Genomic DNA, 57,671 nt, shown 5'->3' with positions numbered 1-57,671 from the left:
CCCCATGTTGGTTTGTTAGGATTTTCTATAAAGGACCAAATACGTTCAGTCGAACGATGTAAAGGATTAGGATCTGTTTCAGATAATCCAGATATTTTATCTTGCGCTCGAATCATTTCATCATATGTTTCTAATAACGGGATAGGATCTTGATTCACTAGATGCTTCTTAGCGCTATCTTGAGTAACCGTAAGCACTGCTTTCTTTGATTTTAATTGAACAGCATGTGCATTTGGATACTTGTCCATCATCGCAATCCAGTCTGCTTTCGTATGCTTTCCTAATTCAAAGAACGGGACATGGCTCCCGCCTTGTGTGACTTTCACCTTAACTGTTCCTGTAGTTTGATTATTATCAAGTCCTAATAACCCACCATTTGGAGAGGAAATCTTATTCGTACCAGGAGAAAGTTTAATTTCTTTTCCCCATTCTTTATCATAGCCATGTGTTCCAATAATTGCTCTAATCTTATTCGTTCCTAATACTTCAACTGTAACTTCTTCATTCGGTTGTATATAAATTCCAGTTGGTATATAGGTTTTTTGTTCACTTCTTCTCTCTCTTGTTGCTTCATCCTGATAGCTTCCTGTAGCTGGTAGGTCAAACTCCCTTAGTTCATATTGATTTGTAGTTGGTTGATTAACTGTTTCAGCGTGTACATTTAAATTGTTTGTTATAATAGGTGTAAATAATGTAGTTGTCAAAATAACAGATGTCGCAAGTACTTTCATCGGTTTTTGAAATATATAATGATTCCTTTTCTTCATATAAATAATCCTTTCTTTTTCAATTTTTTCTGTTAAAATCCTTTTGTTGAACGAATGTAATTAATTCCGATCTCCTGGCGAGTTTATATTTCTGAAATTTCAGAAATATAAACTCGAAAATCTTTCTATTGTTTAATAAATATAAAACATACTAGAAAAAAGAAATTTTCAACCTTGTTTATACTAAATAATTAAAAAAGATAGGGTATGAGAATGAAACGAACCTATTTCCTTTTTTCTTATTAATAAGAATTTAACATTGAACAAGTCTTGCTGCAACATAATTTGACAATTATATCTTTTTTTCGACAATTTTCTCACCATACTAAATGATTAGTCTCACATCTCTCAACAAAAATTAAAAAATATAAGCGACTATCATAAGTCGCTTATACGTAAAAACTTATTTTATTTTGGTCAATACATCTCAATTGACTCACAGGCCTTCCCACATGCTGATACACCATTTTATTCTCTAATATTCCTATTTCAGTCAAAAACATGACATACTTTCGAATAGAAACTCTTGAAATCCCTACTAATTGCGCCATCTCATCTGTTGTAAACGTCCGTCCATTCAGTGACTCTATTTTCTCCCAAATTAATTGTAACGTTTGTTTCGTTAATCCTTTTGGAAGCTCTTTAGTGACAATAGGCTCTCTTTTTTCCTTTTGTAAAATTAACGAATCTAATTCCGATTGACTAATTTTTTGTTGTTCTGTCATGAAAGTAAGCTTTTCTCGATATATAGCTAATGCCTCTTTAAATCTTTCAAATGTAAATGGTTTAATTAAATAATCTACTACGCCATAATGTAATGCTTTTTTAATACTCCCCATATCATGTACAGCTGAAATCATTATAATATCGATTTCTTTTTCTTGATTTCGAATATACATTAAAAGCTCAAATCCAGTCTCTTCAGGCATAAAAATATCAAGTAAGACTAAATCTACTTGCGATTTCTCTAATACTTCTATCGCCGATTTTACTGAGTTAACTGCTTGGACAAGTTCAAACCCTCCTACTTGTTCTAAATAATGTGTATTTAACATTGCTACCATCGGATCATCTTCTACAATTAAAACTTTAATCATATCTGCCCCTCATCCCTACTATTAGGTATTTCAATTGTTATCTTTGTTCCCTCTCCTAACGATGAATGGATATAAATCTCCCCATTTATTCGCTGTGTACTTTCTTTTACAAGATATAAGCCATAACCGCGATTATCTCCCTTTGTGGAATAACCTTTTGTAAACAATTTATCCAGCATATCTTCTGGTATTCCACTGCCTGTATCTTGTACTGTTATCATTAAGGCATCTTCATGTTGTATTCCAACTTCAACTTGTTTTTTCTCACAATTCATTACTGCGTCAAATGCATTATTGATTAAATTTCCAACAATCGTAATAAGTTCATGGATGATACAATCATCATATATATCTGGTAAGTCCGATTCTTCACTTATAATTAACTTTATATTTTTCTCCCTAGCATAGCTAAGTTTACCCAGTAGAAAACCAGCAAATACTGGACTTTTAATTCTTTTCATAACCCCACCAATTTCATATTGATGTTCTGATACCATACGACTTACATATTTCTGCAATTCTTCATACTGTTTCATATGCGTTAGCCCTAAAACGACATGCATTTTATTCATAAATTCATGAGATTGTGCCCGTAATGCTTCCGCATATAGCTTAATGCCAGTTAGTTCTTCCGCTAATTGTCTAATCTCTGTTTTGTCACGAAATGTTGCAATTGCACCAACTATTTCTCCTTTTACATATAAAGGAACCCGATTCGTAACAATTGTAATCCCATAAACAGTTTGTTCCTCGTTTAATTGTACATCTCCTGTTTGCAATACTTCTTTTATACGTGAATTCGGCGTATACATTTCAAGATTTTTACCGATAATATCTCCCGTGAGTCCACCTTTCTTTAATATTCGTTTTGCTTCGTTATTTATTAAAGTTACATTGGCATCTTTATCTACAGCAATAATACCCTCCTTCACCGAAAGTAACATCGCATTTCTTTCTTCAAGAATTTTCGCTATCCTATGTGGCTCAAGACCAAATAAACTTTTCTTTATATGTCTAGCTAGCAATATCGCCCCTATAATACCAACTAATATTCCTACTCCAACACCGATATAAATAATATGTCTACTTTTTTTTACACTCTCTTTCACATTATCAGCTGAAATGCCCACAGCGACCGCACCAAGTTGCTCACCTGTTTCAGCAAAAATAGGTACGAATACTCGCATAGAAACCCCTAAAGTTCCTTCTGCAAGTGAAACATGTTCCTGTCCCTTCAATGCAGGTCCCTCATCTCCTCCAATAAAATGATAACCTATTTTCTTTGGATCTGGATGAGACTTTCTTATTCCACCCATGTCCATAACGACAATAAATTGAACATCTGTATTTTTTAATAGCCTATTTGTATACGTTTGGATTGCGGAAGTATCTGCTTTTCCTGTTAAGCCATCGATTACAACTGAATCATTCGCCACAATACGTGCAATCGTTTTTGCTTTCTCTGCTTGGCTATCTTCCGTTGCCCGTTCTACATTATGACTAATTAATATATCTGTCACAAGTAAAGAAAACATTACAACTGTACACACTAATAATGTGATTGTTTTCCATAAGTCCAATAGTTTTTTCCTTTTTTTCATCTCTTCATTGACTCCTCTAATTCTTCTACGCGATCTTTGGTAAATATAAAATGAGTAAGCTGTTATGATACTTTAAATTTACTCGTTATTTTTTGGAGTTTTTCTATCGTTTCTTCTAAGTTTTGATTAGCTACAAAATTTATTCCATAATAAAAAATAAGAGAAATTTAATATTGTCATTTCTTTTGTAGCAAGGAGTATAAGATGGTTATGTTAGTCAACTTATACTTCTCACAAAATACTTCTAAATTACTCATAAAAGTTAATCTATCGCATTGCCATCAAGCTAAAAAATTCACTCCTCCCTAAAATACAAAAGATGAATTGAATCCTCATAAATAACTGTAGAGTTATAAAGTTTTCTTTTTTGATTTTGGGAATATCTCAAAATATTAAGTTGATGAACATATGACGGATTCCTTAATTAGAGAAAGTAAAGCACATATGGATCTACTTAATAACCTAAGGAAAGTGGATTATTGCATAAAAAAGGCTCCATTTCTGGAGCACTCAAAAAAATGAATTTAAAAAAATAACAGACAATTAAACTATACAAATAACTCATAAATAAATCTATATATATTTTTAAAATTACATGTGAAATTGATAAAAAAAGCTCCCTTTCTAGGGAACTTTTTTATCTTATTCAATGGTATATCGGCTATCTTGTGAAACATATAAACTTTTTGAATTAATTTCTATACTACAATCCCCTAATCGCCGCTTTACTTCTGATAGTAATTTTTCATTTGCTTCCTCTAAAGAACTTGCTGGAATCACCGTAGATTGTGAGCTTGATACTTTACCACTATACATCACTGAAAAATTCAATTCATATTGATGTATCAAGATTTCTCCACTCCTTTTTCCCCTAAGTTTTCTCACAGATCATTCTTATTTGTTGTTTACAATTATAATTTTTGAAGATAGGTACACACTTTGATACATATAAGGTTTTCCTTGGTTAGGTGATAGCACACCGCAATCTTGCACGTCAGCGATACCAGAAATGGACTTCGCCTTTGGTAGCAAGAATCCTACTGATGTTAGTCAGCTGGTCCCTTTAGGGGTGAGAGTGTCAATTAATAAAATATATGCAATAACTTTTAAAAAAATCATTGTTACATCTCACTAAGAACACAATTATTTTTTCCTGACTTTTTCAATGATTGCACCGATATATGCGCTCCCCTTTACCATGCCACGCGATACGTATGGCGGAATTAACTTTATCATTTTAGCCAAGAAAACTCCTTCCTCAAGGAACGCGAAGTGAGTAGGTGGGAGATGAATTGGCTTCGAACAAAGGATGGCAGGAAGCCATCTTAATTGTTCGACATACATAAACTGTTACTTTACTACCTATCGAATGTACGTTTGTTGTATGATAGACACATATCGAAATGGGGGTGAAACGAATGATGATCAATAAAGCATATAAATTTCGTATCTATCCAAATCAAGCACAAGCGACCCTAATCAATAAAACGATTGGCTGTTCTCGTTTTGTATTCAATCACTTCCTATCTCTATGGGATAATGCATACAGAGAAACAGGAAAAGGTCTGGCATATGGTACATGCTCTGCCAAACTTCCTGCCATGAAGAAAGAGTTTGTTTGGCTCAAAGAAGTGGATAGTATTGCGATTCAGTCATCTGTTCGCAACCTTGCGGATGCTTATACACGCTTTTTCAAAAAACAAACTAGTGCCCCGCGTTTCAAATCTAAGAAAAACAACGTACAATCTTACACCACAAAACAAACAAATGAAAACATTGCCATTGTAGGAAAAAAGATAAAGTTGCCGAAACTAGGTCTTGTTCGATTTGCCAAGAGTCGCAAAGTAAAGGGACGTATTGTAAATGCTACAGTTAGACGCAATCCTTCTGGCAGATACTTTGTGTCCCTGTTAGTTGAAACAGAAGTACAAGAACTTCCGAAAACGCAATCTTCCATTGGAATGGATGTGGGACTAAAAGATTTCGCCATTTTGTCAGATGGAACAATCTATAAAAATCCGAAGTTTTTTCGATCATTAGAAGAGAAGTTGGCGAAAGCACAGCGTGTTCTTTCTAGAAGAATAAAAGGATCTACTCGCTGGAATAAACAGCGAGTAAAGGTAGCTAGAATTCATGAATATATGGCAAATGCTAGAAAAGATTACTTGGACAAAATCTCAACTGAAATCATCAAAAACCACGATGTTATTGGTATAGAGGATTTGCAAGTATCGAATATGTTAAAGAATCATAAGTTAGCAAAAGCAATTAGTGAGGTATCATGGTCACAGTTTCGAACTATGTTGGAATATAAGGCAAAATGGTACGGCAAACAAATCATTGTCGTATCGAAAACATTTGCTTCAAGCCAATTATGTTCTTGTTGTGGATATCAAAACAAAGACGTTAAAAATCTAAACCTACGTAAATGGGACTGCCCTTCTTGTCGTACACACCATGATAGGGATATTAACGCAAGTATCAATCTAAAGAATGAAGCGATAAGGCTTCTAACCGCAAGGACTGCGGAGATAGCCTAATAAATTAGAGTTCGATAGAACTCTTTACTTAGGAATCCCCCTCTTCTAAACGAAGTGAAAGTGGGGGTAGTTCAATCAATGGAATGAATTGTTTGAAAGAGAAGGAATCTACTTAGAATGATAATTTAGTAGGATAGGAAACCGTAAACGGAGCGTGTCTTTGGGTGCACTGACTAATACCCCTTTTGGAATCGTATATAACCTAACTTCTTTTCCTATGCATCCTCTTAGTAAAATCATGAACAAGAAACTAAGGAACAATCTACCTTTCATAAAGCCCTTACCCTCTTTAACATGCAATCCAGTAAAATAATTTGTTTCAGATACGTAGAAATAAGGTATAATTAGCAATCAATGATTAGCTAATTATACCTAAATCTATTTGTTTCCAACCCAAAAGAGATAAATAGTTTTGTTCCCATTCATGAAATAGCACGATGTATGCATAATTACATATCTATTAAAATGCTTTTAGTGTTATATTTTAATAGCGATGAATGCTATTATTTCATAAGTTGTCAACAAGCGTTATGTATGTATGAGAAAAAGGAAGGAGTCAAATAGGACCCTTCCTTTTTCTTCCAACTAAATAAATTACTCTCTGGTAATAATTTAAATAGTGATGCTGATTCACAGGCGTCTAATTATTGCTGGTATGATTACTTTAACTATTGTGGCAATACTTACGAGAAGTAAATACTCTTTTATTTACGATACAATGGAATTATTATCGTTTATTTCTCAACATTTAACATATTGAATTAAATTCCTTTTATTGCTATTATAATGGTGACAGTTTGTTTTCTAGTGCTTTAATTGAAGGACCTGATTTAATACATCAGGTCCTTCTTAATTTTCTCACTAATAAGATAATATTTTCCAACTAGATAGACATATGTTATTTTATACAGACACTTCACTCATAAAAATCTACCTTTTTTTAAAATGACTGAGATTCTATAGACTTTTTTAAAAGTAATAAATAATTATAAATAAAAAGAGAAGAACCCACCATAGTTCTTCTCTTTTTATTTATAAATTTAGGGTTTTCATATCTGTTGATATGAATAGCAGTAAATTAATGGATGAATAATTTACTAACAAAATTATAACATGTTAAACAAAGGCTTTTATATGCAATATTGCATATAAAAATTCAATTTTCAAACAATCACATATTATAAAATAACAACTCAATTAGTTGTTATTTTATAATTAAGCAGATAATAAAAAAGCAACTCGGATTGGGGTTCGAGTTGCTTTTTTAAATAATGCTTATATATGTATTATAACATTTCGCGTAATAAATCCAATATCAAGTGACTGACTTTACTTATTTCTCAATATTTTCAGTTTTACGAAATTGCTCTTTAGCGTTTGGAAAACTATTATAATTACCAAGATCTATTAAATTTTTTCAATAATATACTTCTTAATGAAAGATAGAATGTTATACTATTTCATGAGTATAATTGCTTTTACAATTTGTTGAAAATAGATACTCAATAACTTTTGATCATCCGATGCTTTTTTCATAATATAAATTCCTCCTTTTAAAATTTTTTACCATATAATATTTTATATCTATATCTGAATACCTTTATAATACTAAACCCTACTTCGACTTACCATTTCACCTGTAATGGAAAAAGGTTATATTTTTTCTATTTGAAACTAATTTGAAAGGATTTTTTATCAAATGAAAAATACAGTTATTCAAACTAAATCCACTAACATAATTGGGACGGAAAATAGTAATAAAGAAGCAACTACAAATTCTTTACAAGCAATATTAGAAATAAAAGTAAAAGAGGGACAATTCCAGGAATTTATGGATTGTATACAGCTTGAAACAAATATTGAATTTTGTTATAGAGTTACAGGAAAGACTGACTTTATTGCTAAAATCATAATAGCTGATTTGAGAGAATTAGAAGAATTTGTTGATAATTATATTTCCGTGGCTCAAATAGTATCTAATCTTATAATATTCAAAACAAATACTAATTATGATTTGACAGAGAATTAAGGTTATAAGCGACTTTTCCTAATAATAAACACCATAACTAAAAACTACACTCCTAACAATTTGGGTGTAGTTTTTTGGCAATATAAATTAAGTTTAAGTTACAACTTGTGATATGAACCATAAGTTTTCCGAAACGGCAAGCTTATGCTTCCTGTAGCTTTGAAATAAATTCGCACCGATTATAAAAAAGTTGATCGTTTTATCCCTTTGGGTTTACTTATCTATAGGGATATTTTTATTAATAAAAGAAACATGATATATAAACTGAATATAAAAACGTTTTAATCCTTTAAAAATATTCCATAATTTAGTATTATTTAAATATGGAATATTTTGTTTGCATGAAAGGAGTAACTATATGTTTTTACAAAAATATAAAGGTTTGATTATTGGGATAATTGGTGCTGTTATAGGGATATTATCTTTCTTTTATCTTAAAGATTTAGATTATATGTATAGATTGGGTCTTAGATTATTTTCTATAACATTAATAACTATAGGATGGATTATTGTCGAGAATTCGAACCATTTCTATAAAAAAAAGGATAATAGTAGTGTATAGATGTTACTATTCCCAAATTTTTTTGCGTTTTATTAATCAGAGAATCACATAGTAAGGTTAACATGTGTAATTTTAATCAACCATTTTTATAAAAACCAATCTTAAATCTACTGGAAAAGAATCTATTATAAAATCAACGTTTGTAGCATGTTTTTGATCAAACTTTATTACAAACAAACAGCATTCACGGCAAGTTTATGCTTCCAATTGCGGCAAACTTATAGGTAAAATGACACAACTCTAAAACATAATATAAATACATTCCTACACAAAATGCATAGTAAAATATAACTAATACTCTCATATCTATATAAAGAATTAATATGGATATTGTTTCACTTGAGAAATCTATCAATAGAGTAGTTGAAATTTAATTGCTTATTTGAATTGGGATTAGGAGATGATATTGACTATTTTAATTATAATTAAAGGCGAACTAAAAGAAATGAGTACTGTATAATACAGTACTCATTTTTACATAGTTATTTATGCGTTGTTTCTACATTATAAAATTTACTTCATTAGCTATTCTTTTTATTTAATACGCTGGTATTAAAATGATTTTGGAGCAACTTCTTGTTGTAAAACTTCTATTTTTTTCCTATGATTTAGTTCGTTAAGATAAATTACCATCATAGTAGCAGCAACAACCGTACCTATCACTCCAAACAGATGGCCTGCATTCATAATCCCAATCCATTGAATAGGTAATGCTAACGATAAAGGTAAAGCGGCTTTGGTAAACTGGAATGCTAGTGTAGATCGACTAGACCAAATAACCGTTTCTTCTTTTGTTTTAATAAAGTCAAACATGACAGTTCTTTGATTGATACGTGAACGATTAAAAACAAAACCAAGCATAAATGAAACGGCAATTGCTAAATACCAGGAATGCACTAATCCTAAAGTAATATCAAAAACAGCAATTAATAGAAAAATTGACCTTGGAATAAATTTTTCAAATTTCCCAACAAGTGTAGCTAATAAAGCCCCTAAACCTGCTGCAGCACTAACAAATCCATACTGCATAGGATCCCAACGATATACATCGTGAAATAAAATTGGTACTAAAAAATTAAATGATGCAAGTTGTATTGTTAAAACAGCAATACCAGTAATTGTAATCCATAATATTTTTGAATTATCTATTGGATTTATTTTTTCAATATGATTTGATACAGGTTTTTTATTTTGCTGAACATCTTTACTTTTTAATAGCGGCATTAGAAGAGGTAAAAATACCCCAATACCTAAAGAGAATGCTAAACCATAAAGTACATTATTAAATCCACCTACATTCATCATAAATCCTGCTATTGCGTTCCCACCAAATGCTCCAATTTGTATTGCAGTTTGTAACATATTTGAAGCCTTTCCTGCTGGAATTTCTCCTGATAATACCATTTGAGACATATAAGTTTCCAAGCTTTGCGTAGATAAAAATAAAATAATAGAAAAAACACCTGCAAAAATATATAAAGTAAAAACATTAATATGCTCACTATTTAAAAGACTTATTATAATCAGAATAATACCGATGCAACGGACACCAGAGAAAATTAACAATGGACTTTTTGTTAACCACATCTTAAGACTTTTCGAATATTTTTGCATAAAGAATGGTAACAAACTCATTAATGTTAATATAATTCCTAAATGAGTAACTGACCCCCCTTTATCCAAAATTGTCCAGGTTAGAGTTACTGTTAACATACCTTCCCCACAAAGAGTCAGCGCCAATAGTACTATAAATATAAATTGAATTGGCATTATACATTCCTTCTTTCTTATATCGGTTGTTTGACCTTAAATTTGTTTTAACTTGTTTAAAGAAAGGGATTTGGAAAATACATAACAAAATTGCACATTGAAAATATTCTGTTATATCCGCCCTAAATACTATTAGATTGCTATTTAAATACTGTAAACAATCCAATCACTCTTATTTGCTTTTTGTTTTTTATAGAAATTTTGGGCAACTATATTATCTTTTGCGGTAACCCATTCCATATATGCATAATTATTGTCTTGGACGTACTTTTTACAAGTATTAAATAACATATCCCCAACACCCAATTTTCTATAATTAGGGATAACAAATAAATCATTTAAAATCATTGCTCTTCCCATACTTAACGTACTGAAAGTGGTATATAAAGTAGCAAATCCTACTGGCTCTTTATTAACCGTACAAACGTAGAATAATCCCAAATCTTTATTTTTTATTATCGTATTTACTAATGTATCTAAAGAACTTTTTTCATGCACAGGTTTTTCATAGAATTCCATATACATTCTAATTAAATTGATAACAGTCTCTCTATCATCATAGGTCGCTTCAAAAATTTCAATATTCTCGAGATTGTTCATAGTCTTTTCTCCCCTTATACTCCAGTAATCATTTTCGCTATTCTCTTACCAATACCAGGAGCCAACTTTACTCCACCACCACTCCAGCCAGTTGCAACGATTAAGCCTTGTGCTTGTGGAAATTGTTCTATAATTCCTCGATTATCTGATGTATATGCATCAAAGCTTCTTCTTCCACCTATAAATAATTTTTTATTTAGATATGGTAATCTAATTTTTGAATTTTGAAGCATTTCTTCAAAGTCATTTGGGTCAATTGACATTTTTTTGTCCGGATCAATATCATACTTATCTACTGGATATCCTACTAGAGAAGTACCTAGATTATCAGGTCTGCCATATAATCCAGTACTATCATCTATAAAAATTGGATGGTCTTTTTGTCCTATACCATCAAAGAAATGAATTTGAATAATTTTACTTCTTACTGGAATTTTAATGCCTATAGTATCTAATATATTTCCACTCCAGGCTCCAGCTGCAATAACAACATGTTTACAATGTATAGTCCCATAGGAGGTTTTAACACCTACAACACAGTTATTATCCATTAGAATTTCTTTCACTTCAATTCCTTCACAAGCTAATGCACCTTTAGTTCTAGATGTTTCAATCCATGTATTCGTGGCTAACGATGGGCTAATGTACCCTGCTTGTTCCTCGTAAGCCACACAGCTGTTTTTAGGAAAATTTATAAATTTAAATTCTTTCTTTAATACTTCAGGTGAAAGGATACTAATTTTATGCCCCGATTTTTCAAGTTCTCCAATTTGCTTTTCCATTTTTATATGTTGTGTTTCATTTTCAACATATAACATTCCAGTCTGCTTAAATTTAACCTCTTCACTAATACTAAAAAAATCATTTATTCCTTCTTTTGCTATTTCAGTTAGATACGGATCATTATGATAGACCCTTATAAAACCTCCGGATTGGCCTGTTGATCCACTACTAAAGGAATTTTTCTCTAATAAAATGGTATTTGTAATATTTTGCTTGGTTAAATAATACTGTATAGCTGCACCAATAATGCCGCCGCCAATAATAACTACATCAGCTGAATGTTTTATGATAATTCACCTCAACAAAAGATTTATCAATAACTTGTGCAATTATCCATGAAGCTCCTAAACGATCTCCATTGCTTGAAAATTTAATTGTAGAATTGCCTGTTGCTAATTCATTAATTAAGTTTTCTACATTAGATTCGATACATTCTAATAGATACGAAGCTGCAAGAAATGATGTTTCTACATAATCCTCTTTTGCTTTTATGGTAAAAGCATCGTTAGAATAATCTTGGGCTAATTCTATAAATTCATCTACATAAGAATCATCTGAAGCTATAAAAATTCCTTTATACCCTCTCATCCTTAGTTCCCTTAGATACGTTGCGGAGTTAAAGTGTGTCCCAGCAAAGAATATTGCATCGCTATGCTTATTATTTTCACTATTAAAATCTTCAATTCTAGTAACTTCTTTAAATAAAGGATTTGCACTTTGATACAGTAAATCTGCTAGGCTTTTCCCGTAAAATGTTTCATCAGAAACTGCCGTAATCGTTTGAATATCTTTAGTTTTCAAAAAATTAATAACAGTTTCAGCTTGTACCAAATCATTAGAACAAAACCTAAATACTAATTCCTCGCTATTAAGCGTAACTTCTAAATTAGTTGATGCAGGAACTAAGAATGGAATTTTCGCCTTGGAATAAAACGGTATTGCTTTTAAAGCACATGCACTATTAAAGTGTCCAATTACAGCGACAACCCCTGATTCAATCATTTTTTTAGAAATATCTTTGATGGTATTTGGATCTCCTTTATCATCTTGATAAACCCATTCGATGTTATCAGCATAATTTAGCTTCGCACGATTTACACCCTCAATTAACATTTGTCCGTATACAGACCTAGGACCTGAAAAAGGGCCTACTACTCCAATTTTTATTTTCTCTTTCATAATTTGAGCTCCCTATATATTTTTTATTAGGAAATATGAGGAGGTAAGTACTACCTCCTCATATTATCAAATATTCTGAAGATAAAAACTGTCGTTTGTTTTTGAAAAATAATTCTCTTGAAGATCCACTTTCTGTCCAGCAGGCAAAAAGCTTACTTCCTCATCCAACTGCATTTCAACATTAAATCCCAAATCCCCCCATAGCATTTTACCAAATGTAGGCATAATTGGGCTAGAAAATAATGCTAAAATTTTCGCAGTATATAATTCTAGTGCAATAGCAGTATTTCTTCTTTGTTGATTATTCTTTAATACGGTTAAAAATTCTTCTCCTGCCGAGAATTTTTTAGCAATTCTCACTAATTCGTTTAATAATCTAACTACCTTTTGCGGTGAAAATGTATTTGGTTCATATGCATTCATAATTTCATTCATAATTCGATTTACATGTTGATAATACATTAAATAATTACCTGATAGTGTCTCTAATTCTGGAGCACCATTTGGAAACTCTGCTTCTAACTTGCATTTTAAATCATGTAACCATGATTCCCATTCTTGGTTTAAATTCGTATCTACAATATGATTAAATTCTTCCATAGTAAAGTTTGTTTCAACTGTTTCCGGTCTACTATAAGATAAATAATACCTTACAACATCATGTGAAGCATTTTCTAACAATTCTTTGCCCCATACAGCATGTCCCCTGCTTGTTGAAAACTTAAGACCCTCTAGTTGATAAAATTCATTTGTTATCATTGTTTTAGGAAGATTTATATCTTCACTATATGCTAGCCAAATAGCTGGGAAAAGCACTGAATGGAAATAACCATTATCATATCCAAAGAAATTAATGATAGTCGTATCTTTATTCTTCCAAAAATCCCTTAACGTATACGAAAGGTTTTTATCCTGAATTAATTCGTTTGTCGCAGATAAATATCCAGGTGCCATTTCAAACCATACATATATAGTTTGATTTTCATATCCTTCTACCGGAACTGGAATTCCCCAATCAGATACATGTGAAATAGGAATATCAGGCAAATCCTCATCTAGCATTCTCTCACATAATGCCGTTAGATGCGGCCCTATTTTTAATTCTTTGTAGTACTGTTTTAATTGTGTTTTATAATTACTTAATGGGAAAAATAGTTGTTTAATTTTAGATTTCTCTGGTTCGCTGCCACAACATTTACAAGTTGGGTTTAATAAATCTATACACAAATTAGGTCTACCACATTTTTCACAAGCGTTGCCATCTGATAATTCATCACAATGTGGACAATTACCTCTCACATAAGCTTCATAAAGGTGCTTATCGCATTGCTTACAGAATAGAATGTCGACTTCTTTTTCTACTAATTTACCTTCATTCCAAAGTTTTTCAAAAAACTCTTTGACAAACTCAATATGGAATGTTGAAAAATGAGGTTTTACAAAAATATCCGGATTAATTTCTGCTAGTCTTAATGTTTTTTCAATTTCATTAGCAAAATGATCTGCCGTTTCTCTAGGAGATTTTTCTAATTGTCCCGCCTTAAACGGCACATAGCTTTGATGATCATCCGCCCCACTCATATAAAAGACTTCATTTCCTTTAAGTTTTAAATATCTAGTTAAAATGTCAGCTCCCGTATATGGACCAGATAGGTGCCCCACATGTAAATCACCATTAGGCGTTGGTGGTGTGGCCGTTATTAAATATTTCTTTTTACCTGAATCTAACTTCTTACTATTTTTTTTACTAAAAGCATTTTCCCACCATATGGTGAAGAATATCAAATTTTCATCTGATGTATTTTTCAAACTATGTTCTTCAAATGGTGGAATAAAGATGGCGTCCCCTTGCGTAACAGGTTCTTCTTTTTTACCCACTTTAACTATTCCTTCACCCTTAAAGATAATAAAAGTTTCAACTTCATGATGTCCATGAATTTTAGAAATTTCTCCAGGTTCTATGATTCCCCACATTGCACCAAATGGTGAATCATATAATTTATTAGAATGCGGAAATAATCGTTGACACATAATATCATATTCATTTGTGAAAATCTGTGGATTTATCTTTTCAATATGCATCTTTAGACCCCCTATATTATGAAACCACGTTTTTAGTTTTTTCTTCTGTTAATGAATTATTTTCTTGTACGGTTTTTAAAATTTCATTTGACCGAATAGATAAATTAGATAATAAAGTGTCACTCAGTCCATGAGTGCTTTCATTTACACCCTGCAAATAAATACCAGGTTTAAATTTATCCGTTGTTTCTAAACGATAATTTCGGGAAACTTCAATATTATCTGAAATGTACGAGTTAAGATTTCTTAATAAAGGATGGTTCTTTTTACTTTCGTACCCAGTAGCAAGAATTACAGCATCAGCTTCAATAACAACTTCTGTATGTTTAACTATGTCTTTATAATAAACAACCGCTTTATCAGACAGTGTTTCTATCTCCGTTAATTCTAAAAATGGCTTTATTCTAAAACGATCTTCTCCATGAAATTTTTGGTTATATAAAGCTTTATTAATTTGGCTTATTAAACTTCCATCCGCAGCTGCATAATTAGTATCACTGTGGTGTTTTAATAAAGCATCTCGATTTTTTTCTGGTAAAGAATAAATAAAGTCAATCATATTAGCGTCAAATATACGATTAACAAGCTTACTTTCATTTACAGCTTTATATGAGAAAGGTCTCATCGTTGCCGTAATATCTGATTTCGGATAATTATTGATTAGATGGAAAAATAATTCAGCTGAACTTTGTCCAGATCCTACAACTAAAAACTTATGAGCATCATTTTGTTTAAAGTTATTAATTTTGTTTTTAAATTGACTTGAATGAAATACTCTACTATTATTCATTTCAATATTTATTGGCGTTCTTGGTGTTCCACCCGTAGCCAAAACAATATTTTTAGTAATATAGCTCTCTAATTGATTAGTTTTTGTATTTTGCACAATAACTTCTAACAATTCGACAGAATCTTCAGACACAATAGGGTCTACTGAAATTACTGTTCGACTATAATAAACATGTTCTTCTAATTGAGAAGCAACCCAAGACATATAATCATTGTATTCAAGTCGTGACGGATAAAACTCTGAGAGATTAATAAAATCACTTAGTCTTTCATTTTCATGTAGATAATTTAAAAAGGAGAATTTACTTTTAGGATTTTTTAGAGTTACAAGGTCTTTCAAAAATGAAATTTGAATATTTGTATTATCTAAAAGCATCCCCGGATGCCATTGATAGTGCGTTTTTTCTTCCAGAAAAATTCTTTCCATTGAATTATTTTCTTCTTCAATAGCAGTTGCTAATGCTAGGTTCGCTGGCCCAAATCCAATTCCAATAACGTCATAGATTTTATTTTTCATTTGACTCGTCCTTTTCGTTTTTTTTAAAATTCTCGTATATAATTTTATTTTTTTATATTTTTTTATATTTTTTTTATATTTTTAAAAATAATTCCAGAAAAAGTTTTATTTAGACATAGTGACTTTCTTACTTAAAAGTTCAGTGATAAGTTCAATTGTTGTGTTGACAGTAATATTATCCTTGTCTAATATAGGGTTTATTTCCGTGAACTCTGCAGCTACTAAGTTTGTATTATTTCTTAGCATATCAATTGCCTCTTTTGTATCATCTAAACTTAAACCATGTGGAACTGCCAATCCTCCTCCAGGAGCAAATTCAGGATCTAAAGCATCTAAATCAAATGTTAGATGAACTGCATCTGTATTATTATTGAGAATCTTAATTGCTTTTTCCATAATACTTTTTATTCCTTGTTTTCTCACATCTTCTGCTGTAAAAATTGTTACTCCTAAATTTTTGAGAAACTCTTCTTCCCCTGGGTCTAAATCTCGAATTCCTATTTGTACGATATTCTTTGGATCAATTTTAGTTTCTTTCTCTAGAAAATCTTTAAATTTTTCGTTACCGTATCCTAAGAGAATTGCTAAAGACATCCCATGAATATTACCAGAAATCGATGTTTCAAATGTATTTGCATCCCCATGAGCATCAAACCAGATTACTCCCAATCGTGGTATTTTTCTAAGAATTCCAGTAACAGTACCAATTGCAATACTATGATCTCCACCTAAAACTAATGGGAAATGCCCTTCTTCTAATTCGTTCTCAACTGTCGAAGCAATATTTTTACATATATCAATTACTTCATTTGAAAACTCTTGTTTGACAATTCCATAATTTTTATTATTGGTTGAAGGAAGAGAAATGTCTCCTAGATCAACAAAATCAATTCCGATTTCAGTTAATTGTTTCGACATACCGCCATATCTTACAACATATGGTCCAAGGTCAACCCCTCCTATACTAGCTCCGAAGTAAGTAGGTGCTCCCAAAATAGATACTTTTTTATTCATAATATTTTCCACTCCATTTCTATGATAATACATATAGGATTACTCGGTTTTAAATTGATACTATTAAATACTTTATCGATAAATCTAGCGGTTATATTCCTCATTTAAAACAAGGAATATAACAACCAGATTTACTTAAGTTTTTATGCATGAACCGGAATTTCTAATTCTATATCTAATTGATTATCTAGTACTCTAGCTCTTTGGCGCAATTTTTCTACATCAGATTTATCATTATATGGCGCTCTTAATGAAAGTAAGCCCGTTATATCAAATCCTTTTGGAGCATGATATACTTCAGATCCTACTTTTGCTACAGGATAGTAAGCTTTATACTCTGGCTGTTCAGCAACAATTCCTAATTCATTTTTCTTTATAATTCCAGATCTATATACAAATTTAATACAAGTACAAGATTTTGGTGTTGTAGATCTAGTTAAGAAGAATTCCATAATATCCCCTTTACAATCTAATAAACCAAGAATATTAACGGCTACTAAATCAATTCCGTGTACATCACGTATATTACGATAAACATGCCCGCCACTGATTCTAGTACTAAATTCTACAACTTTAAAATTCCCTTGCGTATCTCGGCGCAGTTCTACATTAAATAAACTGTTTTCAATAGCTAATTTTCCACATATTTCTTTAGCAATATTAACAACTATGTCTTCATCTACACCAACATACGGTAAAGTGTATTCATCTTCCTCAAAATATGGGCCCATCATTTTATTTTTATTGTGAATTCCACCAAGGTAAAATTCTCCATTTAAAACGACTCCATCAACTGTAATTTCTTCACCAGTCAGAAATTCTTCTACTAATGCCACACATTGTTGTGTTTGGTTAAAGTAGAATCCTTTATTTGTTTTAGAAAGATTAATAATTTTTTCTAATGAATTATTCAATTCTTCTAAGTTGTTAACTAAATATACAGATTCACTGCTAGCAGCCATAGTAGGCTTAATAATTACAGGGAAAGGAATATTTTCTATTTCTTTCTCTGCATCCTCTATAGAATTAACTTTTGCAAATTTAGGACTAGCAATAGAATTCTTTAACATAAATTCTCTCTGCTTTGATTTATCTCGAGATGTCGTAGCAGCTTCAACAGATAACGCTTTATTCCCAAAGCGTTCATTAATTTTAGCAGTTAAGACAATATCAGTTTCTTGCCAAGTGACAAAAAAGCTAATTCCTATATCTTTTCCTTTTGTAAAAATATAATTTTCAGCATCTATTTCAGAAGCCTCTTCAAGTACAATTACTTCTTTAAAGCGCGCATCCATTGTTTTACTTGGTACACTCGTAAACAAGTAAAGTTCATCAGATATTCTTCCTGCAGTTTCAATATGATCACCATGAATGCTATAACCTTTTCTCATGATGATTCCAATTTTTTTATTTTTCATATGTAATCTCCTTTTCTTCTCTGTATATCTTGATATCACGTTGTAATCGTATACTAAAACTTTTAATTGTTCAATAGATTAGAAATATTTAGAAATATTTTCCCGTAAATATATTTTTATGTAAAAAAATACTAAAAATTCCCAAATTAAAAGTCATACAACTAGATATTTTTACTTAAGAAAAACAAACAAGAATTCATTAAAACGCCGTAAAGTTTACCTTTTTTAAACATAAATTTACTATTTTTAACATTTATGTTTTTTTCTATTGATTATTATTTATTGAAAAAGTTTATTTTTCTTTAATGGAATAACATACCTGCCTATAATTAGTTGTTGTCTAATTTAAACAAACTTGATAAAAAGACATTTATTTTTACCTTTCTTATTATGCAATTATCGTTGTAATTCAAAATCTTTTTCGCAAGAATATTCAGCAGGTGCAAAGAAAACTAGTACCGTGAGATCTTCTTCAATAGTATGAAATCTATGTTTCATGTTAGCCTTTACATAAATAATAGAACCAGATTCCACAAAAATATTTTCACTCTCTACTTCAAGTTGTGCTCTGCCATTGATAATATAATATACTTCATCTTCTGTATGTGGTTGCTGCATATCTAAAGATCCTGCTTTCAATTCATAAATTCCCATACTTAAATCCGTTTCATGCAAAAATTCATAATAATTTTTGTCTATATTTCTTTTTTCTCTTAAAATCTGTGTAAGTTGATAATTTTTCATTTGCTATCCTCCTAATATTATAAAATTCTAGAATCAATTAACTTAGTTAACTTAATAAAAGGAATATATCAGGTATAATCTAAATCCCTTATATGTGTCTAAAGAATTAATTAAAGATATAGAAACTGCCAGCATAACAAAAAGAGATAGAAATAGTCCTATCTCTTTTCTACATAAAGGCCATGCTTACAGATTATCCTTTCATTTCAAACTTAATTTTAATAGGGGAAATCTTAATATTCAATCTCTAAAATATTTTCTCAATATGTATAATTTAATCTTTAATTTATACTATAGTTAACTCTATTTTTAACACATTATCCAAATATACGGTGTTTTCTCACTCTTATGAAGGATATTAATTCAAGGATCATACCGAGATGAATTTAATACCAGTATTGTCAATAAGTTCTTGAATGAACTATCTATTTTTCCTTACATATAATACTTCTTATCAGATATCGCGCTTTGTATAACAAAGTACTAGATAATATCTTCTTGTTTTACTTTACCTTTAACCTTTTATTATGATCCGTAATGTATGTACTAATGACATACCTAACAATCTTAATTATAAGCAGTCTTGTGAACTACAAACATCAAAGTGGAAGCTATATGCATAGTAGTAGTATTATAAATACCCTGAAACAAGGGGATTCATTCGGTTTTGTTAAAATTAATTCGATGGCTATTAAAAATAAAAATTAACCAAAGTAAATATTACCGAGTGTTGGGTAGTTCATATAACCATTCCGTAAAATCTATAAAAATTGAAAGGAGATAAATACATATGAAAAAAATGAATTTCATTAGATCACTTATACTTATATTCACAGTTATAGCTCTAGGAGCATGCAAAGATGAAAAACTCAACAATTCACTTGATTGGGATGTGCAGAAGTTCTCATTTACAGATCAAAATGGGAAGCAATATGGATCAGCTGAGTTACAAGATAAAATTTGGGTAGCTGATTTCTTCTTTACAAGTTGCCAAACAGTTTGTCCACCTATGACAGCCAATATGGCAAAACTCCAGAGAATGTTGAATGCGGACGGGATTAAAGATGTAGAATTTGTATCATTTAGTGTGGATCCTGAAGTAGACACACCAGAAAAAATAACAGAATTTATGAAGGCCTATGAAATGGATGGAAGTAGGACTCATTTCCTCACGGGATATAAAAGAGCAGATATTGAAAAGTTTGCTAAAGAAAACTTCCAATCACTTGTAACTAAACCAGAAAATGATACACAAGTTATACATGGTACAAGTTTTTATCTGATTGACAAAAATGGAAAAGTTCTAAAAAAATATTCAGGTGTCGAAAATACTCCTTATGACGAAATTGTTCAAGACATTAAAAAAATTCGATAAAAAAATTCTATTAATTCAATATGTAGAGGCAAGTGAAAGTTTATTTTCATTTTTTTAAGATTTACAATAAAATTTGTAATTACTTTCTCAATATAAATACTCTTGTTCATTATGGTTTTAATATTGAGAATCAGCAAAAATTTAAGCATAATAAAAATATGATGGTTATTCCTTTTGTTTACTCCTTGTGTCAAAGATAAGATTGTGTTCCCAATCTTATCTTTTTTCTTTTTAGACTTTTTCATACAAAAAAGGAATCCTTATAATAAGGATTCCTGAAAGAAACGAAGTTTCATAATTAATTTCTTGATTTCGTGCATCATACGTATATATACCATTTTTAAATGGTTTAAATTCTATGGACTGGAGTTGAATGGGTACATGATTTACACAACCATACTTTTCAGCCCTTCTGTACTGTGAACACTTTAAATATTTCCACTCTGCCCGTTCACCACTCTTCTTTTTAGAGTGAGATAATAGGGATATTAACGTAAGTATCCATCTAAAGAATGAAGCCTTACCAGTTTGAATCATACAATACTCGAAAACTAATATACAAATAACATCAATAAACTTGTAATAATCCCGCACCAAATACAGAGAATGAAACAATAACCCATGATATCTTTAATTTTTAATCCCAGCACCCCTAAAAGAGGTAATGCCCAGAACGGCTGAATTAAATTTGTCCATGCGTCTCCCCAGCCTACTGCCATAGCTATAGTAGCCGGCTCTACACCCAACTTCAACCCTGCTGGGATCTGCAGTGGCCCTTGCAAAGCCCATTGCCCCCCGCCAGATGGTGCCAATAAGTTCACCAATCCCGATGACCAATATGTAAATATATCAAATGTATCCTTTGATGCAATGGATGCCATCCATTCAATAATTGAGCTTCCCAAGCCTGAACTACCTAAAACAGCGATAATCCCCGCATAAAACGGAAACTGTAAGATAATTGGAGAAATGGATTGCGCAGATTCTTTGAATCCTTGTGCAAAGTTTCCAAGAGAACCATGCAGAAGCAAACCAAGTGACAAGAAAAACAAATTAATAATATTTAAATCTAAACTATGTCCGTTCATGAATTCATAAACACAATACAACGTGCCGATTGCACCTAATACTATTCCTAAAACCGGTGTCCATTCCAGTTTTTCCGCAGCAGTTAAATTTTTTTGAGTAGGTCTTACAAAAGAATTTGTATCTGTTTCGGTTGCTTTATACCTGATAATTCCGCTTTTTGGAGCCATAAGTACAATAATAATTGGCATCGTGATAAGTAGGGTGAAAAAAATAATTAGAGTAGAGTAACTAAAGATTGTTTGTGAGGTAGGAATAATTCCAATCATATCTACAAGAAAATGATCCTTTGTAGCAATTGTCAAACCAATAGAACTGGAGAGACCTGCGCTATATAAGGCTGTCGGAGCATAAGCAGCTGCTACAAGTAACGGGAAATGTGCATTTGGATTTTTTTTAGCTACTTCCTTCGCAATGATCGCTCCCACAACCACTGCTAGTCCCCAATTGATATAGTATGCAATTGCACTGATCAAAAATGTCATCGTATAAGCTTTTTGAGGTGTATCGGCTAACTTTGCAACTGACTGCAAACCTCTATTAACAAACGGAACGGAAGCTAACGTCATTCCTGTAACCATTAGCAATACCATTTGCATTGTAAAAGTTAAATAAGTCCAAAACCCATCCCCCCAGGATTTTACGATTGTGTACGGATTTGAGGGATTCATCAACAAAGCTATAATGAAAGTAAATAAAGTAAGCAGCACAGCAATAACAAAGGCATCCGGTACATATTTCTGAGACCATCTCGAAAATACATTTGCACACCGTGTAAGCAATGATTCTTTCTTTCCTGGATTTGTATTTGTCTCCAATAAAGAATGCTTCATAAATATTCCCCTTTCTAAATTTTAATAAGGTAAATATGAATAACATTCCACAAAACAATATATAATCCTTTTGCACTTAAAAATTCTTCCCCCCACTCGTGTTGCTGATTTTTTTATCTCTCTCTGCTATTTCCACCTTATTATTTTTCTGTATTTATACTAGAATAATTTATTCTCCATGCATTCTGTATGTATTTCTGTCCTCTGGTAATAAATCTTCTTTATGTTTAAATGTAAGTGGTGATATTATTATTTTATTAATATATTAATTTATTTTAATATATATATAAATACTTTTCCACCCGCACACAAGAAGGGCATAATATAAATAGGGGTACCACTCCATGCCCTTCAAGATTAGATTTTGAAGTACCCCAAAACAAAAATTTTATTTCGCCACAATTGTCTCGGAGAATTCAGTTCATTTTTTCGTTTTGGAGTATTCGCTTTTCTTGGTTTGATGGTGATAAAGTGGTATCCATAAATCTAAACTACCCATTACACCCAAAAATCCAAATAAGGGGAATAAAAAATACCAATACGTTTAATATTATTCCGATTTTTGCCCAAATATTTTTGTTTTCTATATATGATAAAACAGCTAGGATAAATCCAATCGCACAAAGAAATGTTGTTGAAAAAATCGAAGCTCCAAATAATGCAGTTAATATGATTCTGTATTTAACATTAATAAGACATATCATTAATAAAATAGGTATTAAAATTGATATGCTTATATTTATACTACTTTTTTTCATCATAATATCCCTTTCTAAAATAGCATATGAAGAGAGTACAAATCGAAGGTTCTTTATAGGGTTACAGCCAATATTTCGGAAAAACTCCGCAAGTAAAATAAGTAATAAAAAGTTAATTTTATTTCTATATAAACTAGATTTTTCTAAACAAACATGTCTATTATCACATGCTATTACATTAATATAAACATTTAAATGAGGTTGAAAAACTCCAACAATAACAATTTTTAGAAATATAAATCATAAATATATGCTCTTCTTACATATATAATACAGAGCTTGTCTTATTAAATAAATGCTGTTTACTTATTACAATTAGCTGGAAGAACAGATATCCCTGTTATCAGTGGTGCCTCTTTACCATTTCTTAATGGTTTCACTGCTTATTATCCAGAAATACATGGTGCAGAAGGACTTGGACCTATCCAACCACCAGAAAGTGTAGCATCAATTCCTATTCATAATTTTAGTCTAATTCTGTCAATTGTTGATATAGGTAGATCCACTTCTCTTGCAATCGCTTTAAACCTTTGGAAAGAAACAATGCAAAGCATAAAAGAAATATACATAATGTCCGGGGTATTTCTTCAACCAGGAAACGTATCACCTGTAGCTGAAGCAAATGCATATGGTGATCCAGTTTCAACCCGGTTTGTAATTAATCAATCTAAAAATTTAACAATAATTCCTTTAAACGTAACAAATTCAGCTATTTTAAGCAGAATATATTGCAGAACACACTACTACCCCATTTAAATCATTAATTAAACCAATTTATGATTATTATTTTAGTGCCTATAAAAAATTAAACCCTAGTATTAAAGGCGCTCCTTTACATGATGTTGTTGCGATGAGTGCAATTGTCAATCCAGATTTCCTTCAATATATGTATCGAAAAGTAGAGATTGATTTAGAATCTTTAAGGGGACAGACTGTCGCAGATTTTCGACCAGGTGCAAAAGCTGAGGGAACTAGAATTGGATTGAAATTAAATCAAAAACAGTTTATTAATAATTTCATGGAAATTATGATAGATAGAGGAACAAATTAGAAAATGAATTTACCAATTGGTATGTAAACCATTATGACATAATAAATTTTCTTTAAATAGTATACAATATACCTAAAAGGAGTATGTATCCATTTTTTTGTAGGGTTTTTAAGATACTTATAGTACTTACAATTGGATGGATTTTTTTATTAATGATGTAGTATGCTATATTCTTTTTGTAAAAACTCTACTATTTCATTCATACTATTCAAGAATCCTAAGAGACACAAAATGTGTCTCTTTTTTATGCACAACTAATTGGCCACCATTCCAAAAAGAAAATGACACAGTTGAACTTAATTGGAACACATATCAATCAATTTCTTGATATGAAGGAAAATAATTAAAATTTACCGAAATCATTTCACATACTGAAAGTAAAAGGAAGTATATATCATTTGGTCTAAAAATTATTTTGAAATGTAAAGGAGTGAGATTAAATGAGTATACATGAAGTTTTGATATCTAGAGCTAATACAGCTGTAGTAATGAAATCAGGAAATGATTCAACGGCTTTCATTGGAGGGAATCCTTTTAAAACAATTAATGGCGCCATAACAGCAATTAATGCAATAAGTGCCACTGGAATAACGATTTTTGTGTTTCCTGGAATTTACGATGAGACAGTAGTCATTCCAAATGGAAATTCATTAAGAGGGATTAGCTTGTTAACTGTAACGATTCGTCAACAGAATGTAACCTCGAATACAACTGTGTTAACAATGGGTGAAAATACAAGAGTTGAAGATATTACTGTACTATTAACTTCAAGTAATCATGTCAATTTAACAGGGGTTGCTTTTCCAGGTACCACATCATTAACAGCTAGATTACGAAACGCAGTTGTAACAGTAGATAATTCAACTGCATCAACCAGCGGAACTTCCAATGTTTATGGTATTCATTCTTTTGGAACAGGAACTCCTGATGAAAGTATAAGTACAGTAAGAGCTTCCACAATAACGAATAGATCAATTGGTCTTGGAAATAAAAGAACATTATTAGTTAACACGAATCCACATAACTTTCATTGTCGTGATATTAATTTAATTACTACTAGTTCAGGTGGATCTGGATCATATATTGGTGCAGAAGTTAATCGGGCTGGAGCACAATTAAGTTTACGTTTAGCATCTATTCAAGGTCCTACTGCGGATATATCTCAAACTGCGGGAACTTTGGTTTTAAGTTCAACAAATCTTCAAAACTCAAATGCTAACAATTTTGGTTTTTCTACAATTTCACAACCTACATTCCTTGTTTGGGCAGATCCTGGTAGTTTACCAAATAGCGCGACTCGTTTTTATCGACCTGGGACGGCTGCCGTTTCAACTACAGAAGCCTTTCTACGATTAGGCCAAAAAGCCGTAATAAAATCTTTAGCAATTCAGGCCTTAACTGGACCTGGAGGTACAAACACGGTCACTTTGACAATTCGAAAAAATGGTGTAGATACACCTCTTACTGTTTCGCTAACTGGTACTCAAACTTCCAATGTAAATAATGATATTTCGGTGACATTTCTAGCAGGGGATCGTATTTCACTAAAAGTAACTACAGGGGGTGCAAGTGCTACAACAGATACTGTAGCCCAAGTTGAAATTTTTTAATATACATGGTCACTTAGCGTACAAGGACACGTAGAAGAAACATTGTTGCTGCAAAATTGTATTTTTCTTATCTTAAACAGAAGAAGAAAAGCGTGAACAATATATTTATCTAGTTATGAAGTTTACATTCACATTTAATGAATATTTTATGGGTTTATAAAGGCGTAGCGAAAATCATTCTTGATTACTCAGTAAAAAAAGACCTGACGTTATATATCAGGTCTTTTTCAGGTCTTATTCTATACCAACTGCATCATAAGCTTTCGCTACAGCTTGTACTTCTTTTGAATTTTTACCATATAGATCTTCTGCGGCTTGAAGTGCAGCTTGGCGCATCATTTTAAAATCAGATTTTGCTGTTAAATATTTTGTAAGAGCACGATAGTAAATTTTTTCTGTAGCTTCGCGGCCAACGCCATTTACTTCCACACCGTAATGCCAGCCACCTTCCGACAATAAATATGCTGCTTTATTATTGATACTACTGTTAATATGAACACCGCCATTATCATATGGTCCAGGGTAATATTTTCTATAATGATCTGGATAACCTTGTGTGGGTTCTAATGGATTGGGAATAGATGCAGGATGGCTTAAGGATCGCATCGCATCCCCTGCTATATCTGGTGTATAAATATCTTCTCCCGCCTCCCAATCATCACGGTCTACCATCGCACCGAAAATATCCGAAAATGACTCGTTTAATGCACCAGACTCATCTTGATACTCTAAATTTGCTGTATGCTCTGTTACAGCATGTGTTAACTCATGGGCAACTACATCTAAGCTCGCTGAAAATGGAATAAACAATTTTCCATCACCATCACCATACGCCATATACACACCGTTCCAACTAGCGTTATTCCAGTTTTCTCCTACGTGAACAACAGAACGTAACTTCGCTCCTTTGTTATCATAGGAATTACGATTAAATGTTTTCTTATAATAGTCATATACTTTTTCTGCATTTGCATGTGCATCAACACCTGCTTTATCTTCAAAGAACTTGGATTTACTTTCAATTTCATAACCTGTATATCCCAGTCCTTTTGATGTTGAATCATAGGATTGTTTCAACAAATTTCTCCAATCAAACGTATAAACACCGTTTCCACGTTTACCATCAAATAAATGGAATGCACCTGTTTTTTCATTTTGAACAATTTCAAATGATTGTCTGTTTCCTAAAACACCATATCCAAAACCAGTAATATGATCGATCGCATTATATTTATTAATCACATTGCCATTTGTTGCATCAATAAAATAATGCCAGTAGCCTGGTGCCGGTTTTGAAACAGATGCTTTTACAAGATAGGAAAGATAATATTGTCCATCTTTTTCATAAACGTATAAATCTTTCTTCATACCATCATAGTTATCTACTTTTCCAATCTCTTTCTCAATACCAGCTTTCGCAATATTTACAGCCACATCTTCTGAAATGCTTGCAGTTGATGGGATATTTTTATTTTCTAAATTCGGTATAACTTGTCCAAAAAATGCTTTCACATTATTATTTTTATCAAGTGCTACTGTTTGATCAGATCCATATACAGGAACACCATTATATTTTTCAATAAGCTTCACATGCGTTGTTTCTGCTTCTGTGTCTTTTTCTTCTTTAACGATTTCAAAATGTTTCTCCATATTTCCTGCTAATTTAAACATGTCTTTCTTACTCTTTAAATACTCGAACACAGTCTCTTTTTTATCTAGTCCTTCTGGTGCTTTCCACTCTTCTCCAATATAAGATGGTGTTTGAAATTCTTGGTTGTATTGAATCTTTTGCTCTGCTGCATATGTACGTGACGTTCCTAATGTCGCAAATGCACCTAAAGCCATAGATACAGCTAATGTTGAAGATAAAATCATCTTTTTCAAAATACCACTTCCCATCCCATTTTTTAACACTTTTACACAATTCTAGATATAATAGTAAATTGCCTCCTGTTTGAAATTATATAAAAACAAAACAGAAAATTCAGATAATAAAACTTATAAACATTTCATGGTCATGCAAAAGACGTAAAATCATATAAGAACCCACTATTTGTACGGTATGGTCACAGTACCGTAGCCCACAAACCTATATAGTCTGTTGTGGGAGGGGTGATGGCACACCGCAGTCTTACACGTCAGCGATACTAGAAATAGACTTCGCCTTTGGTAGCAAGAATCCCACTGGCGTTAGTCAGCTTGTGCCTTTTGCCGTGGGAGTGTCAAAAAACGCTAAGTTGAATACAACAAAAGTCTTGCAAACCTATAAAAATAAAATTAGTGGCTCTGTTGCAAAGTTTACTAAATGAGTCTACACTCCATCGCTATCTGATGAGTATGCTATATTTTTAAAAAAACCAATATACTTGTGACCAAATAAAAAAGCACCCTGTAAACAGGGTGCTTCACTTCTACCTAATGACTAATATTAGCAGTTGGGTATAAAGTTGTTCCTCCAATTGAAACTTTTATTTCATTTGTTAATGGCACATTTTGTTCATTAATAATGGTTCTCCACCATTCCCATGCAAGACCTGTACATTCTCTCGCTACGACTTTTACATTTTTTGAATTCGGTGGAAGTGGTATAACTGTAGAGAAGTGAGCAGTTTTATCTCTACCGCTTCCTTCCCAAGTTTTATGTGTTAGTACTTCTTTCCCATTTTGATCATATGAGAATTCATCCCAAGATACATCAAATTGAGCAACATATGCACCGTAATGATCAAGCGTCATTTTAGCACTTGAATATTCTGTAGTTGTAGTCTCAACATAATCTGTATTGTTATGAACAGCAGCAGTTGCATTATCTTTTAAGAAAGTGCTCGTATATGAAATTGGGTATGCTGGATTTTTAGAACTTAATTCTGCATTATCTTTAATAATATTTCGAATTTCATTAAAATCTTTTGTAACAACTTTGTTATGCTCTTTTGCATCTCCGCCTAATACTACAGCGGTAAAGGTACTTTCTTCAAAAATATCTTTGTACTGTCCACTCGCTTCAACGCCTTGACCCTTAATTAGGGCTTTAAAAGCAGATTGTACATCTTTACTTTTAGATGATGTTTCTAATTTTACATAAACGGTTCTACCATAGGCTACATTTGACACCATAACAGGCGGAGCCGTATTACTTACCCCTTTACGAGTCAACTCATCAAACGTAACACTGTTATCAAAAAGATCAGATGGATTGTTAGGTAGTTCAGCACTTACGGTATAAAATATTTGCTTATATGCCGCAACCATTACTTTTTTCTCTCCATTTGCAACGGCATTAAAGTCAATGTTTAGACTGTTATCAAGATATTTAGCGTTGACATTAAGAGCACTTGCGATTTGAGATTTACTATACACCATAGATTCTGTATACTGCATTCTTGCAGGTAACGAATGTGTTGATGCATACTTCTCATTCCAAGTAGATACTAAATCATCTACTGCTCCAGACACATTACCATATGTCGGATTTTGGACAGATATCGTATTTTCTTTTCTCATTCCAGGTAAGTCTATACTAATATTTATAGGTTTCCTCTTAGCCACTAATAAACTAGGTTGATTATCAGCAAAAGCTTTATTAGCAAGTTGTACTGCTCCTGGATACGTACGATTAGCCACAGAATCAATAATTGAAATATCCACAGGTGAAGTTGTAAGTGATTTTTTCTCACGTTCCACTACTACAAATTTACCATTTGAATTTGTACTTTCTTTCGGAACAAAACTCTCTACTTTATCCCCATTTACTGCTAAAATATCTCTACTATCATACTTTAAATTTGCTATACCAGTATCAATGCCAATAGCTTGTTTGGGTGCATTAGCTGAATTAATTTTAGGTGTTTCCGCTAATGAAATAGATGAATAATTAATAGTGCAAAAGCCGATTATTAAACTTGCTAGTAATTTTTTTCCTTTTGTATTTCTTGTAGTCTTCATAAAAATCAACTTCTTCCTTTTTTCGTATTAAGGTATAATAATTATTTATAAATAATTGCTAAATAATGAACTTACATAAATGCTTTTAAAAGTTCTTGAATTAATGGGAGTACTCCACCTATAAATTTTAAAATTATCATATTATTTCCGCCCCTTTTGTTGTTGCTAAGATGTGATTTATCTTTATACTCTCATTATAGTAAGCGCTTACAATTCTATCAATACATTTTTATATGTAATATTGCATATTAATAGTGTTAAAGGAACTTTACTCACACAAATAATCTGTATATCAATTCATCTTTGATATACAGATCATTTGTATTATAATTTTTATAAATAATTGCTAAATAGTGAATTTACATAAATGCTTTTAGAAGTTCTTGAACTAATGGGATTGCTCCACCGATAAATTTTAAAACTGCCATTGCGATTTCCATTTAATTTCCTCCTCTTTTGTTAGTACTAGGATGTGATTAATCTTTATACCCTTATTATAGTGAGCGTTTACATTTGTAACAATACTGTATGCAATATTGCATATTTATACGTTTAGACAAAAATTATACCTCTATTAGTCATTCTTTAATGTTACCATAGCGAGGTGAGAGTCTTTAAGGGTTCTTCTTAATAGGAGGAAATATGGAAAGAGTACAAGAGATTTACAGTAATCTAAAATTTAAGAGTTGGGTTAAACAGGTATTAGCTGTAGGCGGAATGGTAGGGTTCTGCTACTTTGTGTTATATGTTTTCTGTTTCTTATTTGATATGTAAAAATTATACAACTACACTAATGGAGTCTTGCCTAGAGAGGTAAGGCTCTCTTGTTGTACTTGAGATGAATAAACTGCATACAATACTTCTTAGGTTCGTCAAATTACTCTGTATGGTGCCTTGTTCCTCTATGTTCTAGAACCAGTAACTCCTATCATTGAAAGTAAATAAACTTCCATTTAAAAGCTTCCATTTATATTGAAAACATAATTATATTGATAAAAATGTACTTTTACTAGATACATATTAAAAAGACAAACATAAGTTATATTACATTTTGGTAATCTTTTATATATTCATCTCTATATATCCATATAAGTATAATATATTAAAAATAATTTAAATGCAAGAATACTAGTAGTGGAACCGCCAGCATTTCGGAAAAAAAACACGCTAAGCAAAAAATACAATAAGCTGTCCATATGGACAGCTTATTTAAATAATTATCGAAAGCGGAAGTTAAAAATTCTTAGTTTCTTGCTCAATTAAAGCACTACATTAATCTAGAAATTCAAGTGATTTCAATTTTTCAATTATCATTGACTTATATTTGATAGCTTCATACTGTGAATTATTAATTTTTGTCTTTTTTATATTTAACATATCAAATATTTCTCTTTCAATATCTCTTCTTGCTTCTAAAACTTTAATTGTTCCGTCTAAACCGTGATAGCCTTTCATTTTCGCATACCCTTGATTTGTATAATACTCAATAAATCCAGCAGACCATTCTTTTGCTCTTTCATTAAATACCTTTCTGAATGAGAATTCCAAATCATCTTGTTCTATATAAAACAATACTGGATTTAATTTCTCTATGATTTTCGCTAATGCATTAATATAACTTATAACCTTCTCTTTTTTTTCACCATATTTAACCATTCCGATTGTTAATGGATTTTGTATGAAGCAACATTCAAAAATATAAATTTTATTTTCGTTGTTGGCTATTTCAACAAAATCCCTCCATTTTTCAGTTATTAATTCAATATTCCTCTCTAGCGGTAATTCATATATATCATTTTTGAAAATGGTATTTAATAAACTTTCAGGAAAATTAGAGCTGGATTCATTTTTAATTTTTTTATATGGCAATAAATAATTGTTCCCTCGCTTCGTGACTCTATCACTAATGACTCCCCTAAAATTACCACTATTCACTAACAAACTTTCGAATTCATTATTATCAAAACAAGATACCCCATCATAATCGGCAGGGTGGTCTGGATTCCCTTCAAGAAATAAATCAACATCAATATTTTTTTCAATTAGAATTTCGTAAAGCAAGTTTGCAGTGGTGGATTTCCCAAAGCCTGGAAGCCCTTCTACTATGATTAATTTTGTATTCAAAAAATCTACACCTTTCTAAGACAAAATAAAAAGTTTTAAATTAAAAATAAATTTTCCACTGAACTCACCGTCACTTCTTTTTCTAAATTTTACCATCTTAATAATGCGGTAGTAAAGAAGTTTTTCTTATATATTGTATACATAATCGGTCGACATAACGTCTTTTATTGTTAGTAAGAAAAAGCCGGATTCTCGCTCTCACAAGAAATCTGGCTTTTTCTTTTTCTATGGCTCCATGCACTTTTTATACATTCCTATCCTGGCGCGGTTTTAAGGCTCTTGTTTAGTACTGAATTATCCGGAAAATTGTATAAAATCTTGCATACTCTTAGCATGGTCTTTTTCCGAAATGCTGTCGAGACCGAGCCCCTTTTAATGTATAAAGAAAAGTCACCCTAAGGTGCCTTCCTCCGACTTGAACCACTTTAATTTTAATACTATGGCTCCAGGTTTAAAAACTATAGGGACTTCTCCTTTGAGCTGTGTAAGTAGTTTTTAAGAAATTATGAATGGTTATCTTCGTTTTCAAAATACTCTTTTTTAATTATTTGTAATTTGTTTTCGTTTTTTGTTAATTCAAATATAAATAATGCTGTTTTCATGTTATTAGCAACATTTTCGTCATTAGATTGGTTAAGCTTTAATAGGTTTGAACCTTTTCCATAGTATAGTTCACCCAATAAGTATAAAGTATTTAAATTAATAGCTAATTGGATGCCCTTATCAATGTATTTTATTGCCTCTTCGTATTGACATGTGGAACTTAAACATTTTGATAAATTATAAATGATCTTTAATCTAATTTCTTTATCTCTAGGAAAATCTAACTTATTAAAATTAGTTAAACATCTTCTTAATATATTAATACTTTTTTTGTATTCTTTGTTTTCTGCATAAAATATAGCCATTGTCTGCATAATATCTATTTCTCTTTCTGATAAACAATCAGCATTGGTTAAAGTTAATTTTAATGCATGATTTAAAAGAGTTAAAGCCGATTTTATTGAGTTATTCACACGATATATGGCAATTGCTTCATGCCATACTAGAAATTGTTTATCTTCTGTTGATTGGAAATTGTTTTCGTTTTTCTCTTTTTTTACTATTTCATAAAGTTCTTTATATTGATGTTGCCTTATGCAATCTTTAATTACACTTTTTACATTTTCTACATATTTTAATTTTTTATTTTGAGTTATTGCAAATATATTATTTGGATCTATACCAAGTCTTTCTGATAATTGATATAACAATATGCTAGATGGATAAATCATACCTTTTTCTATCTTGCTAATTTGACTTTGTGAACATATTCCATGACATAATTCGGATTGTGATATATTTTTTTTAATTCGAAGTTCTTTAATGGTAATACCCAAATCGTTAAATTCCATTTTTCCCCCTACTATTTAGCGCTGTATTAGTATAAGAATATTCTCCACCCTTAATGTAATGTAAAATTAATATAGTTGCAATTATTGGTTAATTAATATTGCATATATTAGTCTATGTTTTTCGGTACTCGTAATTGCAGTAATTATTTTTGTTGTTATGATTATGAGACAATAGATGTTCCATCAAGAAGGAATTATTATAGGAAACAAGATACTGAGTAATATACATTAAAAAGCCTCACCATTTCCATAGGATGGCGAGGCTTTTTAATGTACAAAAGAAAAGACACCCTAAGGTGCCTTCCTCCGAATTGAACTACTTTAATAATATATATTGGAACCCCATCCAAATATTATTTTACCATGTTACATTATTTTGTTCATTGATGGGGATCATCATATCGCCATCAACTTAGGATTACCTACTACCTTTTATTGTATATTTTGGGGTTACTTGACGTTTACATTTATTTAAAAAAGTACTCGTATGAGTACTTTTTCTTACCATGTCATGTAAAAACATTCTAAACTTACTTACATGCATACAATTATCAAAGATGGTTATATAATTGAGAAGATTTTAAATTATCAATCTACATTTATATGATTAGGAAAGGAGCTAAAAGCTGAAAATGTTAGAAATCATTTTTGTTGCTGTATTACTTTTATCTAGTATCATTCCCATCTTTATCAAGCGGGGTTTGACGAAAAAAAATGGAGTCATTTTACTAATAAATTATGCATTATTATTTGCCACCATCATTGTAATTGGTGCAAACTGGCGTATGATTCCCGCCTATTTCTTATTGTTCGTTTTAACATTACAAGTTTTTTTGAAACCAAAAACTACAGCCGTTTCTAAAAAGTTAGTGATGAAAGTTTTAAAAGGTTTAGGAATTATCGTAACTGCTATCGCAATGTTTACATTACCTTTACTTTTTCCGATCATAACACTCCCAGAGCCTACTGGAAAATATACAGTAGGAACGAAAGCTTTTCATTTAATTGATACAAATCGAAAAGAAACAACTGTACCAAATAATCATGGAAATCGTGAGTTAATGATACAAGTATACTATCCTGCCGCAAAAGGATCAGGAAACCCTTCTGCCTATTTTGAGAACATAAACGAGCTGGGTGAACAATTGGCAATACTAAACGGTGCTCCGTATATCGTAACGACACATTTAGGGCTGACAAAAACACATTCTTATCAAGATGCTAAGCCACTTCAAGATAAAGAAAAATTCCCCCTCCTTTTATTCGGCCATGGGATGGGATTATATGGTCAACAAAATACATTCCAGTTAGAGGAATTAGCTAGTCAAGGCTATGTAGTAATCGCTCTTAATTTCACAGGATATGCAGCAACAACGATTTTTCCTAACGGAAACCGTGTAGACTCTATACCAATTGAATATACACCTACCGCCTTAAATACCATAGCTCAAAAATGGGAACAGGATACTACTTTTGTTTTAAATGAAGTAATAAAAGGCAATTTCGATAAAAGTTTTAAAACTATCGCAGACTTAATTGATTATGACAAAATTGGAATGTTCGGTCACTCTATTGGCGGAGCAACTGCCGCACAAATGTTAGTGAAGGATACGCGTATTAAAGCCGCAATTGATATGGATGGCGCATTGTTTGGTGATCCAATGCCTAAAGACGGTCCTCAGAAACCATTCATGTTGATGAATTCTGAGGCGTCGATTCATTATATGAAAGAAGCTAAGAATCAAAAGACAACCGGAATCCAAAATGAATTATTGGAAATATCCTATTTAAGAAATAAAACTATTGAAAAACCTGGCGTGTACACAGTGGTAATTCCAAAAACAAATCATATTAGTTTTACAGATTTAGCAGCACTTTCACCCATTATTAACGCACCAGATGAAGATGTAGCCGCAAATTATACACTCATTAATAAACTAGTAACTAGCTTCTTCGATCAAAATTTAAAAGGAATAAACAAAAATCATTTAGAAGAAATTCAGAAGCAATATCCTGAACTTCATCTGATTAAACACTAATAACCATTTTCCGAGTTATGTAACCCCTCCTTATACTTGAGGGGTTTCTACTTTAGCACAATTATAAAAAAAGGCCCCATCACTGGGGTGCTCAAAAAATAATATGTTATATCCACATGTACCCTAACTGATATAACGTATAAGGCAGCTATTGGCTAATCAAGTGTACATATTTGCTTATGACGCAATAGATGTTTAACCAAGAAGAAAAGCATTAGAGGAAACAAGAAATTGAATAATAAGATATCTTGCAATATATTTCTCTTTGTAAAAAGATAAGATCTTACTCTCCGATCTTATCTTTTTTATTTGTAAATTTGCAATAGGGCTACCGCCATATGCCCCTTTTCATGATTAGTTGGTTTTACTTTTAATACTCTCAGTTGCTTTTTTAAATAGTTTCATTGCCTGCTCTGCTTTGTTTTCTGCCTGTTCCAACTTATTATCATTTTGTTCTTCTAATGCCTCTGAGAGTAATTGCAGAGCATTCCAGTAATTATCCATTGCCTGTTTTATCTTTTTTTGTTCAACTTCTAACCCTTTAGGTGCCTCAAGGTATTTGATGTCTCTTACGTGTGTTTTGGCCATATCCAAACTCAATTGGATTTCACTTTTCTTTGACTCATAATCCTTTATATCCGAATGTCCTATATCTTGTATCAGTCTCATAACTTCATCCATCTTATTTGTATTTTCTACGATGGCTGCTTTGTATTTATCAACTTCTGAACCACTAACTTTGTCATTTAAATCTTCCTCACGATGACCCTCTTTGGCATGTTTCTGGTTCTCTTCCTTTACCTTTTGCTCTACATCAGGGTATTTCTCGTTTATCCCATTAAATACTGTCTCCCATTTAGAAACACCATCATCTATCCCAAACATACCGTTTTGTATGCTTTCTTTTGCTTTATCCTTATCATATTCACCATCATACTTACGGGCATCATACTGTCTAACTGCATCTTCTACTCTTATTAGGTGTTTTCTAATCGCTTCTCCCCCTTCTTGTATTAAAAATTGGTAGTCTTCATACTTTTTAGGTGGTTTGATTTTTTCAAAACGGTTTATGTCCAAACTAATGTGACTAATTAAGGAATCTATCTCACCTATGTAGACACCCTCTTCTGTAAATAATTCATCAGTTTTCTTTTCTAGTTTTTTTAAATGATACTGGAATTCTAAGTGTAGTTCAGTCAAACGATAAGGGTAATCTTCTTCAGATACCTTTACCTTCTTTTCACCTTCTGTGTCTGATACATTTGATTTACTTTCTTTACTACTTGATTCGTCTTCCTTACTTCCCTTTTCATACTCAATTCTAGACAATGCGTTTCTTAGTTGGTTTTCAATGTGTTCATCACTATAGTGCAATTTCTTTAGGTCAGATACCATTTTATCTGCATCATAATACTTATCTACTTTTCTATACTCTGACTGTGTAAGTCCATATGTATTTAATGTACAACCTACTAGCATGAAACTAACACTTAATCCTGCTATTGCGATACCCTTAAATGATTTATTAATATTCATTTTAAACTTATCCCCTTTTTCTTTTAGTAATTCTTTTCTTCAACAATAGACAGACCTTCATGAGTTTTTGCATTGTCTGCTGCGTCAGTTTAGTTTTCCTAACTTATTGTTTCAGTCTTAACTTGAATTTCTTCCTTATAATTACAAAAAGGATATACCTAAACATATAACTGCTAGTAAAATATATCCTTATATTATTTTATAATGATAATAATTAATGAGTCAAAGTGATTTGCGAAAACTATCAACTCAGATACCTACTTTTATAGAAATACAGTAGGCTTTTTTACATTAAAAAACTCACCATCCAACAGAAATGGCGAGATCCTTATATATTATTTAATATCTTGTTTTCTCTAATGCTTTTCTTCTTAATTAACAAATAACTGCACTATACGTTATATAAGCTAAAATATCTGAAAGGTTTACTCTGATAAAAGCCAAATGACTACAAATATTCCTGTAACTGCCGCAGCTCCAAAAAACCCCAACAACATTTGTCCATCAGTTTCAGTCCAAAATTCTTTTAAATCTGCTTTTGCCTTTTTCCTATTTTCACCTGTTGAAAATAGATAACGAATAGAATATATAACTAGTAAAAAGAATGACATGATTATATCTATTATATCTAACATGGCTTATGTACCTCCTAATATATATGTACCTTTAATTAACCAATAATTGCCTTATACATTATATCAGCTAGGGTACATGGAAGTATAACAAATTATTTTTATAATTTAATGTATTAATCGTCACCGCAGTAATACAGGATAGTTCATATCGGAGGAAGGCACCTTTGGGTGTCTTTTTAATGGGGTATCGCTATCAAGCTAATAAAATAAAATTCCCCCTAAAATGAAAAAATACGCTATTCTTTCTATAGAATCATAGGAAAGGATGGCGTTTTAGTATGAATTTATCGATTTCTGATGAATTAGAATTGTTTTCTAAAGAATTGCAACGATATATGTCACCTAATGCTTTAGAGCAATTAGGGGTCACCGTACATGTCCATCAACTTAAGATTTTAAAGTAACCCCTAAACGAAAATTTTTCTTTTTTTAATTGATTGATAGTAAACAAGAAAGGTTGGCAAATCACCAATCTTTCTCATTTGTAGAGTTTTAATTTTCAGTTATCAAACCAAAAATAACCAAAATAATATCCTACGAAGTATTCTCCTCATGACTTTTCTCTAGAGTTTATCGGTCTTTGAGAATCTTTGTAACAGAACCCAATATATCATTTTAAATAACTTTAGGTATCAATAAAGAGAATTTAATATCCTTGCAACATTTAAATAATCAGAAGTTTTAGACGAATAAAGGGATTGTATGATAATATATTTATATGCATTACTTTTCCATCTTTACAATAAACTTACACATAATTTAAAATATTGAGGTGATTCATTAGTGGTTAATAATACGTGTGAAACTAGAAAGTATAATTCAATACATAAAAAACGTTTTTATAATTCCGTTTTTTCAATCCCTTTAGTTGCTTTAGCTTTATTTATATTATCTTCTGTACAACTAGAATTAACTACTTTTTTGCTTATTACTTTTGTTTCTATTGTTATAGTGCTCTTTCAATTGATTTATTTTTACAGGAAATGGAAAGTTATGTTGCAAAGTTAAATTTTAGTCAGTTACTAATAACAGTTCTAATTCATTGTACGCCGAAAAGACGGAGTCTGCTTGAAGACTTCGTCTTTGTTTATAGAGGGGGAGCATGACATTACTATTAACCCAAGATGATTTTATACCCATAATTCATAGAAAGATCAAAAATTTTTCTTCGTCTGTTTGACCTCTTACAGAAAAACGGACGGAAATCCCATCGATATGAGAAAAAGACAGTTTTTGATATTTTAGGCGTTGTTTATAAGTGCACTGTATCCAATCTAAATAAGAAAATTGCATAACTTTTAAAAATACACCTTATTAAGGTTTATTTGGAATGCGTATTTTTAAAAACAAATAAACAAAATATCAAGCATGTAGGCAAAAAGAACGAAAGTTCATGGAATACCCAACCTTAGCTTGATGGGCATGGGGTACAGACCGCAAAACGGAAAAAAACCACGCTAAGGATTTTTGAGCCATTTTAACGCTAATTTAAATTGTGTTGTATTGGATGCTATAAGGAAATCGAAATAACACTTCTTAGCAAAATTAAAAATAATAAAGAAACCGAATTCCTTAACAGGTGGAATTCGGTTTCTTACTACAATATTTAACTTTAATTAGGAAAGGATTGTCCACTTTAAAATATAATATATTTATTTATATTTCGGATCGAAAGGTTTTACCTAACTGGTTACCAAGACCAAAATAATGACGGAAATTATATATAAGTGGGCTCCATTTATTTGGGTCAATATGATTTTCTTCAAGAATGATTTCCTTATGAGCGTGTACATGTATAGCTTGTGTCTCAACAATTGCAAAATCAGGAGAATAATCAGGAATTCGAATATGTTTCACCCTTGCCTCAATTTGAATTGGACACTCCATAATTCGAGTAGGTTTTACCGATTTAGACTCAGTAGGTGTTAATCTACTAATATCATATTTTTCTTTTTCATATGTAAACCCATTCTTTTTCTTATAATCTGGAACGGGATTTTTCCCTGTATAGGGAGCTAATTGTTCAACATTCTCCCATAATGAAGGACTCGGAACATTGATTACACATTCAGGATGTCGTTCTAAATTTTCGATAGCTTTCCCGCCAAGTCCAATTCCTAATATAATACAATCTCCTAATGCCCATGATGATGACATAGGGCTGATGTTTACTGTTCCATCTTCATTTAGTGAATTTAGTAAAATCACAGGTGTTCCGTAGTATAGAATTTTAGGTTTAATAGTCTCTGTGTATGAAACCTGAGCCATTTTTTTCATCTTTATTTTTCCTCCTATTCATATGTTCTTCCTTATTTATTGTAGAATATAAACATTTCGATTATCATCGAAATATGGATTACATTAGGGGGAAATTAAAATGAACGCAAATCCAAATGTAGCAATGATTGCTACTCTTGTGAGTGAAGCTTCTCGTGCAACAATATTAACAGTCTTATTAGATGGTAGATTCCACCCTGCAAGCGAATTAGCATATATGGCAGGAATCAAACCACAGACGGCTAGTTTCCATTTGACAAAAATGGTCGATGCGAATGTAGTTATAGTTGAAAAACAGGGGAGACATCGATATTATGGAATTCGAAATCCGGAAGTTGCTCAAGTTATGGAGTCATTTTTATCAATAGCTCCATCCATTGAAATTAAATCATTAAAACAGGCTTCGGAAGATAAAGCGATGCGTTTTGCAAGAACATGTTATGATCATCTTGCGGGAAATTTAGGAGTACAATTAACAGATTCTTTAATTAAAATAGGTGTTATTTATGAAGAAAAGGACGGGTTTACTGTTACTGAAAAAGGGGAGTCATTCTTTACAAATTTTCAAATTGATCTTGAAAGGGTTAAGAAAAAGCGTCGTTCATTTACACACAAATGTTTAGATTGGAGTGAAAGACGTCACCACCTTGCGGGAGCATTAGGAAATGCCCTTCTAGAAAGACTATTAGAACTAAATTGGGTTCAACGTTTACCTAAAACAAGAGCAATAAAAATCACTTCTGACGGGAAAAAGGGACTAAAAGAGACATTTTCTTTTGATATTACAAACAACTAAGTTTTGAATATAAAACGGCCGATTTAGTCTTAAAGGGATTAAAGTCGGCTATTTTGTGTTGAAATTTGCTTAACGTGGTTTTTTTCCGAAATACTGGCGGTACCCATTAAATAGCAAATGTCGAGATCGCTTGTTTATCGTTTTCCGACAGAAGACTCCTTCCTCAAAAATGTGAACGTGTGAAATACCAATTTTAGGTGGGAGATGAATGTCGGTTGGCATAGACCAACATGTTTGCTATCATTTACTTGTACAGATTGCTCTTTGAAAACTGAAGATATGAGGTTGGTTGCAGAAAAACGTTGCAACCGTAAAATCTTCAACGTTCTATCGCCCACACTTGCCGAAGTTGCGAAAACCAAGCTAAAGTAGCGAATGTGGTGAGTCAACGTACAAGATACTTATGTTCTCACCGTAGGGACTACGGGTAGAGCCTGCTAAGATAACCGGTGGATAATCGGTGTTCGCAGGAATCTCCCACTTCAAACAGTCCGTTAGGACGTTAAGTGGTGAGTAGTTCAAAGATTAGTTGTTGTTTACTATGAACCATCATTAGGACGGTAAATTTATCTGTTGCAAGAATCTTCCCACGTACTGGAACGCCATTCTTTAAAAATACAGTAACTTCTCCTTTTTTATCTTTCAATTGTTCATACATATCTTCTTGTAAGTTATACATGAAATGCGCCCCCTATTTTTAGCTACTTTTCTTTTAATACTTTCTACCTTCCATTGTGGTCTATTTGTATTTCCCATTCACCTTCTATTTTTCCAAACCATTCTCCTATTTTGCTTACATTAGATAATAAGATCCTCATGATTCAACTCCTTGCCTTTTAGATGCTTATGAACACAATATATACATTTGGAACGATGTTAATTTTTCATATAGGATACCGTCATATTGATATAAAGGCGTTATCCTTTCCTATGATTTCTCAGAAAGAATAACGCCTTTTTCTTTTTAGGGGGTATTTTGTCTAGTTAGCTTGATAGCGATGTGGTTCTACCCCTTATAAATATTACAAAAATCTTTCAACTGGCTCTAACTTGCACAATGCTTCCCGTTAATATAATACGCTGATTCTGTGAAAACCGTAAATACAACCTCTACTTCTGGAAGCCCAAACTCCATTACATATGTAGTAATGGCCTTGGCAAATCGATTACGAATTTCCTGTCCACGCTCGAACCATTTCACTTCAATAAGAGGAAACGCTTCTATTTCTTCTCCATTGAATACAAACGTAGAACTTGGTAGTTCCAACGTAAAATTATCCGTACCACACTCACAAATCTCTGCGAGCTCTTCTACTAATGGCTTGCTTATACATTTTAATTGTTCAGTAGTAATTCCACGAAACACAACATGCGGCATGTAAATCCCTCCGTTAGATAGCTTTATATTTGCTCACATCATAGCATAATTTATTTTGCTGCACTAGAATCTATTAATACATTTCAATGACATTCTTAAGAATGATCATATGTTATTGAAGCAATACAAGTATTGTAACTATTTAAAACATGTGAGAAATTGGTAATTGGGTAAATAAAAAATGCCTTATCATTCTCCCTGTAAGGAGGCATGAGGGGGACCTCTATTAGGAAAGGGATGGTGCGCTTATATATTTTAAAAAGAAAAGACACCCTAAGGTGCCTTCCTACGACTTGATAACCACTTTAATTTTAATAACATTGAATTCCCATCCAAATATTATTTTACCACGTTAAGTAATATTGGTTATTGAGAAAGTCAAATACGTAGTGTTCATATATAGTGACCCCTAGGATCAAACAAGATTTAATACAGTTTTTTTGTTGATCCAAAAACAAACGAGAAACCTAAAACCGCGCCAGAATAGGAATGTATGAAAAAATGCATAGTTCCATAGAACGAAAAAAGGAGGTTCTCTTGGGAGAGTAGGGTTCCTCCTTTTCCTTGCTACTAATAATAATGTGTTATGTAAATTAGCAATGAATAGAATATACAATTTCATCGTGGTATTTTAATTATATAATAATATTAGAAAGTAGGTACGGAGTTTGAAAAAATGGATTTTGTTAAATGAACAAGAATATGAGAATGTTTGGGATAGATTTTATGATGAATTTGCTTTTAATCCTAATATTGATGGTGACCAATCATTTAAATTTTCTTGTCCATATATTACTTATGATTTACCTAATTATTTTGAAGGAAAATGGACTGATGACGATGATTATATTTTTGATCATATATTATTGGAAGCTCTTATTTTATGTACCGAGAAACATGAATATATATATGCGTTAGATTGGCAGCATGCTGGCTACTGGATGAATCCTAGTTTAAATTTAAATCTAAACGAAGATGATCATCAATGGAAAATCCCATTTTTTCCGGATGGAGATTATTATTTCTTTTTGCAAAAAGACTTTAAGTGGGGTTATTTAGGGCATCCATGGGAAAAAGTTATTTATATTTTCGGAGAAGAATTAATCAAGAATTTCAAAGAATTAAGGGCTAGTAGATTAAAAAAGACCAATGATAAAGTATAAATTTCACTTCCCATATGGACAGCTTATTGTATTTTTTGCTTAGCGTGGTTTTTTTCCGAAATGCTGGCGGTACCCCACATAATAATATATACAGAATTCACTAGTAAGATATACTCTTGTTAGAAATGCGACAAGAGTGGGAGTGAGGCTATATCATACCTTACATGATCTCTGGTGTACTTAATGAACATCCACGTGTCGCCATGGCTTACCGTGATAGCGCCGATCGTGACAATTTCGTAGATTTTTATGACAAGGTAACATCACCCGAAGTCACTCTGGCTCCAGCATCGAAATAGGTTAGATTGCTAAAGGTACCTCTATTGTTTCTCGTAGACGAAGCATACACTTCTCAAACATGCCCTTGTTGCCAAAGAAGAAAGAAAGTGCGGACACGTAACTACGTTTGTGTGTGCGGCTACGAAGAACACTGGGACATTCACGGTGCCCGCAACATTTTGGCAAAAGAACTGTACGGAAAGATGTGTCATATCCCGGAAGAAACGAAGAGAAAGTATTTGTTGATTGCGTAAGCAAAAAGTAGTAGACGGTGTGTTCCCACCCTTCTGCATGTGCAGAAGTTGCTTAGTCAAATGAAGAAAAGGAGTCCCTGCATAGGTGCAGAGAGGAGATGGAAAATCCGCTTCTCATGGGACCTTGTCTTTGTTGATGCTAAGAAATCCCCACTTCAAGCGGAAGCGAGTAAGTGGGGAAGGTTCATAGTGAATTATTTTTGTACTTAAATCACTTAATCTCTAAAATCATTGCTAGATCGAATGCATAATTCGTGCGAGTTCTTTTTCTAAAGCAGCGGGCTCGTTTGCATAATTGTAAATCCCTAAAAACTTCTCTATAGCCTCTGGATGGGAACTGATTAGCTTGTTGACAGCATCCTGTTGTTCAGATATGCGTTCATTCTTCGAAATTTGGCATCCCATGTGAAACCGAACCATAAACTCATCTTCTATAGCCTTTTGATATTCTTCAGACATTTGATTTGATTGATCGGATTGTCCCTTATATTTTGATAGAATATTGGATAATATACGTGCTCCACATATAGCATCATGGATACCCTGCGCCATGCCAGGATCTTTAAAACAAACTGCATCTCCAACCAACGCCCATCCTTTTCCCATTCCTTTATACCAGTAATTATCATATCCGAGAATGCCTTTGACCGGTTCTACTAGTTCTGCATTTTTCAAGCGCGCCCCAATTGTTGTATTCGGAAAGTTATCTGTAAAGAAATTGCGTAGACAGCTTTCCGGATTTAATTTCAACCGTTCTATCAATTCCTTATTTTCTAATGGGAAAATGCCGACAATTACATATAAATCATCATTCGTCGGAAAGAGAATGGCTGTGTTATCTTTTACCTTGTATACTTCAAATTTAGGGACATTATCGTGGCGAAATCCAGAGAAATACCCGAAATAGATGCCGACTGTTGCCGGAATACTTATTTTGAGTTCACTTTTTACCAGCTTGCGAATAATAGAGGATCGGCCGTCTGCCCCGACTACCAGGCGAGCTAAAAATTCTTGTTTCTCGTTGTCGCCGTCTAAACCTTTCACGCCTATCACTGTTTCGTCATCACGGATGACATCCGTCACACGAAATCCTTCTAAAACAGTTACATTCATTTGGGATTTGGCTTGTTCAAGTAGAATATGATCGAGATAAGTTCTTCTAATACAATAACAACTTTCCTCTCCGTAAACCTCAGGGATGAGACCTTCTATCACGGTATCCTCAAATTGAAATTTAATATCCCGTACCGGCGGTGCTTTTGTTTCCAATAACTTGTCCAGGACACCGGTTTCTCGAAGAAGAGCGACAGTATTATTGAAAAAGGTATGGGTTGATAATGTGTCCCTTGGAAAATTCGCTCGGTCCACTAACAACACATGGAAACCTGCCTTAGCAAGATAAATTGCCAGGGTAGAGCCGGCACATCTAGCACCGGTAATGATGACATCATACGTCTTATTCATCGTATCACTCCATTTTCAAGTATATCTTCAGCTATTTTTTCGTTTAAGATAAAATCCATTCCAGCATCCTTTATGTCAAATCGAAATAAAAAAATCAATATATCCCTCTCCTTTTATATAATACAATCATTTTTTATATAGCAAGTGTAGAGATTGCTTGTTTGTAGATTAATTGTTGTTTACCATGAATCATCATTAGGACGGTAAATTTATCTGTTGCAAGGATCTGCCCACGTACTGGAACGCCATTCTTTAAAAATACAGTAACTTCCCCTTTTTTTTCTTTCAATTGTTCATACATATCTTCTTGTAAATTATACATGAAATCTCCCCCTGATTTCTTTGTATTTACTTTTCTTCTAATACCTGCTGCTTTTCACTGTTGGATATTTGTGATTCCCATTCACTTTCTATTTTTCTAAACCATTTTCCTATTTTACTTAGATAATATCTTTTTACTTCACCATTAGGAATCCAAATTTCACGTTCCTGTATTTGATTCATCACTTCATGAAGAATCTCATCATGTTCATACTTCCTAGGTTTTCTATAATGTGTTTTTACAAACTGTGTATATTCTCTACGTAACCAATTAGAAATATGTTGCCTTTGTCTTTGCTTGAGATGTGACCATTTTTTATTTGTTTGAAGGATTTTTCCATTTACTTTTATGTGGTTTTTCATCGACACTCATCCCCTTATACTAGCAAAACGAATATATAACTATCGTATCACATTTAAATCGAAATACTGGTCTAAGTACATATTTCGCAAGAAATGTATCCAAAACTAACAATACAGCATCCATTTAGCAGATGAGTTCAACATAAGATTCAATGTAGACTATTGATTATGTATCTTGTTTTTTATTAAATATTACGGTACGTGAAATTTTAAATATCTTTACTAAAAAAGCCCCTTGAAAGGAGCACTTATTTTACAAGATACTGTTCTACTTCTTTTAGTAATAATTCTGCACCTTCTGGACTTAATGTTATTTTACCATTTGCTAGTGCTATGTTATGAGTTGAAACTTCTCCTGTTAATGCACAAACACCACCAGGCTGATACTTCTGTAAAACAATGTCTTCCCCTTCTACAAAAATCTCTAATGGTGATTTTTCTTTAATACCAAGCGTATTTCTAAGTTCCTTTGGAATTACTACACGCCCTAATTCATCTACTTTTCTAGTTACTCCGGTTGCTTTCATCTAGCATCTTTCCCCATTTCATTATCAATTTGTACCCAATTTATTCTTAACTATTGTAACAGGATTTCGCCATACATGAGAAACATAATGATCCAAAAACTGACGAGTTTTGTATTTAAAAATATGAAATATCCTAACCGTTGAACTAGCTGTACAAAATACTGTATCAAAAATAATTCGTAAGATAATTAGTAAAACACTTTTTTGTTACACCGTAATCTGATAACGGAAAGAAAATACAGCCAATGACCCAAAACTACATGTATCTCGACTGAACCTCTATTATGGAATACGCTATATATATCACGTGCAGTAGATGCTTTACGTGCAAAATGTATGGACATTCCAGAAGAATATTTACAACATATATCTTAACTTGGATGGGAGCATATTACGTTGACAGGTGATTATGTTTGGAACTTAAATGCAAAAATAAATTTTAATAATTTAAGACCATTACGGGACAAAAACTTCATAAAAAGTAGTAAAGTAAGCATCCGGTTCCTTAACGTACAAGGAATCGGATGAATTGTGTCTAAAATATGTCTAAACGTGCAATTTTCTTTTTTTGATATGGTGACCCCATACCCATCAACTTAAGAACGGAAACAAGATGAACTTTCGTTCAAATAAACTACAACACTCTTGAAACACTTTTTATTCTTAAAAATGAGCATGCCAAATAAACCTAAGTAGGTATTATTTTTAAAGATTATGCAGCTTTCTTTTGTTTTCTAAGTCCACTATACTCATAGACAACACCCATAATATCAAAGACTGTTTTCTTCTCATATCGATGAGATTTCCGCCCATTTTTGTGTAGTAGGTGGAATAGACGGATTAGAATCTTTGTTATTTCTTGGGTGTCTTTCTGTATAGCTTGATACAAAAGATATAGATAATCTTGGATCATTCCTATCGCTTTATATTCGCTTAATTCTCTTTTCTTCTTTTGCAAAAGAAGTTGGCGCATTTTAAACATAGTAGAGGAGCAAAGGAAAATAGCGATTAGCTTTCCATATAATTGGCACTCTAATCGTTCCTGTTTTACATTACGATAATGGTCTATTTTGAAGAGTGATTTCCACGTTTTAAAGACAATCTCTATTTGCCAACGCAAAGTATATAACTCATGTACCTGTTCCATCGGAACCCATTCCCAAGGTGTATTCGTCACGTACACGTTTAATCCCGCTACCATTTTACTTTTCTCCGAGTACGATCTATTTTGGGATTTTTCTTTTTCCGAAATTTTCGCTCGTCGTTTTTGAAGTTGTTTTTCTGTTAATCGATTAAAAATAACACGTGCGAACAGTTGTTGTTTATCACCAATATAAGCATTTTTTAATTCCAATGTTTCTCCAGGTTGTAGTTGGTTTAAAATTTGTTTCACATCGATTTGTATGTATTCCGATTGTTTCTTCATTGCACCATTTTTAAAGTATTCTGGGTCTGGATTTTTCACATATACATTTGTATTTAATTTCAAACGAGAAATATAGTATGTACCGCGTTGATCCATTTGATCTAAGTCTTCCAATGAAAAATAACCCAAATCACGAATACATAAATCTCCTGGTTGTAAGGTATCTAAGCACTCCGTACCAAATGTTTTGTCATTATTTTTTCCTGGTCCAACTTGAAAGTTAAGAAATTCCCCACTGTGTAGATCATATTCTAATTGGATTTTGATTCCAGCTTTTTGAGCACATCCTTCCGAGCCTGGATATACATTCTCTAAAGCATTTGGCACTTGAAATACGGTGGCATCTAGGATACGAATTCGTTGGAAATAAGAGAAGAAATGGTTAGAAATTTGCGTATGTTCACATACTTTTTGTTGTAACAGTAAAGAAAAAATATGTTGTAAAAACAAAACTGCTTTTGTATTTAAGCGTTTATTTAAGCCCTCAGGGCTGAGTAGAGTGCCTGTCGCTGCATGAAGTTTACTACATAATCGAACTAAGGGAGCACTTGCCGCCCGTTGACTCATCCAAATACAAATAGTAGCTAAGTCTGATCCAGAAAACTTGCGTTTTCGTTTTACAAACCCAAGTTCTTTTGCTAGTTCTTCTAAAAATACAGGTGTAACATATCGCTGTAATTCTTCCGCAAATGGTTGTAGTTCATCTTGAATCGAGAGATTCATAAGAAAACGTCATCCTTTCTAATCTAGCTTGTTTAGAAAGAATAACGTTTTTTAGTACTTAAGAGTATTAAAATCTCTTAAGTTTATGGGCATGTATGGTGAGGCCTATTATGAAATTCTAAATAGCTAATTATAATAGGTGAAAAAAACGATCAATAGTTGGGGTACGGAATGGATTCGAATTTACATTCTTTCTCAATACATATTATGGATAAATGAAGTAAAATATGGGTTGGGGTTATGTCTCATGTTGTGTTAATCCTAACAATAACTAAGGGTACATAATATGCTTTCATACCTTTGAATAATTTTGTTATAGAAGGGATGGAGATTTAACTGGCTCAAATTGTTGGTATTGATAGATACCTTTGTACTGGGGCTTTAATCTATATGCGTGAGGGCCCTTCCCTAAGTCTTGTCAGGAAGTAAGGAACAGTAAGCAAACACTTATACAATATGAATAGAGGAGAGGAATGCCATATGAAAATACGTAGTCAAATTACATGTGCAAGTCTGGCCCTTTTAATAGCTGGAAGTTCCCTGTTATATACAACACCAACCTCAATTGTAAAAGCAGAGCCCACTCAAAATGTATCTAGTTCGTTACAAACAAATACTCAACGAGATCATACTTCCGTCAAGCAAGCAATGCGGGATACATTGCAACTTGGATACCCGGGGATACTTGCTAAAACTTCTGAGGGTGGAAAAACGTGGGGGTATGCCGCTGGAATAGCGGATCTGAGAACCCAGAAACCAATGAAAACAGATTTTCGCTTTCGCATTGGGAGTGTGACGAAGACGTTCATCGCAACAGTTGTACTTCAATTAGTTGGAGAGAATCGCCTGAATCTAGACGACTACATCGAAGACTGGTTGCCTGGTGTCATTCAAGGAAATGGATATGATGGTAACAAGATTAAAATCCGGCATATATTGAACCATACAAGTGGTATCGCTGAATACTCAAGGTCAAAAGACGCTGATTTTACGGATACAAAAAAATCGTATACGGCTGAAGAGTTAGTGAAGATGGGGGTTTCTCTGCCTCCAGACTTTGCCCCAGGAGATGGCTGGTCTTATTCAAACACAGGATACGTATTACTGGGCATTCTTATTGAAAAAGTAACCAGAAACAGCTATGCGGAAGAGATTGAAAATCGGATTATTGAACCACTTGAATTGTCGAATACATTCCTACCAGGCAACTCAAGTGTTATTCCAGGCACTAACCATGCCCGTGGATATGTCCAACCAGACGGAGCAAGTGAGCTAAAAGACGTTACTTATTATAACCCAAGTGCAGGTAGCTCTGCTGGAGATATGATTTCTACTGCTGACGACTTAAACAAATTCTTCTCTTACTTGCTCGGTGGTAAATTACTGAAAGAACAGCAACTAAAACAAATGCTTACTACAGTTCCTACAGGAAAAGAAGGAATCGATGGATATGGTCTTGGAATCTATGAAACTAAGCTTCCAAGCGGTGTCTCGATATGGGGACACACAGGTGGCATTCTAGGGTTTACAACTCTTGTTGGAGGTAAACTTGGAGGCAAGCATACGTTGGTCGTCAATTGGAATAGTTTGGGTAGAACTGACAGTCCTAATCCTTTTAAAAAAATTTTACTTGCTGAATTTAGCAAGTAGGAAAAAAGGAAAAATTCATCGTAGTTTTCATAGTTAAAAATATACTTTTCTGGTTCAAAAGCCCCAACTTATTTTCAAGAAAAATTTGGGGCTTTTTTTGTTTTGGTGGCGTTTATTCTTCTTAAGTTGATGGATGTGTGGTGCTACCCCTAATAGGAGTACCAACAGCATTTTTGAAAAAAAACACGCTAAGCAAAAACATACAATAAGCTGTCCATATGGACAGCTTATTTAAATAATTATCGTTATTGGAAGTTACTTTCCAAGTATTAATAGACGGTCAAGTTCAGTTTCGTGATAACTCTACACGCTCAAAGTGTTCAACTGTTGGAAATGGATCATAAAAGTGATGCAATAATGCCTTCCACTCTTGATATTGTTCAGATTGACGAAATCCTATCGTGTGGTCTTCTAAAGTTTCCCATTGTACAAGGAGCAAATATTTCCCTTTCTGCTCCATACAGCGTTGTAATTCATGATTTATGTATCCTTGCATGGAAGAGATGATTGAAGATGCTTGCTTAAATACCGATTCATACTCCGTCTCCATACCGTCTTTTACTTGCAATATGACTGCTTCTAAAATCATTTTGAAGTCCTCCTCTTTCTCCTAATTGTACCTTTTATACATTCCTATCCTGAAAAGGTTTTTGAGTTCTCGTTTGTTACTGAATTAGCTGAAAAACAGCATAAAATTTTGCATACTCTTAGCGTGGGTTTTTTCCGAAATACTGGCGGTACCCATTAAATAGCAAGTGTAGAGATTGCTTGTTTGTAGATTAGTTGTTGTTTACCATGAACCATCATTAGGACGGTAAATTTATCAGTTTCAAGGATCTGCCCATGTATTGGAACGCCATTCATTAAAAATACAGTAACTTCCCCTTTTTTTCTTTCAATTGTTCATACATATCTTCTTGTAAATTAAACATGAAATGCGCCCCCTGGTTTCTTTGTATTTACTTTTCTTCTAATACCTGCTGCTTTTCACTGTTGGATATTTGTGATTCCCATTCACTTTCTATTTTTCTAAACCATTTTCCTATTTTGCTTAGATAATATCTTTTTACTTCACCATTAGGAATCCAAATTTCACGTTCCTGTATTTGATTTATCACTTCATGAAGAATCTCATCATGTTCATACTTCCTAGGTTTTCTATAATGTGTTGTTACAAACTGTGTATATTCTCTGCGTAACCAATTAGAAATATGTTGCCTTTGTCTTTGCTTGAGATGTGACCATTTTTTATTTGTTTGAAGGATTTTCCCATTTACTTTTATGTGGTTTTTCATCGACACTCATCCCCTTTTACTAGCAAAACGAATATATAACTATCGTATCATATTTAAATCGAAATACTGCTCTAGGTACATATTTCGCAAGAAATCTATCCAAAATACACAATACATTCTCCAATTAGATGATTAAGTCTACACAAGATTAAATGTAGACTATTATTGTGTTGTTTTAGTTTTTTAAAACATTACGGTACGTGAAATTATTATGTTAACCATAAAAAAAAGCCCCTTGAAAGGAGCACTTATTTTACAATATACTGTTCTAATTCTTTTAGTAATAACTCTGCACCTTCTGGACTTAATGTTATCTTACCATTAGCTAATGCTATGTTACGATTTGACACTTCTCCTGTTAATGCACAAACATGACCAGGCTGATACTTCTGTAAAATGATGTCTTCCCCTTCTACAAAAATCTCTAATGGTGATTTTTCTTTAATCCCAAGCGTATTTCTAAGTTCCTTTGGAATTACTATACGCCCTAATTCATCCACTTTTCTAGTTACTCCAGTTGCTTTCATCCAGCATATTTCCCCATTTCATTATCAATTTGTACCCAAGTTATTCTTTACTATTGTAACAGGCTTTCACCATACATGAGAAACATAATGAACCAAAAACAGACAATCATAATAAGAAACTATTTAACCCCTTGCTGAAAGGAAATATGACCTTCTTCCATCCTACACGCCCCTTTTCTCTACAACTTTTTATATGTTAAAATATAGAGGAAAGAAACCAGCCAATTTCTTTCCTCAACGGTCACTCATGACTTTGCTCTTTGTTTGCTTCTTGCAAATGAAGAGCTTTTATTTTACGTACTTAAATTTGCTTAAAAAGGAGATAGAGATTTTGAAAAAGAATTTAATACTGATCTTTTGTCTATCTATTTTATTCATATTGTCTGCTTGTCAAAAAGAATACAAAGGAAAATATGTGAAATGGGGCGACACTGTAGAAACTGTTGACACAGAAAGGTTTGAAAGAAACAACATTCCATATAAAGTAGAGGGCAATAAGGTGTATGTTCCAGAAGATGCATTTGATGATGCTGTAGTGTGCTGTTCTTAGGTGAGCATAAAACCGTAGAAATGGTTAATTTCTATGGTTTTTATTGCATTAATTTAAAACTCTTTCGTAGTGGCCCATCATACCTCGAATCGTTTCGTACTCCAATATGTGATAAATAAATGGATAGAAGCGAATAGAGGATTTTTGGCACGATAACAAGATTAGTAACCGAAATGAAGCAATTCGTCAGATCGTAGACAAAGGGTTAAGTCGTAAATAATGGCTACCCTTTTTATTTTCCCTAAAAAACCTAAAAACGCATGTAAAGTCCGTTTCTCCCTTTACATGCATTTTTACACCAAATACAACTCATTGTATTGATGAGAGTATAAAAGTCTCATACAATCAAATCTGAAGAGTCATTTTTAGTTAAACTGACGTTTTTCATGTATCCTAGGGAAATCTCCAACAGTAATAAATTTAGAGACACTCTTTGAGAGTATCAATAAAGATGACGTTTTAACCAGGTTAATGACAGATCATTTAATTGAAGAAGAATCAGACAAAAAAATTGGTATATATTTTATCAATCGGCCTTTGCGAGAAATGGGCAAAAATACCCAGAAAAATATCAAATACTAGACATGCTTTATATCTAATAAAGAAAGAAATCGTATAATTATTAATCATTATATCTACATTCATGATAATATTAAAAATAAGGTAACTAATACTGTGGAGGGCTACAGCATGAAGAAAATAAAAAAACTCTTAAATAATCCTTTCGTGAAATATCCATTTACTATAATTTCAGCCATCGCAATAATAAAAGTAGGATATGATTTAGGATCATTTTTAATAGAATTAAAATATATTTAAGTAAAAGAAAAAGAGCCGGATTTTCATCACAGCTCATGTATGAATTGGTTCTGTATGTGTACATGTGGGATATTGTGAACAGCCAAAAAACATATTTCCTGTTTTATTCGAATTTCGTATGACTAAATCATGTTTACATGTTGGGCATTTCCGTTCTGCAGGCTCTATCCCCTGATATACATCTTCAGCCGAATGCTCCGGGTTGATTTTATTTATTAATTTTTGAAGTTCTACACGATCTATAAGTTTTACATGGCATGCCTCCGCTAATTCTTTCGCCTGTCTTGTATATACACTGTTTGTTACAACCCAGCCCTCGTGTGCTTTGTAATAGGCTTGTGCTGCATATATCTCTTGTACGGCACTGATGCCGACTCTATTTTTCATCCCGTAGCGTTTTGCCTGGATGACAATACGATTTTTCCCCTTCAATACCAGATCCGCCCCGAAATCATTTGACTGTTTTGTGACTGTTGGAGAATAACCCAACTCTCGAAAGAGAGCTTTTAGGTATACTTCGAATTGATGTCCGTCCATTTTGTCTATATAACGAATACCAGACTTAGCCATTCGCTTTAATATTCTTCGCTCCTGGATCTTCCGGTACATGAATTTACAAATACGAAAAAGAACATAAAGGATAAAACCATACATCAAAATTTGTAATATGTTTGGCATTTCTGGTAGATTAGACACTTCGCTCCACCTCTTTAATTGGTTTCATTTTCTTTGGTTGGGCTGTTTCTTTTGGCTGTTGCCCACTCACTTGTTTCTTCCGGACATCATTCCAATCTTTTTCATTCGTTGGAATATCCTCTTTAAGATCTACAAAGCATTTCATTGTCTGAATGAAGGATTTCCCAGCCTTATCATTATCAACTGCCATTATGACCTCTTTAATATCGTGCCCTTCTTTTTTCGCATCCATTAAAGATTGAATCACTGTTTTTGACTTCAATCCATGCATAGAAACCAGGCGAGCGTTTTGGATATTATTCTGCTTGATACTCCAATGAGATAACATATCAATCGGATCTTCATAAAAATAGATTTTATCCGGTTTACCCACATCAACTGTAAAACCAGCATTGATTCTTTCGTAATTCGGGACAATTTGCTTAAAGCTTCCTCTTTTATTCTCCATTTTGACTGTACCTTGACGGTTCATGCCAATAACTTGCCCTTTTCCTCCTTCTTCCCTCCATTTAAAAACCACATTATTTTTCTTATCCTGGGCGATGAGATCCTTTTTAATCAGCCAATTCACCAAGCGAGGATCTATTTTCCGTTCATGAATTAGATATTCTTTTATCTCTGTTTGTTTATTTACTTCCAGGTGTTTTGGATAACTAAATGGCTGCTGCTCTTTTTGGCGCTCCTCTTCAGCTTTTGAACGATCAAACTCTTTGTAGTCCCCCTTCTGAATGTCCATCACGGCTTGTGGAAATGTCATGTCATAGTACATCATCGCAAAGCTAATCGCTCCATATCCCTTCTCCCCTCGACTATTCCAGGCATATTGATTCCCTTTAATGATGAGACTGTCATGTTCCGTATGACGATAATAGTTTCCTTCTTTCTTAAACGTTTCTCCCTTTGCTTCCAGATATGAAATCAAGTCAATATTTCTTGCTTTCATCGCATCCTCCGTACTGACACGTGCCATTACGGAATCCCCCCTTTACTCTATAAAATGAAATAAAAAAGAGGACTATTCCGTTTCCTAGTCCTCTTTTACACGCATTCTGTAGCTTTTGAATAAAGGTTTATTAAATTAACTTAATAAACCTTTATAAAAGAACAAATAGAAAAAGCGTGTTTTGAAAAAAACTTGATCAAAACACGCTTTCTCTATATTCAATTGAATCATTAAGTTGTTTTTTCTAACGGACCCTGAAACAACAATAAAAAAACTAATAAGATTTTCGTTGTGAAAACTCATGCATCTTGGCTTATGGATTCTTTATACAGCGGTTGTATCTCACAAAGAAGAACTTTATTTTTTTCATAATGCTAGCGGTCATTCACTTCCAATGTTTCTTTCGCCATGTGCTCATATTCTTCTAAGCCTGAGATAATCGCAAACTCAGCTATCGCAACAGGGTATGCCGCATTAAGTTCAATGACGTGCTCTTTCATGGCAGGCCAGTAAATCCCGCCTGCCTGCCGATAATAGTTGATCAGTTTCTCCAGGGCTTCCTCTCCGAATGCCCGGTACTGGAAAACAAAATCATTTGATACATCCGTTATTTTTGCTTCGGTCCAGTCGATAAAACCGGTTACGTTAGCATCTTTATCAATCATCGTGTGGCCAGCATGAACATCCCCATGAATCAGACCTGTTCTCTGAGGCCACAATTCCTCATTTTTTACCCAGGCCTGCCAGCGGTTCCATAAGGATTCGCCTACGCCAAATTTCGCTTTAACCTTTTCCATACGCTCAATCATCGATTTTCTTGCCTCTTCTGCTGTCTGGACAACCAGGCCTACTTTAAGAGCTTCTGCCTTGGGAACTGTGTGTAGCGAAGCCAACGCTTTGGCTAATGTCTGGTGAAATTGTTTAGGTACATTTTCATAATCCATCTCCCACAAATAGTTTTGAATCTCCGGATCAATCGTGCCTGCTGGCAGTCCGGTTAACTTTTTATAAGCTATTAGATCGTCTTTATAAATCAACCAGACTGGAACCTGAAAAGTGACATATTTTTTTACAAGATCCAGTGCTTTCTTTTCCACTATCGTCCTCGGCATCACATCGTCCCGTCTCGGAAACCTTAGCACCCATCCTTCGCCTTTATCATCTTCTGCATAAGCAACCAGAAAATCTAAACCGGACTCGTTGAATATGATGGACTCCTCTTTAACTTCCAAACCATACTTCCTTGCTATTTCTACCGCTTTTTGTTTATTCAAATCTTTCACTTCCTTCTCTTATATTACTAATTTTTTGTAGTGAAGAAACAGATCGTTACCTTTGGAAAACTTGTCCAATACTCTACTTATCCAGAGCAAGTTTGTCATTTATTTTTTCATATTCAATATTCACTTCTTTATGTTCCAAAGTAATAAACACTCCCCCTTTTAAGAAAATGTTTTTTAATTATCCTGCATACAAACTTTAAGTAGAAATCTCCACAATCTATTATAAATTTCAACATATATAACCAGTTTCCTGTATTACTGTTGTTCAACAATCTGGCCCTTTAGTTGAGTAACTTTATCATTTTAGCCAAGAAGACTCCTTCCTCAAGGAACGCGAAGTGAGTAGGTGGGAGATGAATTGGCTTCGGACAAGGGATGGCAGGAAGCCATCTTAATTGTTCGACATACATAAACTGTTACTTTACTACCTATCGAATGTACGTTTGTTGTATGATAGACACATATCGAAATGGGGGTGAAACGAATGATGATCAATAAAGCATATAAATTTCGTATCTATCCAAATCAAGCACAAGCGACCCTAATCAATAAAACGATTGGCTGTTCTCGTTTTGTATTCAATCATTTCCTTTCTCTATGGGATCATGCATACAAAGAAACAGGAAAAGGTTTAACATATGGGACATGCTCTGCCAAACTTCCTGCCATGAAGAAAGAGCTTGTTTGGCTAAAAGAAGTGGATAGTATTGCGATTCAGTCATCTGTTCGCAACCTCGCGGATGCTTATACACGCTTTTTCAAAAAACAAAACAGTGCCCCGCGTTTCAAATCTAAGAAAAACAACGTACAATCTTACACCACAAAACAAACAAATGAAAACATTGCCGTTATAGGAAACAAAATTAAATTGCCAAAACTAGGTCTTGTTCGATTTGCCAAAAGTCGTGAAGTAAAGGGACGTATTTTAAATGCTACAGTTAGACGGAACCCTTCTGGCAGATACTTTGTATCATTGTTAGTTGAAACAGAAGTGCAAGAACTTCCGAAAACACATTCTTACATTGGAATGGATGTGGGACTAAAAGATTTCGCCATTTT

Annotated in this window: 49 protein-coding genes and 6 pseudogenes (1 of these 55 running past the window's edge); 19 read left to right on the top strand and 36 right to left on the bottom strand. The window is 32.8% G+C overall.

Features of this window, described 5'->3' with window-relative positions; genetic code table 11:
- The 4 genes from JDS95_RS24345 to JDS95_RS24330 form a co-directional block, all read right to left on the bottom strand.
- Positions 1 to 767: the beginning of a M60 family metallopeptidase gene (locus tag JDS95_RS24345; protein ID WP_000747115.1), read on the bottom strand. The gene continues 1,528 nt to the left of window position 1, outside the view; the window shows 767 of its 2,295 coding nt (coding positions 1-767); it begins with the start codon at positions 765 to 767; the stop codon falls past the left edge of the window.
- 389 nt (positions 768 to 1,156) lie between these two features.
- Positions 1,157 to 1,864: a response regulator gene (locus JDS95_RS24340; protein ID WP_000598680.1), complete on the bottom strand. Its 708-nt coding sequence runs from the start codon at positions 1,862 to 1,864 to the stop codon at positions 1,157 to 1,159.
- Positions 1,861 to 3,465, bottom strand: a complete 1,605-nt coding sequence (locus JDS95_RS24335) for a sensor histidine kinase (RefSeq protein ID WP_000746349.1) — start codon at positions 3,463 to 3,465, stop codon at positions 1,861 to 1,863. Before JDS95_RS24335 ends, JDS95_RS24340 begins: the two co-directional genes overlap by 4 nt.
- 642 nt (positions 3,466 to 4,107) lie before the next feature.
- A complete protein-coding gene (locus tag JDS95_RS24330; protein ID WP_000581811.1) occupies positions 4,108 to 4,314 on the bottom strand; it encodes a hypothetical protein in 207 nt (68 codons plus the stop codon).
- A 569-nt stretch (positions 4,315 to 4,883) separates the two neighbouring features.
- On the opposite strand from JDS95_RS24330, the gene tnpB reads away from it, so the two are divergent.
- The 3 genes from tnpB to JDS95_RS31245 all read left to right on the top strand — a co-directional run bounded on the left by tnpB (position 4,884) and on the right by JDS95_RS31245 (position 8,596).
- Positions 4,884 to 6,005, top strand: coding sequence for an IS200/IS605 family element RNA-guided endonuclease TnpB (gene tnpB, locus JDS95_RS24325; RefSeq protein WP_199690839.1), 1,122 nt, complete (start codon positions 4,884 to 4,886; stop codon positions 6,003 to 6,005).
- Between the two features lie 1,699 nt (positions 6,006 to 7,704).
- Positions 7,705 to 8,034, top strand: coding sequence for an Lrp/AsnC family transcriptional regulator (locus tag JDS95_RS24320; protein ID WP_000799642.1), 330 nt, complete (start codon positions 7,705 to 7,707; stop codon positions 8,032 to 8,034).
- 358 nt (positions 8,035 to 8,392) lie between these two features.
- Positions 8,393 to 8,596 (top strand): hypothetical protein, encoded by a 204-nt coding sequence (locus JDS95_RS31245; protein ID WP_000479687.1) that lies wholly within the window; start codon positions 8,393 to 8,395, stop codon positions 8,594 to 8,596.
- Between the two features lie 552 nt (positions 8,597 to 9,148).
- Here JDS95_RS31245 and JDS95_RS24315 read toward each other — a convergent pair.
- The 9 genes from JDS95_RS24315 to JDS95_RS24275 form a co-directional block, all read right to left on the bottom strand.
- A complete protein-coding gene (locus JDS95_RS24315) occupies positions 9,149 to 10,366 on the bottom strand; it encodes an MFS transporter (RefSeq protein WP_001122312.1) in 1,218 nt (405 codons plus the stop codon).
- Between the two features lie 144 nt (positions 10,367 to 10,510).
- A complete protein-coding gene (locus tag JDS95_RS24310; RefSeq protein WP_001061015.1) occupies positions 10,511 to 10,966 on the bottom strand; it encodes a GNAT family N-acetyltransferase in 456 nt (151 codons plus the stop codon).
- A 14-nt stretch (positions 10,967 to 10,980) separates the two neighbouring features.
- Complete coding sequence (locus JDS95_RS24305; RefSeq protein WP_199690840.1) at positions 10,981 to 12,009, bottom strand: NAD(P)/FAD-dependent oxidoreductase; 1,029 nt, start codon at positions 12,007 to 12,009, stop codon at positions 10,981 to 10,983.
- A 10-nt stretch (positions 12,010 to 12,019) separates the two neighbouring features.
- Positions 12,020 to 12,928, bottom strand: a complete 909-nt coding sequence (locus tag JDS95_RS24300) for a branched-chain amino acid ABC transporter substrate-binding protein (RefSeq protein WP_199690838.1) — start codon at positions 12,926 to 12,928, stop codon at positions 12,020 to 12,022.
- Between the two features lie 66 nt (positions 12,929 to 12,994).
- Positions 12,995 to 15,010 (bottom strand): class I tRNA ligase family protein, encoded by a 2,016-nt coding sequence (locus JDS95_RS24295; protein WP_199690837.1) that lies wholly within the window; start codon positions 15,008 to 15,010, stop codon positions 12,995 to 12,997.
- Between the two features lie 16 nt (positions 15,011 to 15,026).
- Positions 15,027 to 16,316, bottom strand: coding sequence for a lysine N(6)-hydroxylase/L-ornithine N(5)-oxygenase family protein (locus JDS95_RS24290; protein WP_199690836.1), 1,290 nt, complete (start codon positions 16,314 to 16,316; stop codon positions 15,027 to 15,029).
- 105 nt (positions 16,317 to 16,421) lie between these two features.
- Positions 16,422 to 17,330, bottom strand: coding sequence for an arginase (gene rocF / locus JDS95_RS24285; protein ID WP_001036991.1), 909 nt, complete (start codon positions 17,328 to 17,330; stop codon positions 16,422 to 16,424).
- Positions 17,331 to 17,473: 143 nt separating this feature from the next.
- Positions 17,474 to 18,748, bottom strand: coding sequence for an ATP-grasp domain-containing protein (locus JDS95_RS24280; protein ID WP_000791268.1), 1,275 nt, complete (start codon positions 18,746 to 18,748; stop codon positions 17,474 to 17,476).
- Between the two features lie 396 nt (positions 18,749 to 19,144).
- Complete coding sequence (locus JDS95_RS24275; protein WP_000800968.1) at positions 19,145 to 19,492, bottom strand: cupin domain-containing protein; 348 nt, start codon at positions 19,490 to 19,492, stop codon at positions 19,145 to 19,147.
- 790 nt (positions 19,493 to 20,282) lie between these two features.
- On the opposite strand from JDS95_RS24275, the gene JDS95_RS24270 reads away from it, so the two are divergent.
- Positions 20,283 to 20,867 carry an SCO family protein gene (locus JDS95_RS24270; protein ID WP_199690835.1) on the top strand — a complete coding sequence of 195 codons (585 nt, stop codon included), beginning with the start codon at positions 20,283 to 20,285 and terminating at the stop codon, positions 20,865 to 20,867.
- Between the two features lie 551 nt (positions 20,868 to 21,418).
- Here the strand turns inward: JDS95_RS24270 and JDS95_RS24265 are convergent.
- Complete coding sequence (locus JDS95_RS24265; protein ID WP_000682884.1) at positions 21,419 to 22,786, bottom strand: short-chain fatty acid transporter; 1,368 nt, start codon at positions 22,784 to 22,786, stop codon at positions 21,419 to 21,421.
- 491 nt (positions 22,787 to 23,277) lie between these two features.
- Positions 23,278 to 23,547 (bottom strand): amino acid carrier protein, encoded by a 270-nt coding sequence (locus tag JDS95_RS31240; protein WP_167545133.1) that lies wholly within the window; start codon positions 23,545 to 23,547, stop codon positions 23,278 to 23,280.
- A 291-nt stretch (positions 23,548 to 23,838) separates the two neighbouring features.
- Here JDS95_RS31240 and JDS95_RS24260 point away from each other — a divergent pair.
- Together JDS95_RS24260 and JDS95_RS24255 are read left to right on the top strand one after the other, a co-directional pair.
- Positions 23,839 to 24,595: pseudogene (locus tag JDS95_RS24260) on the top strand (nucleoside hydrolase); the annotation flags it as partial.
- A 440-nt stretch (positions 24,596 to 25,035) separates the two neighbouring features.
- Entirely contained in the window at positions 25,036 to 26,205 is a 1,170-nt protein-coding gene (locus JDS95_RS24255; RefSeq protein WP_199690834.1) for a pectinesterase, read from the top strand.
- A gap of 234 nt (positions 26,206 to 26,439) precedes the next feature.
- Here JDS95_RS24255 and JDS95_RS24250 read toward each other — a convergent pair whose 3' ends face one another.
- Both JDS95_RS24250 and JDS95_RS24245 read right to left on the bottom strand, forming a co-directional pair.
- Positions 26,440 to 28,089, bottom strand: a complete 1,650-nt coding sequence (locus tag JDS95_RS24250; RefSeq protein ID WP_199690833.1) for a M4 family metallopeptidase — start codon at positions 28,087 to 28,089, stop codon at positions 26,440 to 26,442.
- 531 nt (positions 28,090 to 28,620) lie between these two features.
- A complete protein-coding gene (locus JDS95_RS24245) occupies positions 28,621 to 30,150 on the bottom strand; it encodes a thiol-activated cytolysin family protein (protein ID WP_472926263.1) in 1,530 nt (509 codons plus the stop codon).
- A gap of 642 nt (positions 30,151 to 30,792) precedes the next feature.
- Between JDS95_RS24245 and JDS95_RS31590 the strand changes: the two genes are divergently transcribed.
- Positions 30,793 to 30,924 carry a hypothetical protein gene (locus JDS95_RS31590; RefSeq protein WP_000442770.1) on the top strand — a complete coding sequence of 44 codons (132 nt, stop codon included), beginning with the start codon at positions 30,793 to 30,795 and terminating at the stop codon, positions 30,922 to 30,924.
- Positions 30,925 to 31,422: 498 nt separating this feature from the next.
- On the opposite strand, the gene JDS95_RS24240 is transcribed toward JDS95_RS31590, so the two are convergent.
- Together JDS95_RS24240 and JDS95_RS24235 are read right to left on the bottom strand one after the other, a co-directional pair.
- Positions 31,423 to 32,274: a P-loop NTPase family protein gene (locus JDS95_RS24240; protein ID WP_199690831.1), complete on the bottom strand. Its 852-nt coding sequence runs from the start codon at positions 32,272 to 32,274 to the stop codon at positions 31,423 to 31,425.
- A 503-nt stretch (positions 32,275 to 32,777) separates the two neighbouring features.
- A complete protein-coding gene (locus JDS95_RS24235) occupies positions 32,778 to 33,668 on the bottom strand; it encodes a helix-turn-helix domain-containing protein (RefSeq protein WP_000395463.1) in 891 nt (296 codons plus the stop codon).
- A gap of 632 nt (positions 33,669 to 34,300) precedes the next feature.
- Between JDS95_RS24235 and JDS95_RS24230 the strand changes: the two genes are divergently transcribed.
- A complete protein-coding gene (locus tag JDS95_RS24230; RefSeq protein WP_085450873.1) occupies positions 34,301 to 35,707 on the top strand; it encodes an alpha/beta hydrolase family protein in 1,407 nt (468 codons plus the stop codon).
- Positions 35,708 to 36,061: 354 nt separating this feature from the next.
- Here JDS95_RS24230 and JDS95_RS24225 read toward each other — a convergent pair whose 3' ends face one another.
- Together JDS95_RS24225 and JDS95_RS24220 are read right to left on the bottom strand one after the other, a co-directional pair.
- On the bottom strand, positions 36,062 to 37,243 hold the full coding sequence (locus tag JDS95_RS24225) for a DUF7018 domain-containing (lipo)protein (protein ID WP_199690830.1): 1,182 nt from the start codon (positions 37,241 to 37,243) through the stop codon (positions 36,062 to 36,064).
- Between the two features lie 425 nt (positions 37,244 to 37,668).
- Complete coding sequence (locus JDS95_RS24220; RefSeq protein ID WP_085450910.1) at positions 37,669 to 37,869, bottom strand: hypothetical protein; 201 nt, start codon at positions 37,867 to 37,869, stop codon at positions 37,669 to 37,671.
- A 1,157-nt stretch (positions 37,870 to 39,026) separates the two neighbouring features.
- Between JDS95_RS24220 and JDS95_RS24215 the strand changes: the two are divergent.
- Positions 39,027 to 39,173: pseudogene (locus tag JDS95_RS24215) on the top strand (IS4 family transposase); the annotation flags it as partial.
- A 361-nt stretch (positions 39,174 to 39,534) separates the two neighbouring features.
- Here JDS95_RS24215 and JDS95_RS24210 read toward each other — a convergent pair.
- Positions 39,535 to 40,155 carry a flavin reductase family protein gene (locus tag JDS95_RS24210; RefSeq protein ID WP_085450871.1) on the bottom strand — a complete coding sequence of 207 codons (621 nt, stop codon included), beginning with the start codon at positions 40,153 to 40,155 and terminating at the stop codon, positions 39,535 to 39,537.
- Positions 40,156 to 40,255: 100 nt separating this feature from the next.
- On the opposite strand from JDS95_RS24210, the gene JDS95_RS24205 reads away from it, so the two are divergent.
- Positions 40,256 to 40,951, top strand: coding sequence for an ArsR/SmtB family transcription factor (locus JDS95_RS24205; protein WP_085450870.1), 696 nt, complete (start codon positions 40,256 to 40,258; stop codon positions 40,949 to 40,951).
- A gap of 502 nt (positions 40,952 to 41,453) precedes the next feature.
- Here the strand turns inward: JDS95_RS24205 and JDS95_RS24200 are convergent.
- Positions 41,454 to 41,630, bottom strand: a complete 177-nt coding sequence (locus JDS95_RS24200; protein WP_085450869.1) for an RNA chaperone Hfq — start codon at positions 41,628 to 41,630, stop codon at positions 41,454 to 41,456.
- Positions 41,631 to 41,996: 366 nt separating this feature from the next.
- Positions 41,997 to 42,329 (bottom strand): DUF1904 family protein, encoded by a 333-nt coding sequence (locus JDS95_RS24195; RefSeq protein ID WP_085450868.1) that lies wholly within the window; start codon positions 42,327 to 42,329, stop codon positions 41,997 to 41,999.
- Between the two features lie 668 nt (positions 42,330 to 42,997).
- Between JDS95_RS24195 and JDS95_RS24190 the strand changes: the two genes are divergently transcribed.
- The 3 genes and pseudogenes from JDS95_RS24190 to JDS95_RS24185 all read left to right on the top strand — a co-directional run bounded on the left by JDS95_RS24190 (position 42,998) and on the right by JDS95_RS24185 (position 44,025).
- Positions 42,998 to 43,492, top strand: a complete 495-nt coding sequence (locus JDS95_RS24190; RefSeq protein ID WP_000758862.1) for a DUF2716 domain-containing protein — start codon at positions 42,998 to 43,000, stop codon at positions 43,490 to 43,492.
- 116 nt (positions 43,493 to 43,608) lie between these two features.
- A pseudogene (locus JDS95_RS31235) lies at positions 43,609 to 43,791 on the top strand (nucleoid-structuring protein H-NS); the annotation flags it as partial.
- Between the two features lie 6 nt (positions 43,792 to 43,797).
- Positions 43,798 to 44,025 carry a transposase gene (locus tag JDS95_RS24185; RefSeq protein WP_254903124.1) on the top strand — a complete coding sequence of 76 codons (228 nt, stop codon included), beginning with the start codon at positions 43,798 to 43,800 and terminating at the stop codon, positions 44,023 to 44,025.
- 234 nt (positions 44,026 to 44,259) lie between these two features.
- Here JDS95_RS24185 and JDS95_RS24180 read toward each other — a convergent pair whose 3' ends face one another.
- The 4 genes from JDS95_RS24180 to JDS95_RS24165 all read right to left on the bottom strand — a co-directional run bounded on the left by JDS95_RS24180 (position 44,260) and on the right by JDS95_RS24165 (position 46,700).
- Positions 44,260 to 45,489 (bottom strand): NAD(P)/FAD-dependent oxidoreductase, encoded by a 1,230-nt coding sequence (locus JDS95_RS24180; protein WP_199690829.1) that lies wholly within the window; start codon positions 45,487 to 45,489, stop codon positions 44,260 to 44,262.
- A gap of 133 nt (positions 45,490 to 45,622) precedes the next feature.
- Positions 45,623 to 45,811, bottom strand: a complete 189-nt coding sequence (gene hfq, locus JDS95_RS24175; protein ID WP_000282535.1) for an RNA chaperone Hfq — start codon at positions 45,809 to 45,811, stop codon at positions 45,623 to 45,625.
- A 26-nt stretch (positions 45,812 to 45,837) separates the two neighbouring features.
- Positions 45,838 to 46,173, bottom strand: coding sequence for a hypothetical protein (locus tag JDS95_RS24170; RefSeq protein ID WP_000788513.1), 336 nt, complete (start codon positions 46,171 to 46,173; stop codon positions 45,838 to 45,840).
- A gap of 248 nt (positions 46,174 to 46,421) precedes the next feature.
- Entirely contained in the window at positions 46,422 to 46,700 is a 279-nt protein-coding gene (locus tag JDS95_RS24165; protein ID WP_000648352.1) for an AbrB/MazE/SpoVT family DNA-binding domain-containing protein, read from the bottom strand.
- A 279-nt stretch (positions 46,701 to 46,979) separates the two neighbouring features.
- Between JDS95_RS24165 and JDS95_RS31230 the strand changes: the two are divergent.
- Positions 46,980 to 47,228, top strand: a pseudogene (locus JDS95_RS31230) (Tn3 family transposase); the annotation flags it as partial.
- 184 nt (positions 47,229 to 47,412) lie between these two features.
- Here JDS95_RS31230 and JDS95_RS24160 read toward each other — a convergent pair.
- Positions 47,413 to 48,849, bottom strand: coding sequence for an IS4 family transposase (locus JDS95_RS24160; protein ID WP_199690828.1), 1,437 nt, complete (start codon positions 48,847 to 48,849; stop codon positions 47,413 to 47,415).
- Between the two features lie 480 nt (positions 48,850 to 49,329).
- On the opposite strand from JDS95_RS24160, the gene JDS95_RS24155 reads away from it, so the two are divergent.
- The gene (locus tag JDS95_RS24155; protein ID WP_199690827.1) at positions 49,330 to 50,499 is read left to right on the top strand and encodes a serine hydrolase domain-containing protein; all 1,170 of its coding nucleotides are present in this window, start codon (positions 49,330 to 49,332) and stop codon (positions 50,497 to 50,499) included.
- Positions 50,500 to 50,785: 286 nt separating this feature from the next.
- On the opposite strand, the gene JDS95_RS24150 is transcribed toward JDS95_RS24155, so the two are convergent.
- The 4 genes and pseudogenes from JDS95_RS24150 to JDS95_RS24135 all read right to left on the bottom strand — a co-directional run bounded on the left by JDS95_RS24150 (position 50,786) and on the right by JDS95_RS24135 (position 52,321).
- A complete protein-coding gene (locus tag JDS95_RS24150; RefSeq protein WP_197229469.1) occupies positions 50,786 to 51,088 on the bottom strand; it encodes an antibiotic biosynthesis monooxygenase family protein in 303 nt (100 codons plus the stop codon).
- Positions 51,089 to 51,243: 155 nt separating this feature from the next.
- A pseudogene (gene hfq / locus JDS95_RS24145) lies at positions 51,244 to 51,431 on the bottom strand (RNA chaperone Hfq).
- A 27-nt stretch (positions 51,432 to 51,458) separates the two neighbouring features.
- A complete protein-coding gene (locus tag JDS95_RS24140) occupies positions 51,459 to 51,794 on the bottom strand; it encodes a transposase (RefSeq protein ID WP_097882483.1) in 336 nt (111 codons plus the stop codon).
- A gap of 248 nt (positions 51,795 to 52,042) precedes the next feature.
- Entirely contained in the window at positions 52,043 to 52,321 is a 279-nt protein-coding gene (locus JDS95_RS24135; RefSeq protein WP_199690826.1) for an AbrB/MazE/SpoVT family DNA-binding domain-containing protein, read from the bottom strand.
- 331 nt (positions 52,322 to 52,652) lie between these two features.
- On the opposite strand from JDS95_RS24135, the gene JDS95_RS24130 reads away from it, so the two are divergent.
- The 3 genes and pseudogenes from JDS95_RS24130 to JDS95_RS31585 all read left to right on the top strand — a co-directional run bounded on the left by JDS95_RS24130 (position 52,653) and on the right by JDS95_RS31585 (position 53,690).
- Positions 52,653 to 52,871, top strand: coding sequence for a hypothetical protein (locus JDS95_RS24130; RefSeq protein ID WP_000739869.1), 219 nt, complete (start codon positions 52,653 to 52,655; stop codon positions 52,869 to 52,871).
- A gap of 127 nt (positions 52,872 to 52,998) precedes the next feature.
- Positions 52,999 to 53,091, top strand: a pseudogene (locus JDS95_RS32190) (ribbon-helix-helix domain-containing protein); the annotation flags it as partial.
- A 470-nt stretch (positions 53,092 to 53,561) separates the two neighbouring features.
- Positions 53,562 to 53,690 (top strand): hypothetical protein, encoded by a 129-nt coding sequence (locus JDS95_RS31585; protein WP_000721373.1) that lies wholly within the window; start codon positions 53,562 to 53,564, stop codon positions 53,688 to 53,690.
- A gap of 33 nt (positions 53,691 to 53,723) precedes the next feature.
- Here JDS95_RS31585 and JDS95_RS24125 read toward each other — a convergent pair whose 3' ends face one another.
- The 3 genes from JDS95_RS24125 to mphM all read right to left on the bottom strand — a co-directional run bounded on the left by JDS95_RS24125 (position 53,724) and on the right by mphM (position 56,603).
- Positions 53,724 to 54,386 carry a restriction endonuclease gene (locus tag JDS95_RS24125; protein WP_088911273.1) on the bottom strand — a complete coding sequence of 221 codons (663 nt, stop codon included), beginning with the start codon at positions 54,384 to 54,386 and terminating at the stop codon, positions 53,724 to 53,726.
- Complete coding sequence (locus JDS95_RS24120) at positions 54,379 to 55,356, bottom strand: DUF3991 and TOPRIM domain-containing protein (RefSeq protein WP_199690825.1); 978 nt, start codon at positions 55,354 to 55,356, stop codon at positions 54,379 to 54,381. The genes JDS95_RS24125 and JDS95_RS24120 overlap by 8 nt, the downstream gene beginning before the upstream one ends.
- Before the next feature lie 347 nt (positions 55,357 to 55,703).
- The gene (gene mphM, locus JDS95_RS24115) at positions 55,704 to 56,603 is read right to left on the bottom strand and encodes a macrolide 2'-phosphotransferase MphM (protein WP_199690824.1); all 900 of its coding nucleotides are present in this window, start codon (positions 56,601 to 56,603) and stop codon (positions 55,704 to 55,706) included.
- 493 nt (positions 56,604 to 57,096) lie between these two features.
- Between mphM and JDS95_RS24110 the strand changes: the two genes are divergently transcribed.
- Positions 57,097 to 57,671, top strand: a 575-nt coding sequence (locus tag JDS95_RS24110) for an RNA-guided endonuclease TnpB family protein (protein ID WP_199690823.1), incomplete at its 3' end; no start/stop codon positions are given.

The organism is Bacillus cereus group sp. N24, assembly GCF_016483345.1.
Classification (GTDB): Bacteria; Bacillota; Bacilli; order Bacillales; family Bacillaceae_G; genus Bacillus_A; species Bacillus_A toyonensis.
Note: the sequence above shows the minus strand (reverse complement) of the source record. Positions and strands in the feature narration are given on the sequence as shown.

Coding starts and splice junctions, on each gene's coding strand:
- JDS95_RS24340 (WP_000598680.1), bottom strand. CDS start 1,864: ATGATTAAAGTTTTAATTGTAGAAGATGATCCGATGGTAGCAATGTTA.
- JDS95_RS24335 (WP_000746349.1), bottom strand. CDS start 3,465: ATGAAAAAAAGGAAAAAACTATTGGACTTATGGAAAACAATCACATTA.
- tnpB (WP_199690839.1), top strand. CDS start 4,884: ATGATGATCAATAAAGCATATAAATTTCGTATCTATCCAAATCAAGCA.
- JDS95_RS24320 (WP_000799642.1), top strand. CDS start 7,705: ATGAAAAATACAGTTATTCAAACTAAATCCACTAACATAATTGGGACG.
- JDS95_RS31245 (WP_000479687.1), top strand. CDS start 8,393: ATGTTTTTACAAAAATATAAAGGTTTGATTATTGGGATAATTGGTGCT.
- JDS95_RS24315 (WP_001122312.1), bottom strand. CDS start 10,366: ATGCCAATTCAATTTATATTTATAGTACTATTGGCGCTGACTCTTTGT.
- JDS95_RS24310 (WP_001061015.1), bottom strand. CDS start 10,966: ATGAACAATCTCGAGAATATTGAAATTTTTGAAGCGACCTATGATGAT.
- JDS95_RS24300 (WP_199690838.1), bottom strand. CDS start 12,928: ATGAAAGAGAAAATAAAAATTGGAGTAGTAGGCCCTTTTTCAGGTCCT.
- JDS95_RS24295 (WP_199690837.1), bottom strand. CDS start 15,010: ATGCATATTGAAAAGATAAATCCACAGATTTTCACAAATGAATATGAT.
- JDS95_RS24290 (WP_199690836.1), bottom strand. CDS start 16,316: ATGAAAAATAAAATCTATGACGTTATTGGAATTGGATTTGGGCCAGCG.
- rocF (WP_001036991.1), bottom strand. CDS start 17,330: ATGAATAAAAAAGTATCTATTTTGGGAGCACCTACTTACTTCGGAGCT.
- JDS95_RS24280 (WP_000791268.1), bottom strand. CDS start 18,748: ATGAAAAATAAAAAAATTGGAATCATCATGAGAAAAGGTTATAGCATT.
- JDS95_RS24275 (WP_000800968.1), bottom strand. CDS start 19,492: ATGAAAAATTATCAACTTACACAGATTTTAAGAGAAAAAAGAAATATA.
- JDS95_RS24270 (WP_199690835.1), top strand. CDS start 20,283: ATGAAAAAAATGAATTTCATTAGATCACTTATACTTATATTCACAGTT.
- JDS95_RS24265 (WP_000682884.1), bottom strand. CDS start 22,786: ATGAAGCATTCTTTATTGGAGACAAATACAAATCCAGGAAAGAAAGAA.
- JDS95_RS31240 (WP_167545133.1), bottom strand. CDS start 23,547: ATGATGAAAAAAAGTAGTATAAATATAAGCATATCAATTTTAATACCT.
- JDS95_RS24255 (WP_199690834.1), top strand. CDS start 25,036: ATGAGTATACATGAAGTTTTGATATCTAGAGCTAATACAGCTGTAGTA.
- JDS95_RS24245 (WP_472926263.1), bottom strand. CDS start 30,150: ATGAAGACTACAAGAAATACAAAAGGAAAAAAATTACTAGCAAGTTTA.
- JDS95_RS31590 (WP_000442770.1), top strand. CDS start 30,793: ATGGAAAGAGTACAAGAGATTTACAGTAATCTAAAATTTAAGAGTTGG.
- JDS95_RS24235 (WP_000395463.1), bottom strand. CDS start 33,668: ATGGAATTTAACGATTTGGGTATTACCATTAAAGAACTTCGAATTAAA.
- JDS95_RS24230 (WP_085450873.1), top strand. CDS start 34,301: ATGTTAGAAATCATTTTTGTTGCTGTATTACTTTTATCTAGTATCATT.
- JDS95_RS24225 (WP_199690830.1), bottom strand. CDS start 37,243: ATGAATATTAATAAATCATTTAAGGGTATCGCAATAGCAGGATTAAGT.
- JDS95_RS24210 (WP_085450871.1), bottom strand. CDS start 40,155: ATGAAAAAAATGGCTCAGGTTTCATACACAGAGACTATTAAACCTAAA.
- JDS95_RS24205 (WP_085450870.1), top strand. CDS start 40,256: ATGAACGCAAATCCAAATGTAGCAATGATTGCTACTCTTGTGAGTGAA.
- JDS95_RS24200 (WP_085450869.1), bottom strand. CDS start 41,630: ATGTATAACTTACAAGAAGATATGTATGAACAATTGAAAGATAAAAAA.
- JDS95_RS24195 (WP_085450868.1), bottom strand. CDS start 42,329: ATGCCGCATGTTGTGTTTCGTGGAATTACTACTGAACAATTAAAATGT.
- JDS95_RS24180 (WP_199690829.1), bottom strand. CDS start 45,489: ATGAATAAGACGTATGATGTCATCATTACCGGTGCTAGATGTGCCGGC.
- hfq (WP_000282535.1), bottom strand. CDS start 45,811: ATGTATAATTTACAAGAAGATATGTATGAACAATTGAAAGAAAAAAAA.
- JDS95_RS24170 (WP_000788513.1), bottom strand. CDS start 46,173: ATGAAAAACCACATAAAAGTAAATGGAAAAATCCTTCAAACAAATAAA.
- JDS95_RS24165 (WP_000648352.1), bottom strand. CDS start 46,700: ATGAAAGCAACCGGAGTAACTAGAAAAGTAGATGAATTAGGGCGTGTA.
- JDS95_RS24160 (WP_199690828.1), bottom strand. CDS start 48,849: ATGAATCTCTCGATTCAAGATGAACTACAACCATTTGCGGAAGAATTA.
- JDS95_RS24155 (WP_199690827.1), top strand. CDS start 49,330: ATGAAAATACGTAGTCAAATTACATGTGCAAGTCTGGCCCTTTTAATA.
- JDS95_RS24150 (WP_197229469.1), bottom strand. CDS start 51,088: ATGATTTTAGAAGCAGTCATATTGCAAGTAAAAGACGGTATGGAGACG.
- JDS95_RS24140 (WP_097882483.1), bottom strand. CDS start 51,794: ATGAAAAACCACATAAAAGTAAATGGGAAAATCCTTCAAACAAATAAA.
- JDS95_RS24135 (WP_199690826.1), bottom strand. CDS start 52,321: ATGAAAGCAACTGGAGTAACTAGAAAAGTGGATGAATTAGGGCGTATA.
- JDS95_RS31585 (WP_000721373.1), top strand. CDS start 53,562: ATGAAGAAAATAAAAAAACTCTTAAATAATCCTTTCGTGAAATATCCA.
- JDS95_RS24120 (WP_199690825.1), bottom strand. CDS start 55,356: ATGGCACGTGTCAGTACGGAGGATGCGATGAAAGCAAGAAATATTGAC.